We start from the raw sequence: 54,927 nt of genomic DNA, 5'->3' as shown, positions 1-54,927 counted from the left end.
CGGGCCCGGCTGCGCACCGCCCTGGTGCTGGCCCGCGGGCGGGGCGGCTTCAACGCGGCGGCCGTCGTACGGGCGGCCTGAGACCACGCCGGACCACGAACGACGACGGAGGACACGGACATGGGCGAGAGCGAACACCGGGCGCGGGGGCCGCTGGAACTGGCCGACCTGGCACGGCTGCTGAGCGAGTGCGCCGGCGACAGCGAGGGCATCGACATGACGGACCCGGCGGTCCTGGACCAGGACTGGGTGTACCTGAACTACGACTCCATCTCCCTGATCCAGACCACCAGCCGGATCGAACGCGACTACGACGTCCAGCTCGACGAGGAGGAACTCGGCGACGCGGACACCCCGCGGCGGTACCTGGAGATGATCAACGCCGCGCTGTCGGCGCGGGCGGGGGTCTGACGTGCCGGACGGCCCCGGCCCCGGCGCCGGCGACCGGCCTCGCACCCGCCCCGCCCTCGACGCGGACGTCTGCGTGGTGGGGGCCGGGCCCGGCGGGCTGGCCCTGACGCTGATGCTGCTGCGCTCCGGCCTGCGGGTGGTGCTGGCGGAGAAGTCGGTGAGCCTGCGCCGGGAGTTCCACGGGGAGATCCTGCAGCCCGGCGGGCAGCGGATCCTCGACGAGCTGGGCGTGCTCGTACCGGCCCGGGCACGCGGGGCGTGCGTGCTGGACCGCTTCCAGGTGCGCGAGCGCGACCGGACGCTGCTCGACATCGACTACCGGCGCCTGGGCGGCCCGTACGACCACCTGCTCGCGCTGCCGCAGCCGCACCTGCTGGCCGAGCTGCTCGGGGCCTGCCGGGCCCTGTCCGGGTTCACGTACCTGGAGGGGCACCGCGTCGTGGAGCTCACCGAACGGCGGCCGGGCGGCCCGTACGCCGGGGCGGTGCTGCGCGGCCCGGCCGGCGGGCGGGTGGCGGTGCGGGCGCCGGTGGTGGTCGGGGCGGACGGGCGGTTCTCCCGCACCCGGGCGCTGGCCGGGATCGGCGCCGGGCGGTCGGAGTCCTTCGCGCAGGACGTGGTCTGGTGCGCGCTGGACGCCCCGGGCCGGGCCACCGGCGCGGTACGGGTGCACCGGGCGGGCGGCAGCGCGGTGCTGGTGCACGACGCCTACCCCGACCGGCTGCGGATCGGCTGGACCCTGCCGCACGGCGGCTGGAGCCGGGCCGTCGCCCGGGGCATCGGCGCGATCCGCGACGAGCTGGCCGCCGTCCTGCCGGAGCTCGCCGACCTGGTGCGGGCCCAGCTGACGTCGCTGTCGCAGCTGACGCTGCTCGACGTGTTCGCGGCGCAGGCGACGCGGTGGTGGCGCGAGGGGGTGGTCCTGATCGGGGACGCGGCCCACACGCACGGGCCGATCGGGGCCCAGGGCATCAACCTGGCCCTCCAGGACGCGGCGGTGCTGCATCCGCTGCTGGTGCGGGGGCAGCCGCTGGAACGGTACGCCGCCGAGCGCGCGCCGGTCGCGGCGCGGATCCACCGGATGCAGGTGATGCAGGCGCGGGCGATGCTGGGGCCCTCGGCCGGGCCGGTCGCCTCGTACCTGCGGGCGGGGGCGGCCTCGCTGGTGACGCGGACCCCGATCGGGGCGAAGCTGACCCGCACGATCGCGCAGGGGCCGGTGGCGGTGCGGGTGCGGACGGAGCTGTTCGTGGCGGCGACCGCCGCGCGCTGATCCCCCGCGCGTGTCACGTCTGCCGCGGGGCCGCTGTCCCATGGACAGGACGGCGGACGGAGAATGTGACGTCATGAGCGAGGAACCGCAGAGCGACGCCCTCGAAGTCTTCACCGCGCACCGGCGGCTGCTGTTCGGCACCGCCTACCGGATGCTCGGCAGTGTCGCCGACGCCGAGGACGTGCTCCAGGACGCCTGGCTCAGCTGGGACAAGGCCGACCGGGCGGCGGTGGCCAACCCGCGCGCGTACCTGGTGCGGACGGTCACCAACCTGTCGCTGAACCGGCTGACCTCGGCCCGCGCCACCCGCGAGGCGTACGTCGGGCCGTGGCTGCCCGAGCCGCTGCTCACCGCGCCCGACGTCGCGGAGGGGGCGGAGGTGGCGGACAGCGTGTCGACCGCGCTGCTGGTGGTGCTGGAGACGCTGAGCCCGCTGGAGCGGGCGGTGTTCGTGCTGCGCGAGGTGTTCGGGTACGCGTACGCCGAGATCGCCGGGGTCCTCGACCGCGGGGAGGCGACCGTACGGCAGACCGCGCACCGGGCCCGTGCGCACGTGCAGGCCCGGCGGCCGCGGTTCGACACCGACGCCGGGCGGCGGCACGAGGTGACCGAGCGGTTCCTGGCGGCCTGCGCCGGCGGGGACCTGGCGGCCGTGATGGAGCTGCTGGCCCCCGACGTGATCGCCTGGTCCGACGGCGGTGGCAAGGTCAGGGCCGCCCGCCGGCCGCTGTACGGCACGGACCACGTGGCGCGCTGGCTGATGGGGGTGCTGGCCAAGCCGGAACTGCGGGGCGTGGCCATGGAACCGGCGCCGATCAACGGCGAGGAGGGCGTGCTGTTCAGTGTGGCCGGGGTGCCGGTGGGGGCGGTCACCTTCGACCTGACCGAGGACGGGCTGGTCCAGCACCTGCGCTTCCAGATCAACCCCGACAAGCTGTCGGGGCTGCACCCCGGACGCGGCCGCGCCGGCGCGGGCTAGGCCCTCGCGGGCCGGACGGGCGCGGGTCGGGGTGGGTTCGTCCTGCCGTGCGGGGCCGCTCCGCGGGGTCAGCCCCGCAGGGTGGCGACGGTCTTCTCGATGCGTCGGCGGCGCGTCTCGGGCTTCTTCGCGCTCTCCACGGCGCGCACGTGCTCGCGCTTGCGGCTGTACGCGAGGTCGTCGTAGGCGGCGCGGGCGACCGGGTCCGCGTCCAGGGCCTCGGCGAGGTCCGCGGGTTCGACGACGACGCGCGGCTCGGTGTCGAGCTCGACTGCGACCTCGACCTCGTCGCCGACCGCCACTCCCGCGGCCCGCCGGTGGGCATGGCTGAGGCCGAGCAGGTGGCGGCCGCGCAGGAGGGCGACCCGGCTCTTCCAGGAGTGCCCGTTGAGGGTGATCGTCACCGGCGGCCGCGGGCCCCCTCCGAGCGCCGCCACCACCTCGGGGGGAACTTCCAGGCCCCGCATGGGCTCGGGCGGCTCGACGTAGGACCGGAACTTCATGGTCTTCTCCTGGTCGGCGGTCAGCGGTCAGGACGGGAGGGGGGCGAGCGGCGCGGCGGGCTCCCAGGCGAAGCCGTCCGGGTCGGTGAAGGAGTCGGGGGCGCCGCCGAGGACGATGCGGTGCGAGCCCGAGCCGTCGGCGGGGACGCCGAGGTCCTTGGCCAGGGCACGCCGCTTGTACAGCGCCAGCTTGACGGGGCTGCCGGACCGGCCGGGGGCGAACTCGACGTACTTGCTGCCGAAGCTCTTGGCCACGGTCAGGCCCCGTTCGACGTAGAACTGCTTGGTGGCCTTCACGGCCTCGACGCCGAGCAGCAGGACGACCTCGTCGATCTCGCGGGTGTCGGGGCCGGTGTCCTTCTTCGCCGAGGTCGCGATCTTCCAGATCGTCCCGTCGGGCGCCTGGACGACGCCGCCGTAGCCCCACAGCGACTTCGCGGCGGGCTTGAGGACCGTGGCGCCGGCGGCCACGGCGGCCCCGAGGAAGCCGTCGACGGTGGCCGGCCCGGACACCGTGAGCCCCAGGGTGAAGCCCCGGAACCCGGTGGAACCCGCCTCGGACCGCCGCAGCCGGACGTACGGCTCCACGCCGAAGGCGCGGTAGAAGCGGCGGGCGGCTTCGGGGTCGGCCACCTCGAGGGTGACGGACGCGAGGGACGTGGTGGCTGCGGAGGAAGTGGTGGTTGCCATGCCCCTCACGCTAGGGGTCGGGCACCGGCCGGGGCTTCTCGATTCCTGACCGGTCTGGAGACCTGCTTCGCCACGCACGCCGGCATGCCCTCCCCGTGGATCGCCGGCCCCGCGTCGCCGTCCGGGCCCGCGGCATCGGCACGGTCGGCCGTCGCCTGCGCCGCCTGGCGCCGGAAGGCCCCGGGCGGCATGCCGACCAGCTCGGTGAAGCGGGTGGTGAACGTGCCGAGGGAGGCGCAGCCGACCGCGAAGCAGACCTCGGTGACGCTGAGGTCGCCCCGCCGCAGCAGCGCCGTCGCCCGTTCGATGCGGCGCGTCATCAGGTACGCGTACGGCGACTCGCCGTAGGCGGCCCGGAACTGCCGACTGAGGTGCCCGGCGGACATGTTGACGTCGCGGGCGAGCGCCTCCACGTTCAGCGGCTGCGCGTATTCCCGGTCGATCCGGTCGCGGACGCGGCGCAGCCGCGCGAGATCGGCGAGCCGCTGCGCCTGGACGCGGGCGCGCCGCCACTCGGGCTTGCACATGGGACCCTCCCCTTCCCCGCCCGCGCGGGTCAGCGCACTTCCTGGATGCGGACCAGGTTGCCCGCGGGGTCGCGGAAGGCGCAGTCGCGGACGCCGTACGGCTGCTCGGTCGGCTCCTGGACGACCTCGGTGTCACCGGCCTGCACCTTCTCGAACGTGGCGTCGAGGTCCGGGGTGGCCAGCAGGATCCAGCCGTAGGTGCCCTTGGCCATCATCTCGGTGATCGTGCGGCGCTCGTCCTCGGTGACGCCCGGATCGGTGGCGGGCGGCGCCAGGAGGATCGACGTGCCCGGCTGACCGGCCGGGCCGACCGTGATCCAGCGCATCCTGCCCTGCCCGACGTCGCTGCGGACCTCGAAGCCGAGGACGTCGCGGTAGAAGGCGAGGGACGCGTCCGGGTCGTCGTGCGGGAGGAACGTCGTGTGAATGGTGATGTCCATGGGGAGCAGGCTAGGGGCGGTTCCCGGCCCCGCGCTTCTCCGTTCCTGATCGATCCGGGCAGATGAGGACGTTCAGGAGACGCAGCGCAGTTCTGTGGCGCTGGTGGCCGCCGTGGTGGTGGCCGTGAAGACGGTCCGGTCGTTCTGGCGGGCCGTGACGTGGACCTGGAGGCGGTCGGAGGGGTCCCAGGCCCGCGGGGTCACGCTGGTCTCGATCCAGCAGGGCGCGTCGAGTTCGACGTAGCGGAGGAACTCGGCGTCCATGCCGAGGATCCGGGCCGTGGCGGGGTGCGCGGCGGCGTGCGTGGCCTGGCGGGCGGCCTCCAGCAGCAGCATGCCCGGCGCGTGGTCGACCGGGTGGTCGAACAGCGTGGGGTGCGAGAGGTCGGCGCGCAGCTGGAAGCGGTGGGGGCGGTCGCTCGCGGCGAGCACCACGTCGCGGGCGCGGTCCCGGCCCACCAGGTGCGCGACGACCGGCGGGGCCGGCGGCAGCACCGCCGTGTGCAGCTCGTCCAGGTCGGCGTAGCCGGGGCGCAGCCGCTCGTGGACGGCGGGCGACTGGTTGGTGAAGACCGCCTCGGCGCCGCCGAGCAGCCGGCCCTCGCGCACGAATCCGACGTTCATCGTCAGGCCCGCGAGGCGGTGCCCGCGACGGCTGACGTCCGTGCAGGAGATGTGCAGTTCGAGCTCCGTCGGGGCGTCGCCGACGGCCAGGACGGCCGGGTCCACGGCGTGGACGAAGCGGTCCCAGATCTGCCGGTGGCCGAAAGGCGCCCCGTACGCGGCGTGGCTGAGCAGCGGGATCGCCTGGCGGACGGTCTCGGCGAGGAGCAGCGGATCGTGCTGCCCGTCGACGGTCGCGTAGAAGGCGTGGTCGCGCGGCCATTGGGCGGTGACGACGAAGAGGTCCTGGCCGACGGCCCGCCAGCCGGTCAGGAGGACCTCGCTGTGGGCCGCCTTGTGGACGTACTCGCGGGCGACCGGGCGGGTCAGGACGGGGCGGGCGGGCGCCGGAGCGGTGGTGCCGACAGACGAGATCACGACTGGGTCCCCCCATGGACGTCGTTCGTGGGATTGGCCGAAGGGCGGTGCAACGGTGCGGCGGCCTCCGTAACATAGAGAATGTTCTTTTTTTTGTCGAGTACGGGTCGAGGCTCGGTCGAGTGTCTTGGGGGGCGCCATGATCGTGGTGAGCGGCGGGACCGGATTCGTCGGTTCGGCAGTGGTACGGCAGTTGCGCGAGCAAGGCGCGCAGGTGCGGCTGCTGTCGCGGGCGCAGGGGGTGGACCTGGGGGTGCCGCAGTCGTTGCGCGGTTCGTGCGAGGGGGCGAGGACGCTGCTGTCGCTGGCGTCGTACGTCGGCCCCGACGCGCAACAGTGTGCGGTCGTGAACGACCGCGGGACGAGAGCACTGATGTCGGAGGCGCGGCGGGCGGGTGTGCACCGGATCGTCCACCTGTCCACCTGCGCGGTGTACGGCCCCGGGCCCCATCGGGGTCCGGAGGTCGGGGAGGTCCGGCCGGCCCCGGTCTCCCCGGCGAGCCGCAGCCGGCTCGCCGGCGAGTCGCCGGTGCTGGCGGCCGGCGGGACCGTGCTGCGGGCCGGGCTGGTGACCGGGACGGGGGACCGCTGGGCGGTGCCGGCGCTGGTGGACGCCTTCCGGCGGCTGCCCGGGAGCTGGGCCGGCGGGCGCGGACTGGCCTCGTACATCGACGTGGACGACCTGGCCCGGGTGGTCGCGGCCCTGGCGACCGGGCCGCGGGTGCTGCCCGCCGGAGTGCTGCACGTCAGCCACCCGGAGCCGGTGCGCAACGGCGAGCTGATGACCGAACTGGCCCGGCACGGCATCCTGCCGCACGACCCCGCCGAGGGCGGGGACCTGAGCTGGCAGGAGTGCCTGACCGGGCTCGACGAGCGGCCGGGCTGGGTGAGCCCGCGTCAGTTCGCGCTGCTCGCCGGCGACATGTGGTACCGCAGCGACACCGTCTGGCGCCTGGCGGCGGTCCCCCCGGGGCCGGGGCCGCTGCCCCGGCTGGCCGGCGCGGCGCAGTGGTACCGCGTGCGCGGGGGGAGCCGGCCGGACGCCGAGCTGGTGGCTTAGGCGGGGCGGGGCGGGTCTCTGCGGGCCGGGGCGGGCCGGGCCGGGCGCTGTTCGCGCCGGGCCGGCCCGGGGACGTAGGGGGCCGGGGGCTCTGCCGGCCGGGTCCGTCAGGACGGAGTGACCGCTCCCAGGGCCACGTCCCACGGGAAGGACTCCGGTGCGTCGGGCCCGGCCGGGCCGGGGACGAAGCCCTGGTCGCCGTGGAGGACGGTGACCCCCGCCCCGCGCAGGACCGCGAGGCTCTGGTCGAACTGGGGATGGGCGGCCAGGGCCGCGTTGGTGCAGGGCATCGTGACCACCGGGGTGCCCTTGCCCAGGGCCTCGGCGACCACGCCGACGACGAAGCGGTCGGTCAGGCCCAGGGCCCAGGCGTTGACCGAGTTGAACGTCGCCGGTGCGAACAGGACGGCGTCCGCCGCGGGCCAGACGTCGGGCTCCCCGGGCATCTTGTACTGCCAGCGCACCGGATGCCCGGTCAGGGCCGCCAGTCCGTCCAGACTCCCGGCCACCCAGTGCGCCGCCGTCGGGGTCAGCCCCAGGCACACGTCCCAGCCGCGCGCCTGCGCCTCCTCGATCACGTGGGCCACGTCGAAGACCGGCGGGGCGGCGGAGCAGAGCAGGTAGAGAGTGCTTGTCATGACCACCATGTGATCACACTCCTTGACCTCGACATTACTTGAGGTCGCAGACTGGCTGCCATGACCACCGAGAACACGGCGCGCGCCGCCGACATCGCAGCCATCCACCGGGTCGTCGCCGAGGTCGAGGCCTCCCAACGGGCCAAGGACCCCGACGCGTTCCTCGCCCTCTTCCACCCCGAGGCCCTGTGGACCACCGCCCACGGCAAGGTCCTCGTCGGCTTCGACGCCGTCTCCGCGTTCACCCGGCAGGTGCTGCCGGGCGCCTCCTGGGCCGGCGAGGTCTTCTACGAGGCCACGCACGTGCAGTTCCTGCGGCCCGACGTGGCCGCCGTCAAGGTCCGCCAGCTCTACCGGGCGCCGGAGGGGGACTCCGAGGGCACTCCGCTGTACGTGATGACCAAGCAGGACGACGGCCGCTGGCTGCTGACGGTCGGCCAGAACACGGAGGTCCGGCAGGACGGCTGAGCCGGGCGGGGCGCGGGGCCGGGCCGTACGCGGGGCCGGGCGGGACGCCGCGTCGGGGCGGGGCGTCGTCCGGGGCGTCTCCGGCGGACGTCGAGCGGCTCTCCGGCGGGCTTCGAGCACCGGCGCGGACCGTGGGAACACCCGCGTCCCCAGGAGGGCAGAGACGTGCCGGTCTTCCCCTACCCCGAGCTGCCGCTCGACGGGCTGCTGCGGCGCGCCGCGCGCCGGGACCCGGACGGTGTGGCGATCCGCTCCGACGACGGGCGCCCGGCGGTCACCTTCGCCGAGCTCGACGCGCAGGCCGACCGGGTCGCCGGGCACCTGGAGCGGGCGGTCGGGCGGCGCGGGGCCCGGATCGGCGTCGCCAACGTCCTGGACGCCTCCTTCGCCGCCGCCTTCTACGGCACCGCCCGCAGCGGCAACACCGCCGTCCTGGTGAACCCGCTGCTCAAGGAGCCCGGGCTGGCGCACGTGTGCGCCGCGGCCGCCGTCGAACTGGCCTTCGTACCGGAGGCGACCGCGCGGCTGCTGGCCGGGCTCGCCGACCGACTTCCCGAGCTGCGGGCCGTGGTGACGCCCGCGGACGGGCCGGACGGGTGGTGGGCGCTGCCGGCCCCCGCGGCGGGGGAGCGGCAGGCGCCCGGGCCCGCCGGACCTCCCGGCACCTCCGCTTCCGCTCCCGCCTCCGCGCCCGTGCCGCCCCCCGACCTCGACGACGTGGTCTGCATCCAGTTCACGACCGGCACCACCGGCCGGCCGCGCGGGGTGCGCCTGACCCACCGCAACCTCGTCGCGAACGCGGCCCAGACCGCCGCCGTCCACGAGCTCGGACGTGAGTCGGTCACGCTCAACCACCTGCCGCTCCTCCACGTCATGCACCTGAACTCCGCGGTGTTCGCCGGGGCCTGCCAGGTGCTGTGCACCGATCCCGACCCCCTGGCCTCGCTGGCCGTCGCCGCCCGCGAGGGCGCCACCCACTACTACGGGCTGCCCGCCCGGCTGCACCGGCTGGCCGCCCAGTTGCACGACGCCGAGGAGGTCAGCATCGAGGGCGTGCCCGCCGGGCCGCGGCTGACCGCCGTCCTGTCCGGCGGCACCGCCCTCGACCCGGCCGCCGCCCGGACCCTGCGCCGCCGGCTCGGCGTCCCCGTCGTCCAGGGCTACGGGATGGCCGAGCTGTCCCCGCTCAGCCACTGCCGGCGCCCGGCCGCCGAGCCGCCGTACGACGAACGCGACGCCTACGACCGCCCGCGCAGCACCGCCGTCGGCCCGGCCGTGCCCGGTACCGAGTGCCGGATCGTCCACCTGGACACCCGCCGCCCGCTGGCCCCGTACGCCACCGGCGAGGTGCAGGTGCGCGGGCCGCAGCTGATGGCCGGGTACCTGGACTGCCTCGGCCCGGCCAAGGTCGGGTACGGCGGGTGGTTCTCCACGGGCGACGTCGGCTATCTCAACGCCGAGGGCGAGCTGTTCCTCGTGGACCGGCTCGGCGACGTGTTCAAGTACGACAACGAGCTGGTCTCGCCGACCGCCGTGGAGGCCGTCGTCGCCGCGGACGAGCGGGTCGCCGACTGCGTCGTCGTCGGCTGGCCCGACCCCGTGCACGGGGCGGTGGTGTGGACCGGCATCGTGCTGCGCGATCCCGCCCAGCCCGGGCTGCTCGACGTCCTGGACTCCATCGTGGAACGGGCCAACGAGCGGCTCGCGCCCTTCGAGCAGATCCGCCGCGTCGAGGTCCTGGACGCCGTGCCGCGCACGCCCGTGGGGAAGCCGGCGCGGCGGGGGCTGGCGATGAGCATCCGGACCCGGGCGGCCGTCGAGACCGGCCGGGGGGCGGGCCCGGCTTCCGGCTTCGGCCCTCCTTCCGGCCCTCCTTCCGTCCCTGTCCCTGCTGCCGTCCCTGTTCCCGCTGCTGTTCCCGCCCCTGCCGCTGTTCCCGTTCCCGTTCCCGTTCCTTCTACGTCAGGGAGTTCCCCGTGGTGACCTTCGTCAACAAGCTGACCGTGCACGGCGACATCGAGGAGTTCCTGGCCGCGAAGGAGAGGATCTCCGCCTTCATGAGCGCGCAGCCGGGCCACATCGCGCACCGGACGCTGAACTCCCTCGGCGAGCCGAACGTCTTCGTCGAGATCGCCGAGTGGGTGGACGCCGCCTCCCACCGGGCCGCGATGACCAGCGAGACCTTCCGTGAGCTGGTCGGCCCGCTCGCGGCGCTGGCCACGCCCGAGCCGGGGCTGTTCCGGACGGTCGAGGAGGGGCCGTGGCGGACGCCCGCGGCCGTCGTGCCGGAGCCGGCGCATGCGGCCTGAACCGGCCGGGAGCGGGGGTCACGCGGCCGAGGTGCTGGTCGTGGGGGCCGGGCCCGTCGGGCTCACCGCCGCCCATGAACTGGCGCGGCGGGGGCTGGCCGTCCGGCTCGTCGACGCCGCGTCCCGGCCGGCGGCGACCAGCCGGGCCGTGGCCGTGCACCCGCGCACCCTGGAGACGTTCGACCAGATGGGCGTGATCGACCCGGTCCTGCGGGCCGGGCGGCCCAACCGGGCCTTCACCATGTACGCGGGCGGGCGCCGACTGGTGCGGCTGGACGCCGACTACGCGACCATGCCGACCCGCTACCCGTACACGGTCGTCATCGAGCAGACCCGCACCGAGGAGCTGCTGCGCGAGGCCGTCGGCCGGCTCGGCGTGCGGGTCGAGTGGGGTGTGCGGCTCACCTCGTTCACGCAGGGCCCGGACGCGGTCCGGGTGCTGCTGGAGCACGCGGACGGGCGGAGGGAGAGCTTCGCCGTGCCGTGGCTGGTGGGCTGCGACGGCGGGCACAGCACGGTCCGCAAGGCACTCGGCCTGCCGCTGCTCGGGGAGTCCCGCGAGACGTGGGAACTGGCCGACGCACCCGTGGCCGTGGACCTGCCGCAGGACACCATCTACTGGGTCCACACCGGCGGCCAGGCCCTGATGATGGTGCCGTACCGCGAGGAGGGCCGCTGGCGGCTGCTGGACACCGCGCCGGCCGGGCCGGGGGCGGATCCCCGGCCCGTGGCCGAACGGTTCTCGGCCAAACTGTCGGCCGGGCTGGGGCGGGAGGTCCGGGTCGGGGAGCCGTCGTGGACCTCGGTGTTCACCTTCCAGCAGCGGATGGTGCCGCGGATGCACGAGGGCCGGGTGTTCGTCGCCGGTGACGCCGCGCACGTGCACAGCCCGGCCTCCGGGCAGGGCATGAACACCGGCGTGCAGGAGGCGTACAACCTGGCGTGGAAGCTCGCCATGGTCGGGCGGGGCCACGCCGGGCGTGCGCTGCTCGACACCTACGACGAGGAGCGGGTGCCGGTGGGGCGGGCGCTGCTGGGCTCGACCCGGCAGGCGACGTACCTGGTGCAGTTCAAGAACGCGCTGGCGGGGCTGGCGCTGCCGCTGGTGATGGGCGCCGTGCGCAACGCCGCGCCGCTGCGCCGGGCGGTGCAGCGCAAGGTGCTCGGCGGGATGTCGGGGCTGCGGCTCGGGTACGCGGACAGTTCGCTGACCACCGCGTCCGCGTCCGCGTCCGCGTCGGCGTCCGCGTCCGTGCCCGCCGCCGGTGGCGGCGGTGCGGGGCCGGTGCCCGGGTCGCGGGCGGCCGTCGCCGCCGCGCGGTTCCCCGGGGACCCGGGCATCGCCGCCTTCGCCGCGGAGCTGCGCGATGTGCGCTGGTCGCTGCTGTACGTGCCCGAAGGCACCGGGGAGGCGGCCGGGACCGCCGCGGCCGCGCACGCCCGTCACGGCGCGTGGCTGTCGGTGCGGACCGTCCTCGGTGGACGGCGGCCGGCGGGGCGGGCCGGTCGCGGGACGGCCGGCGGAGCCGGGCGTCCGGCCGGGCGCGGGACCGTGTCCGGCCCGGTGCCCGGGCCGTTGGTCGACGGGCGCGGCCGGTTGCGGCAGGCGCTCGGGCTGGCGGCGGGCGGCTGGATCCTGGTGCGGCCGGACGGGTACGTCGCCGCCGGCGGGCCGGAGCTGACGGAGGACGCCCTGGCCCGGGCACTGGCCCCGCTGCGGCTCCGGCCCCACCCGGCTTCCGGCGCGCCCCGAGTGGATCGCGCCATCGTCGAGACGTCGACGCGAGTGGCCGGGACGTCGACGCGAGCGAGGGAGGGGGCCCGATGACAGCAGGGACGGCGAGGACGACGGGCAGGGCACCGGAACGGCCGGTGGCCCTGGTCACCGGGGCGACCAGCGGCATCGGGCTGGCCGTCGCCCGGGACCTGGGGGCGCGCGGGCACCGGGTGTTCCTGTGCGCGCGGACCGGGCCGGCCGTCAAGCAGACCGTCGAGGACCTGCGCGCCGAGGGCCTCACCGTGGAGGGCACGGCCTGCGACGTACGGGACCGGGGCGCGGTGGCGGAGCTGGTCGCGGCGGCCGTGGAGACGTACGGCGGGACGGTGGACATCCTGGTCAACAATGCCGGGCGCAGCGGCGGCGGGGCCACGGCCGGTATCACCGACGAACTGTGGCACGAGGTCATCGACACGAACCTCAACAGCGTGTTCCTGCTGACCCGCGAGGTGCTGAACCACGGCGGGCTGAGCCGGGCGAGCTGGGGGCGGATCATCAACATCGCCTCCACCGCGGGCAAGCAGGGCGTGCTGCTGGGCGCGCCGTACTCGGCGTCCAAGCACGCCGTGGTCGGCTTCACCAAGGCGCTCGGCAAGGAGTTGGCGCCGACCGGGGTCACCGTGAACGCGGTCTGCCCGGGGTACGTCGAGACGCCGATGGCGGCGCGGGTGCGCAGCGGGTACGCCGCGGCGTGGGACACCACGGAGGAGTACGTCCAGGAGCAGTTCGAGGCGAAGATCCCGCTGGGGCGCTACTCGACGCCCGAGGAGGTCGCGGGGCTGGTCGGCTACTTGACCACCGACCTGGCGGCCTCGATCACGGCCCAGGCGCTCAACGTGTGCGGCGGGCTGGGGAACTTCTGACCCCGCTGGGTCTTTCCCGATCCCGCCGAATCGTTTCTGATCCCGCCGGAAGGGCCCCGGGAGACTCTGGTCTCCCGGGGCCCTTCCGGCGGTGGTCCGCCCCGTCAGACGCGGGTCGGGGGGCCCGTCAGGTCCCAGACCGTGGCCTGGGGGGCGATCGCGGCGGTGTGCCAGGCGGCCGGGCAGCTCGGCGGGACGGGCTCGCCCGCGAGGACCACGTGCCGCAGCGACGGGATCCGGGTGCCGGCCGCCGCCGTCGTCAGGCGGGCCAGGGCCGAGGGGAGTTGCGTCAGGACCGTCACCCCGTGCGCGGTCAGGGTGCGGGCGAACTCCCGCGCGTCGCAGGCGGTGTCCCGGTCCACGACGACGGCGCGTGCTCCCGACAGCAGGGGGCCCCACATCTCGCGCATGCCGAGGTCCAGGCTCATGGAGTGGTAGGACGTCCACACGTCGTCGGGGCCGGCCTCCAGCGTGGGCAGGGCCACGTCCACCCACGACAGCACGTCCAGGTGGGTGACCGGCTCCACGGACAGGGCGCGGCCCGGGTTGCCGCCCGCGGACGGCAGGGCCAGGAACGCCGTGCGCTCGGGCAGTTGCCGGCGTACGGCCTGCTCCGGGCGGACGGCGACCACGAACGGGCCGGCCTTGGCGACGGGGATCTCGTCGCGCAGCAGTCCGCTGTCGGACAGGACCATCTCGGCGCCGGAGTCCCGCATCAGGAACTCCTGCAGGCCCGGGTTGTGCCCGGGCTCCAGCGGCAGGACCGCCGCGCCCGAGCGCATCACGCCCACCACCGCCGCGGCCGCCGCGCACGTGCGCCGGGCGCGGACCGCGACGGCCTCGCCGGGACCCGCGCGGCCGCTGAGCCGGCGGGCGATGTCGTCGGCCAGCAGCTCCAGTTCCAGGTACGTCGCCGTGTCCTCGGCGTCCTGGGCGGCGATCCGGCCCGGATGGGCGGCGGCCACGGCCGCGAAACGGACGTCGATGCGATCGCGGCGCGCGGGGCGCTCGCCGGCCGGGTCGAGCCCGAGCCGTTCGAGCAGCCCGGCCAGCTCGGCGGACAGCTGTTCGAGCTCCGGTTGCTCCGGAGTGGGGTTCATCTGGCCTCCCGGACCTCGGGTCGGTACTGGCGAACACCGATGGTGTCGGGAACGCTTGGAGAAGCGCTGGAGTCTTGGCCGTACAGGGCCGGTCGGGAGCCGGTCAGGGGTCGCTCGGCGTGGGCTCGTGAGCCGCTCAAGACCCGCTCCAGGAGCCGTTGAGGACCACTCGGGATGCTGTGGCCCACCCCGTCCGGGCATGCCTACGATTCTCGGGCTCATGCCGCAGCCGCACTCTCCGCGGCGCATGCGAGTCGACGATCCTGACCAACTCGTAGACGCACGCGTATGGAACTGAGCTTTGTGGCTATGGCCCGTCTCGCGAGAGTGGACTTGACTGTACTCATGACTCAGAACACGCAGAACGCGCAGATCACCCTCGTCATCGGCGGTCACGGCAAGACCGGCCGTCGTGTCGCCGAACGTCTCACCGCCCAGGGCCGGGCCGTCCGCATCGGCTCCCGCAGCGGCGAGCCGCCGTTCGTCTGGGAGGACTCCAGCACCTGGGGGCCCGCCCTGGAGGGTGTGGACCGGGTCTACATCACCTACTACCCCGACCTCGCCTTCCCGGGCGCCGCCGAGCAGGTGGCGGAGTTCTCCAAGGCCGCCGTCGCGGCCGGCGCGCGCCGCCTGGTGCTGCTGTCCGGCCGTGGCGAGGAGGCCGCCGAGGTCAGCGAGAACCACGTGAAGGCCTCCGGCGCGGACTGGACCATCGTCCGCTCCAGCTGGTTCAACCAGAACTTCAGCGAGAGCTTCTTCCTGGAGCCCGTGCTGGCCGGCGAGATCGCCCTGCCGACCGGGGACGCGGTGGAGGCGTTCGTCGACGCCGACGACATCGCCGACGTGGTGGTGGCCGCGCTGACCGACGACAAGCACATCGGCAAGACCTACGAGCTGTCCGGCCCGCGCCTGCTCAGCTACAGCGACGTCGCCGCCGAGCTGTCCAAGGCGACCGGCCGCGACATCAAGTACATCTCCGTCACCAACGAGGAGTACCGCGCGGTGCTCCGCGAGAACGGTCTGCCGGAGGACTTCGCCGACCTGTTCACGATGATCCTGGACGGGCGCAACGCGCACCTGGTCCACGGTGTCGAGGAGGCCCTGGGCCGCAAGCCCAAGGACTTCTCCGACTTCGCCCGCGAGGCGGCGGCCACCGGCGTCTGGAACGTCTGACGCCTCACCGGTCCTCTCGACCACCCCGGTCCGGCCGGGCGGCGACTCTGGTACGGCCGCCGCCCGCCGGGCCCCGGGGACGGGTCACCCGGGACCGACCACGCACCGCAAGGAGGCCCCGATGCCCGAGCCGACCTTCTCCAGCGAACACGGACTGGCCGCACTGCCGGCCCACTTCCACGGCTTCGCCCTGATGCACATCGCGATGCGCCGCGACGCGGCCCGGCTGCGGGCGGCGGCAGCCTCCTGGAAGGGCGGCGGCGCCGAGTGGTGGCAGCGGCTGCGCGAGGTGATCGAATGGCACCACACCAGCGAGGACGACGTCCTGTGGCCCGGACTGCGGGCCCGTGACGCCGACTTCGACGCGCAGGCGCGGGAGCTGCACGAGGACCACGAGGAGCTGGACGCGGCCATGCGGGCGGTGTCCACCGCGGTCGCCCGCGGCGGGGACGGGCTGGTGCGCGCCGCCGCCGACTTCGAGACGGTCCTGCGCGACCACCTCGCCGCCGAGGAGCGGGTCGTCTTCCCCGTGTTCGACCGGCTCGGGGAGCGGGCGTACCTGGCGGAGGAGCGCAAGCTCATCGGGACCGCGCCGCGGCGCGTGATCACCTACCTCCAGCCGTGGATGTTCGACGGCGCGCCGCGCGCCTCGGTCGCGTACGTCTCGGCGACCATTCCGCCGCCGGTCCGGCTGGTCGGATCGACGCTGCTGCGCCGGCGCTACGAGCGCACGCTGAAGGGAATCCTGACGTGACCAGTACGACCACCCAGTCCGCGACCCTGGTGGCGGCGACCGTCGGCACCGGGCTGATGGCCGGGCTGTACTTCGCGTTCGACATCTCGGTGATGCCGGGGCTCGGCCGCGGGGACGACCACACGTACGTCACGGCCATGCGGAACATCAACGAGGCCATCGACAACGGGCTGTTCGGGCTGCTGTTCCTCGGGGCGTTCCTCGCCACCGGGGTGGCGGCCGCCCAGCAGCAGCGCGGTGGCCGGCCCGACGCGGCGCGCTGGGGCTGGCTGGCGTTCGCGCTGTACGGGCTGTCGCTGCTGGTGACCGCGATCGTCAACATCCCGCTGAACAACCAGCTGGCCCGGGCGGGAGCGGACCTGTCCGCGGCCCGGTCCCGCTTCGGCGGCCGCTGGACGACGTACAACGTGGTGCGCACGCTGGCCTGTACGGCGGCCCTGACGGCGCTCGGCCGCGCCCTGACCCTGCACGGGCGCGGTTCGGCCTGATCGGCCGCCGGGCCGCTGCCGTGCGGCACCCTGCTCGACCCCCGTGAACGGCGCCCGCTCTCTCTTCCGTCCCCCGCGGGAGAGCGGGCGCTCCACGTGTTTCCCCGTGTTTCCCCGTGCTCCTCGGGGAGGGAGGATGGACCGGTGGACACCTTGACCGGACTGCTCGAAGGGCCCAAGGCCCGCGGCGCGTTCCTGCTGAAGTCCGTCTTCAATCCGCCGTGGTCGCTGCGGGTCGAGGACCGGGCGCCGCTGTCGGTGGTGACGATGGTGCACGGCCAGGCGTGGCTGCTGCCCGACGAGGGCGCGCCGGTGCTCGTCCGGCCCGGGGACGTGGCGGTGGTCCGCGGCCCGGACGCGTACACGGTGGCGGACTCCCCCGGCACGCCCGTGCAGATCCGGGTCGGGCCCGAGCAGCGGTGCAGCACCGAGGACGGCGAGGACGTCACCGAGACCATGTCGCTGGGCGTGCGCACCTGGGGGGATCCGCTCCAGGACGCCGGTTCGGCGGTGATGCTCAGCGGCACCTACCAGGCGCCGAGCGAGATCGGCCGCCGGCTGCTGAGCGCCCTGCCCACCTTGCTGGTCCGCCCGGCGGAGGCGGCGGACCACACCCTGATCACCCTGCTGACGGCGGAGATCGGCAAGGACGAGCCGGGTCAGGAGATCGTCCTGGACCGGCTGCTGGACCTGCTGCTGATCGGGGTGCTGCGCGCCTGGCTGGCCGCCCCGGGCAGCGGCGCGCCCATGTGGTACCGCGCCCAGAGCGACCCCGTGGTCGGCCCGGCCCTGCGGCTGCTGCACGAGAACCCGGCCCACGGCTGGACGGTGGAGGAGCTCGCGCTCAAGGTCGGTGTCTCGCGCGCCTCCCTGGCCCGCCGCTTCACCGAGGTGGTGGGCGAGCCGCCCGTGGCGTACCTGACGGGCTGGCGGCTGACCCTGGCGGCCGACCTGCTGCGCGAGCCGGACGCCACGGTCGCCACGGTGGCCCGCCGCGTCGGCTACAGCTCGGCGTTCGCCCTGTCCACGGCGTTCAAACGGGTCCGCGGCGTCAGCCCCCAGGACTTCCGCAACGGCACCCCCCGCCCACCCGCTCCCGACCCGGCCACCCCGTCCCCCCGAACGGTGGTCCTGCCGGCGCCGTGAGGGACACCTTCGGGGCCGGGCGGCGGCGTGCGGGCCCGTCGGCCGGGACGTCGGGGCCTCGACCGGCCGGTCAGCGCGGGGTGAGGTCGCGGACGCCGACCGGTTCGTCGGTCACCATCTCGCCGGTGCGGGTGAAGCCCAGGGAGGCGTAGAAGGGTTCCGGGGTGTGGGGGCCCGTGTGCCAGGTGACGTAGGCCTTCGGGGTGCCGCGGCGGCGGAGTTCCGCGCAGACCGCTTCGACGGCGAAGGTGCCGTAGCCCTTGCCCTGGTGGGCCGCGTCGATGTTCAGGCGCCACAGGCCCGAGCGGACGTCGGACGGATCGTCGTTCCAGCGGTGGTCCAGGAACGCCATCACGAAGCCGACCACCTCCTCGCCGGCGACGATCGCGCGCGGCCAGGCCATGTCGGGGTGGACGTAGGCCTCGGCGAGCGACTTCACGACCGGGGAGACCAGGTGTGCCTGGTCGGGGCGGACGGAAACGGCTTGGACGGCCTCGAAGTTGGCGGCGGTGACCGGCTCCAGGCGCAGATGTGGCGTGCTCATGGCGGCACTCTAACCGCGGGCCACCGCCGTGATCACCAGGGTTTCCGTGGCCAGCCAGCGGCCCTCGTAGACCGGGTCGACCGGCGGCGACGGCAGGTGGAGGGTCGCGGTGAAGGTGCCGGCCGGGGAGAGGGCGAGGGTGGCGTCGCGAAAGCCCAGCCAGGTGCCCGTCGCCGGGTACCACGCCTTGTACACCGCTTCCTTGGCCGAGAAGAACACCCGCTCCCAGGGCGTGTCCGGGTCCGCCGACGCCAGGGCGCGCAGGTGCGCGCGTTCCGGCTCCGAGGTGATCAGCCCGAGGACGCCGGGCGGGAGCGGGCCCGCCGGTTCCGCGTCGATGCCCAGGGCCGCGACCGTGTCCGCCGGGGCGGCGACCGCCGCGCGGTAGCCGTCGCAGTGGGTGATGCTGCCGACCACGCCGGCCGGCCACTGCGGGGCGCCGCCCGGGCCGGGCAGCAGCGGTGCCGGCGCGCGGCCCAGGGCCGCCAGACAGCGCCGGGCGCAGGCGCGGGCCGTCGCGAACTGCCGTCGGCGGCGCGCCCGGCGGCCCTCCATCAAGGCGGCCTCGGCGGGGAACAGCGGGGCGGGCGCCGCGTCGTCGAAGGCTTCCGACGACGTGACGCCCGGCGGCAGGAGCCGTTCGATCATCGTCCGCGCGCGGTCAGCTCGGCCACGGCCGAGACCGCGAGCAGGGGGCGTTCCAGCGGCAGCATGTGACCGGTGTCCGGTACAACCTCGAAGCGGGCGGCGGGCAGCACGTCCGCCAGGGTCTCGGCCAGCGCGACGTCGATCACCTTGTCCTGGTCCCCGTGGAGCACGACCGCGGGCACCCGGACCGACGCCAGCGCCGCGCGGACGTCCCAGCCGCGGGTGCAGCGGAAGTAGTCCGCCCGGATCCGGGGCGGCGTGGCCGCGAAGAGCTGGCGGTTCAGCTCCCGGGCCCAGCGGTCGGCCCGCTTGCCCATGGTGTTGGCGGCCAGCAGCTTGCGGCCGAGGGCCGGGCGGGACAGCGCCCAGCTGAAGAAGCCGCTGCCCATCATCTTGACCTCGCTGTCCGGGGTGTCCTGGCCGTGCGCCGCCGTGCCGAGCAGGACCAGGCCGCGCAGCCGCGCGGCCTCGGGGTGCGCGGCCGCGTACGTCAGCGCGGTGAAGCCGCCGCCCGAGTGGCCGACGACGACCGCCTCGCGCGCCTGCGTCTCCCCGAGGACGGCCGCCAGGTCCGCGGCGAGCCGCTCCGGCGCGACCGGGGTGCGGCCGAGCGTGGAGGCGCCGTGACCGCGCAGGTCGTACAGGACGACCCGGTGCCCGGCCCGGATCAGGCGGTCGGCGACGGTGCCCCAGGCGCGGCGCGAGTGCGCCCAGCCGTGCACCAGGACCACGTCGGCCGCCGGGGCGGTCCCGGCGAGCGGGGCCAGGACGGTGACGGCGAGGTCGGCGCCGTCGTCCGTACGGACGGTCAGCTCCCGGGTGGTGCGGACCGGGTCCGCGGCCGTGGTCATGCCGCGACCCCCGCGAGGTGCCGGTTCAGCGACGCGAAGGCGGCCAGGGTGCCGCGCGAGTGCTCCGCGCCGAGGTCGGCCACCTTCGACAGCAGCTTCAGCCAGCCGTGCGGGCGGGCCGTGAAGTGCATGGCCAGCCGGGTGCGCCCGTCGGCCAGCGGCTCCAGCGTGAACGTGCTGGGCCCGCGGAAGACCCCGTCCACGTACGCGATGTCCAGCCGGCGGCCGGGCTGGACGGCCGTGGTGCGCGCGGTGAAGCGCAGCTTCAGGCCGCCGTTGTCGACGCCCTTGGTGTGCACCGTGACCGCGACCTCACCGCCGACCGCGTCGGGGGAGCCGGAGACGGTGGCGAAGGTGTTGTGCGGGACCCACCACTGCTTGGCACCGCGGAACTCGGTGATCAGCGCGTCCCAGACGGCGGCCGCCGGGGCGTCGATCACCGCCTCGTCGATCAGGTCGTACGGGGTCATGGGCGAAGCCTCCAGAGAAAAGAGGGCGGCGGGGGCGGGGTCCCTCGTCCCCGTCCCCGCCGCCGGGACTCACGCGTCCGGTCGGGGCTGTCAGGTGAAGATGCCCTGGCCGGGGGTGAAGATGTTGGTCGGGTCGTACTTCTTCTTGGCGTAGGCGAACGCCGCCCAGCGGTTGCCGTAGTGGGCCTTCCAGTCCGCCTGGGTCATGTTCGGGATGGAGCCCACCAGGTAGCGCTTGGCGCCCATGGACACCGCGATGTCGTACAGGCGGCGGTTCTGGTCGAGCATGGCCTGGACGCCGGTGTCGCCGGGGTTGGGGAAGCGGAGCAGGTCGAAGAGGTAACCGACCGACTCGGCCGGCTGCACTGCCAGCGGGCGCCTGATCTTCGAGGTGTAGTACGGGTAGAAGAGCAGGAAGCCCCCGCCGAGGGAGTCCGCGGTCAGCTCCCGCTCGACCAGCTGCATGAAGGTCTTCGTCTTCGACGCCGGCAGGAACATGCTCAGCCACGGCTTGGGTGTGTACCAGTGGCCCGAGGACTTCAGGTACGCCTCGTACGCGTCCAGCCGGAACATGTAGTCGCGGAACGTCACGTCCTCGATCACCGCGTCCGACCGTACGTCGCGCAGGCCGGCCAGCAGCCGGTCGCGGTCCGGCGCGGTGGTGTCGTAGGTGGCGCCGACCTCCATCTTGTAGCGCCAGCCCGAGCCGTCGGGCTTCTGCAGCATCTCGCCCGCGTGGACCTGGAAGCGGCCCTCCGCCATGACCTTCTCGGAGTCCGCGAGGTACGTCTCCAGGTCGGCGTAGAAGAGGCTGAAGACGACCGCCCGCTTGGGCGCCGGGACCAGCTTGACGTTGACCCGGACGATGATGCCGACCTGGCCGGCGCCCGCGAGGGCCGCGTTGAACAGGTCCGCCCGCAGCCACGGGGTGGCCGTGACGAGCTTGCCGTCGGCGGTGACGATGTCGATGGCCTGCACGGTGTCGACCATCAGGCCGTGCTTCTGCACGGTGCCGCCGATCCCGCCGACCGACAGGGTGCCGCCGATGGAGATGTACAGGTAGTCCGGCAGCGCCGGCGGCGTCTTGCCCAGCGCGAGGGTGGCGTCGGTCAGCTGGCCCCAGGTCACGCCGGCCTCGACCACCGCGTAGTCGTTGCCGATGGAGAGGATCTTGGAGATGCCCTTGGCGTCGATGGAGATGCCGCCGGGCACCCGGGCCTGCCCGTACACCGAGTGCGACTCGAGGTCGGTGCCGGTGCCGCCCTGGCCGTTGACCGCCACCTTGATCCCGTTGACCCGGGCGTAGTTGACGATCGTGACGATGTCCTGGACGCAGCCGGGCCGCAGGACCGCCCACGGCTTGGCGTTGTCGAAGAAGTGACCGAAGTCGTGGCTGAACGCGCTCACCGTGGCGTCGGACGTCTCCAGGGTGCCGACCAGGTTGGGCACCGGAACGACGTCCCGCTTGCCGGCCTCGGCGGCCGTGGCCCAGGTCTGGTCGACGGCGTTCCAGCCGACCACGGCGACGGCGGCGGCCGCCGCGCCGCGCAGCAGACCGCGTCGCGAGGGCTGCGTGGCGGTGTCACCGGCGGTGGTTCTCGGGGTAGAGCTCATCTGCGTGCGTCTCCCAATTCCCATGGCGTACGTCGTCCTACTGGTGAGCGGCCGGCTCGGCCGTGCGCACCCGCGAGGCGAGCTGGTACTCGCTCAGGTCGAAGCGCTTGGTGGCCCGGCGGAAGCGCCAGGTGTACGTCGGCCAGATCGACGGGTTGCGCCCGCTGGCGTCGAGGTACCAGCTGTTGCAGTTGCCGGCGTTCCACACCGTGCCGTCGAGCTTGGCGTCCAGGGCCTTGTTCCAGGCGTCCTGCGCCTCGCGGCGCACCTCCACGCTGGCCAGGCCCCGCTTGTCCATCTGCTTCAGCGCGTCCAGCACGTACTGGATCTGCGCCTCGATCATCACCACCTGCGAGGAGTGGCCCAAGGTGGTGTTCGGGCCGAGCAGCATGAACAGGTTCGGGAAGCCGGCGACGGTCGTGCCGCGGTGCGCGGCCATCCCGTTGCCGTCCTTCCAGGCCTCGCGCAGCGCGATCCCGTCCCGGCCCCAGATCCGGCGCGCGACGGGCCGGTCGGTGGCCTGGAAGCCGGTGCCGAGGATGATCGTGTCGACCTCCCGCTCGGTGCCGTCCTCCGTGACGATCGAGTGGGCCCGGACCTCGGCGATCCCGTCGGTGACGAGGTCCACGTTGGGCTGCTGGATCGCCGGGTACCAGGTGTTGGAGAACAGCAGCCGCTTGCAGGCCATCACGTAGTCGGGCGTGAGCCTGGCCCGCAGGGCCTCGTCCGGGACCGACTTCTTCAGGTGGTCCGAGGCCATCTTCTGCATCTTGCCGGCGACCTTCGGGCGGGCCATGACGAAGGCCAGGATCTCCCGGCCCCACATGTTGAAGTTCCGCCGGAAGTTCTGGTAGCCGGGCAGCGAGCGCAGCAGCTTCGCCTGCAGCGGGGTGGTCGGCTTGTCGTTCTTCGGGCCGATCCACGGGGGCGTGCGCTGGTACAGGTCCAGCCGGCCGACCTGCGGCTGGATCTGCGGGACGAACTGGATGGCGCTGGCGCCCGTACCGATGACGGCGACGTTGCGGCCGGTCAGGTCGTGGTCGTGGTCCCAGCGCGAGGAGTGGAAGACCTTGCCCTCGAAGGAGGTGATGCCCTTGATGTCGGGCACGGCCGGCTCGCTCAGGTAGCCGGTGCCCGTCACCAGGACCTGGGCGGTGTACTCGCCCTGCGAGGTCTCGATGCGCCAGTGGCGCTCGCCCTCGTCCCAGCGGGCGGCGAGGAGCTCGTGGCCGAAGCGGATGTGCGGGCGCACGCCGAAGCGGTCGGCCGTCTCGCGCAGGTAGGCGTAGAGCTCGTCGCGCTTGCCGAAGGTGGACTTCCAGTTCGGGTTCTGGGCGAACGAGAAGGAGTACAGGTGGGACATGACGTCGCACGCACACCCCGGATAGCTGTTGTCGCGCCAGGTGCCGCCGACCTCGTCGGCCCGTTCGAACACCAGGAAGTCCTCGATGCCCGACTGCAGCAGCCGGACGGCGGTGCCCAGGCCCGAGAAGCCGGTGCCGATGACCGCGACCCGCAGGTGGCGGGTCGGGCCGCGGCCGCCGGGGGCCGGCTCGGTGGCCGGACGCGCCCCGCCGTCCGTGGCCGGCTCGAGAATGCTCGTCACGTCGGCCTCCCTCAGCGGCGCGTGATGGTGACGCGGAAGTTGTTGAAGAACTTGTCCTCGAGCGTGTAGGCGAAGATGTCCAGGTAGCGCTCGAAGCGGGACACGACCTCCTCGCCCTCCATGGCGACGGCCTCGTCGCGGCGCTCGGCGAGCAGCACCAGCCAGGCACGGCAGGCCATGGCGAAGGACTCGCGCTCGTTGACGATCTCGTCGATCTCGAACAGGCCCTCGGCGGCGGCGCTCAGCTCGCTCAGGTGCGGGATGTGGCAGCCCTCGAACTCGGAGCGCTGCAGGAACTTCAGGTCGTCGAGCAGCGCGCGGTTCATCGGCAGCGCCTCGGCGGTCATGGTGTGCAGGACGAACTTGGCACCGGGGTTGAGGGCGTTCGCGACCTGCTGGAAGAAGAAGCGGTAGCGCTTGGTGCGCTCCTTCGGCGGCAGGTTGGAGGAGACGAAGTGCTCCAGGGCGTTGATGCAGAACGCGGCGTCGTACTTCTCCGACTCGTCGGCGACCTTGTAGTCCGCCCAGCTCTGCACCAGCGTGGTGATCCGCGGGTTGCCCAGGCCGTCGATGAAGGCCTCCTGGGTGCGGGACAGGGTCAGGCCCACCCCGGCCTCGGCGCCGTGGACGGTGGTGAGGCGGTTGAGCATGGTGCCCCAGCCGCAGCCGATGTCCAGCACGCGCTTGGCGCCGCCGGCCCGCACGTTCGCGAGCTCCGCGAACTTGTCCAGCTTGCGCTCCTGGGCCTCGTCGAGGGTGGCGACGAGGTCCTCGCCCTCCTCCCAGTAGCCGCCGGAGTACATCATCGTGGGGCCCAGCAGCAGCCGGTAGAAGTCGTTGCTGACCTCGTAGTGGTGCCTGATCGCGTCGACCTCGGGGTCCACCGACTTGGGGGCGACCGTTGTCATCCTGTGGTCCTCATTTCCTGTCCGGCTCGGGCAGTGCCGTGATGTGGCGGTTCGGGTGCCGTGGTGAATTCGCGTCCGAGGAAACCGGATGCCCCGCAAGGCAGGCGCAAGACGCGGGGAATTCCCCGCGGCGGCCCGGCGGGGGCCCGGCCGGGATCCGTCTTGCGCCTTCCTTGCGGGGGCGGGGATTTCATCGCTTCGGAAAACACGTCACGCACCGCCGAGTTGTACTGCCGAGAGAGGACCGACCCCATGTCGCTGCCCACCATCGAAGAACTGGCGAGCCAGCTTGAGGCCGTTTCGGGTGCCGCGGAGGTCAGCCCCGACGCCCCGCTCCAGCACATCGCGGACGTCGACTCGCTGGACCTGATGGAGTGGCTGTACGGCTTCCAGAACCAGTACCCGCACATTCCGGCCGACGAGTCCCTCTTCGCCGACCTCGACGACACGACCACGCTGCGCGACGTGTACGCGAAGATCGTCGAGCTCGTCCCGGCGCAGGCGTAAGGCGGGGCCAGCCACGTGACCGGCTTCGACATCACCGGGTGGGGCATGTCCGTACCCGAGCGCATCGTCACCAGTGCGGAACTCGCGGAGCGTTTCGGCGTGGACGAGCACTGGGTCGTCAGCCGCTGCGGCATCCGTGAGCGGCGAGCGGTGGACCCGGGGCAGACCACCGCCTCCCTGGCCGTCGAGGCCGGCCGGCGCGCGCTGGACAAGGCGGGCCTGACCGGCGCCGACATCGCCCACCTCATCGTCGCGACCGCCACGCCCGAGCAGCCGTCGCCGGCGACGTCCGCGTTCGTCCACCACGAGCTCGGCATCGCCGGCAGCGCGCACGACGTGAACTCCGAGTGCGCGGGCTTCGTCTACGGGCTCGTCTCGGCGATGGCGCTGATCGCCATCGACCCGCGGCCGATCCTGCTGATCGGCTCCGACACCCACACCCTGACGGCCAACCCGGCCGACCGGGACCTGTCCATCCTGGTCGGCGACGGCGCGGGCGCGGTCGTGCTCCAGCCGGGCGCCGAGAACCGGGTCAAGGCCTGGAACCTGGGCGCGGACGGCTCCTGCACCGGCTCCCTGAAGGTGCTGGCCGGCGGCAGCCGGATGCCGACCACCCAGGAGACCCTGGACGCCGGACTGCACTACGCGCAGATCAACGGCAACGAGATCTACCTCAACGCCGTCCGCTACACCGTCCGCACGGTGCGCGAGACGCTGGAGAACGCGAAGGTGGCGGCGGCCGAGGTCGACCACGTCGTCCCCCACCAGGCCAACATCCGCATCATCAACTCGATCGTGTCGCACACCGGGCTGCGGCCCGAGGCACTGATCACCAACCTCCAGAAGTACGGCAACACCGCCTCGGCGTCGATCCCGATCGCGCTGACCGAGGCCCTGGAGGAGGGCCGTATCAAGGCGGGCGACAAGGTCCTGCTGGCCGGCTTCGGCGCCGGCATGACATGGGGTTCGATCCTGATGGAGTGGGGCGGTGTCGCGGCATGAGCAAGAACGTTGCGGGTGAGCGCCCGCAGTCCCCGGTGGCGCTCGTCACGGGCGCCTCGGGGGGCCTGGGCCAGGCCCTCGCCCTGGAGCTGGACGCGCTCGGCTGCCGGGTCGCCGTCCACTACAACAGCTCGCGGGACGCGGCGCTGGCCGTCCAGGAGAAGCTGACGAACGACTCGGTGCTGGTCACCGGCGACGTCGGCTCCTGGGAGGCCACGCAGAAGCTGTACGAGGAGATCTCCACCGCGCTCGGCCCGGTGGACGTGCTGGTCAACAACGGGGCGATCCGCAAGGACAGCCTGATGGCCATGCAGAACCCCGCCGACTGGGCGCAGGTCGTCCAGACCAACCTGATCGGCTCCTTCCACACCGCCCGGGTGTCCGTGCCCGCGATGCTGCGCAAGCGGTGGGGCCGGGTGATCAACGTGGTGTCCCCGTCCGGGATCATCGCGACCGCGGGCCAGACGGCGTACTCCGCGTCCAAGGCCGGCCTGATCGGCTTCACCCGGACGCTGGCCGCCGAGTGCGGCCGGCGCGGGGTGACCGTGAACGCCCTCTCCCCGGGCTTCATGATCACCGGCATGACGCAGGACCTGCCGGACCGGGTCAAGGAGGGCATGGAGGACAAGGCCCCGATCCCGCGGTTCGTCACGGTCGAGGAGGTCGCGCGCAGCGTGGGGCTGTTCCTGGACCAGGACTGCATGACCGGCCAGGTCGTCAGCATCGACTCGGGCGTCTCCATCACCTGATCCCCACCGCCCGTGCCTCTCCCCCACCCGGCCCCGGCCGCCCCCTTCCCCCCGGGGCGGCCGGGGCCACGGGCGTGCCTGGGGGGCAAGGCGGGGGGGCGGGGCGGGGGTCGGGGGCGGGCCGGGGGTCCGGATGTTCACCCGTCCGAGTGATACGTACCCGTACCCGTACCCCCTAGGCTGGGTCACTGGGAAGGAGCACCGCCGTGCCTGACGCGAACATCCGGATCTCCGAAGAGGCCAGGGACCGGCTCGCCGCCGTAGCCGCTGCCGAGGGGATGTCGCTGCGGGCCTACCTGTCCCGGCTGGCGGAGTCGCTGCTCACGCCGGCCGAGCGGGCGGAGCGTGCCCAGCGGGCCCGGGAGCTCCTGAAGGCGTGGAACGGGTACGACCCGACGCCGAGCGAAGAGGAAGAGCTCGACCGCGAGCTGAACCGGCGGATCGCGAAGGCGATGGGCCGGTGACCGATCCACTGCACATCGTCCTCGACGAGACCGCCCTGGCCGCGGCGGGCACGGGAAACGCGAACGCCTCCCGGCTGATCCACCGGGCACACACCCAGCCCGGCTGGTTCCTCTACGCGCCGGCCTGCGCGCTCGTCGAGGCCGGCCGGGCCCGCCCGGGCACGGCGGAGCACCTGGCCGCGCTGCCCGGGCTGACCCTCCTCGACCTCGATCTGCCCGCCGTCCTGGCGGTGGCCCGGCAGGACTCGTGGGCCCTGGCCCACACGCTGCACGCGGCCCAGCCGAGCCCCGACCGTCCGGACGGCGCGTTCGTCGCCACGACGGAACCCAAGCGCTGGGCGGGCGAACCGGTCCGCGTCCTGGACCTGAACCCCTGACGGGAGCCGGGGCTTACGCCACCCGGCGGTGCGTGGTGCACCCGTGGTCCGACAAGGAGCACGGCTGCGGGGCCGCGGCGCGGTCGACCTCGAACATGCCCATCAGGACCGGGTCGACGTACGTGAACGGGCGCGGGCCCCGGTCGCGGCGGGGCTCCGGCGTGCGCAGCAGTTCCAGGTAGGCCGCCTCCGTCTCCGGGGCCGGGTCGATGCCCAGCTCCTCGGCCAGGACCTCCCGCAGCTGCTGGTAGCTGCGCAGGGCCTCCGCACGGTTGCCGGCCCGGGTGTGGGCCGCCATCCGGCAGCGGTAGGCGCTCTCCCTGAACGGCGCCCGGCGCACCGCCTCCTCCGCGTAGCGCAGCGCGTGGTGCTCGTCGCCCAGGGCGGAGGAGGACAGGCTCGCCGTCTCCAGGGCCTTCAGGCGCAGCTCCTCCAGCTGCTCGCGCATGGCCGTCACCCACTCGCCCTCGTGCGAGGGCAGGAACGAGCCGCGCAGGTTCGACACCGCCCCGGCGGCCAGCTGCTGCGCCACCGCGTACGCGCCCTCCGCGTACGCCTCCGACGCCTCCGCCACCGCCGTCTCGGCGCACTCCACGTCCACGGCCGCGTCCTGCGGCAGTCGCAGCACGTAGCGTCCGCCCTGTGCCACCAGCGGGGTGACCCCCGGCTGGTCCTGCGGGGTCGTCACGAACGTACGCACCCGGCTCACCACACTGCGCAGCGCCGAGGCCCAGGTGTCCGGCAGCCCCTCGGGCCACACGGTTTCGGCCAGCTGGTCGCGGTCCGTGCCCGTGGCCCGCTCGATGAGCAGACGGGCGAAGGCCACCTGTGCCTGGGCGCTGGAGAGGTGCTGCGGCGGAGCTCCGTCCGGCTCGATCGTGACAAGACCTACGAGTCTGATCAGCACTATGCACTCTCCGAAAACGGTCGGCTTCCGGCCGTGTCCCCCTAGTTCGTGCGGTTTCGAAGATACCGGCGCCGGTTCTTCACGTGTCAACGGCCGGCCGCCGCCGCGACCTCGTATTCGAGCCGGAATCCATCAACACACTTGCCCCGCACCGGACTTCCTCTTGCGCCGCTATTGCGCCCTCCGAGCCTTAATGGAATTCCGCTAGAGCCCGGCCGGAAGAACGGCGGGGCGCCGATGGAGTTCCGGGTCCGCCGGACGTCCGGTCGACGAGTCGATGGAGGAGAAGCTCGTGAACACATCCGCTGCCTGGGCCCGCCTGGAGCCGAAGCTCGCCTACTTCCGCAACCGGGTCGCCCAGCTGGAGTACGAGCCGGCCCGCAAGAACAGCTTCGTGGCGTACACCGCCGAACGCGACTCGGCCTACGCCGACCAGGACGGCCAGCGGCTGCTGATGATGTCCGGCTACAGCTACCTCGGCCTCGCCGGCGACGAGCGGGTCGTCTCCGCCGCCAAGGCCGCCGTCGACCGCTACGGCACCGGCAACCACGGCGTCCGGGCGCTGGCCGGCAGCACCCCGCTGCACGAGGAACTGGAGGCCGAGGTCGCCAAGTTCGCCGGCCGCGAGCAGGCCATCGTCTTCGGCTCCGGATACGCCGCCAACACCGGCGTCATCGGCGGTCTCGTCGGCCCCGGCGACACCGTCTTCATCGACAAGTACGACCACGCCAGCATCGTCGACGGCTGCAAGCTCTCCGGCGCGAGCGTCGTCCGCTTCCGCCACAACGACGTCGCCCACCTGGAGCGCCGCCTGGCCTCCACCCCCGACACCGGGGTACGGCTGGTCATCGTCGACTCCGTCTACTCCATGGACGGCGACATCGCCCCGCTGGTGGAGCTGCGCAAGGTCTGCGACGCGCACAACGCGCTGCTGATGGTCGACGAGGCCCACGCCCTCGGCGTCATCGGCGCGACCGGCCGCGGCATCGAGGAGCACTTCGACTACGAGGTGAAGGTCGACGTCAAGGTCGGCACCCTCTCCAAGGGCATCCCGTCCATGGGCGGCTGGGTCGCCGGCCCCGCCGAGCTCATCCACCACCTGAAGTACGCCTCCCGGCCCTTCCTCTTCTCCGCCGCCCTCGGCCCGGCCCAGGCCGCCGCCGCCCTGGAGTCCCTGCGGATCCTGCAGCGCGAGCCGTGGCGGGTGGAGTTCATCCAGCGCGAGTCCGAGCGCTTCCGCGGGCTGCTGCACGCCGCCGGGATCTCCACCGTCGACAGCGAGACCGCCGTCGTCCCGGTCATCGCCGGCTCCGACGACGCCGCGTACGACTTCGCCACCCTCTCCCGCAAGCACGGTGTGATCGGCCTGCCGGTGGTCACCCCGGCCGTGCCCAACGACCTGGCCCGGCTGCGGATCGCCATCACCGCCCGGCACACCGAGGCCGACATCGACTTCGCCGCCGACGCCTTCATCAAGGCCGCCCGCGAGACCGGGATCATCTGACCCCGCCGACGGACCGCTGGACCACCCGATCCACCACCCGAGGAGCAGACATGCCTGGAGCGTCCAGGGGCAGTTCGGCGCGGCCGCCCGTCGCCATCACCGGCATGGGCGTGGTCACCCCCGGCGGGTGCACCCCGGACGAGCTGTGGCGCACGCTGCACGCCGGCCGTTCCACCGCGGCCGAGCTCACCCACATCGACCTCAGCCGGCACCGCGTACGCATCGGCTGCCGGGTCAGGGGCCTGGAGGCCGTCGCCGGTCTCGTCCCGCCCAAGGAAGCCCGGCGGATGGACCCCTTCGCCCACTACGGCACCGCCGCCGCGCTCGCCGCCCACCGGGACGCCGGCTCCCCGGCGGCCGAGGCCGGGCGGACCGCGATCGTCGTCGGCAATGCCGTCGGCGGCCGGGCCACCAGCGACCTGGAGTCGGCGCACTTCACCACCGGCGGACCCGCCAAGGTCAACCCGCTGATGCCGCTGATGACCATGCCCAACGCGGCCGCCGCCCAGATCGCCATGCGGCTGGGCTGGACCGGACCCGCCCTGACCCTGGCCAACACCTGCGCCTCCGGCGCCGACGCCATCGGGCACGCCCTGCTGCTGCTCCAGACCGGCCGCGCCGACCTCGTCATCGCCGGCGGCTGCGAGCACACCCTCACCCCGGTCACCCTGGCCGGCTTCGGCAACCTCAGCGCCGTCAGCTTCCGCAACGACGACCCCGAGCACGCCTCGCGCCCCTTCGACGTGGACCGCGACGGGTTCGTGATGGGCGAGGGCGCCGGATTCGTCGTCCTGGAACGCCTCGACGACGCCCGGGCCCGTGGCGCCCGCCCCTACGGACTGGTCGCCGGGTACGCCGCCACCGCCGACGCCCACCACCTGGCGATGCCGCTGCCCGACGGCGCGGGCGCCGCCGCCGCCATGGCCGGCGCGATCGCCGACGCCGGCCTCGCCCCCGAGGACATCGTGCACGTCAACGCGCACGGCACCTCCACCCCCTACAACGACCGGTCCGAGGCCGCCGCCCTCACCAAGGTGTTCGGCAGCGCACAGCCGCCGGTCACCGCGCCGAAGTCCGTCATCGGCCACCTCATCGGTGCCGCCGGCGCCGTCGAACTCGTCGCCACCGTGCAGGCCATGCGGCACTGCGAGGTGCCGCCCACCGCCAACCACGAACAGCTGGAGCCAGGAATGGACATCGACGTCGTCCACGGCGCGCCGCGCGCCGTGCGATCGGGACCCGCCCTCACGAACTCCTTCGGGTTCGGCGGCCACAACGCCTCCGTGGTGGTGACGCCGGTATGACGCTGACGACGCTGCCCGCCCCGGTCCGCACGGTGACCGTGACCGAGCCCGAGATCACCGACTACCGGGGCGCCGCCCGCCGGGGCCTGCCCACCGCGCGGCCCGGCCAGGCCTCACCCGTCCACACCTTCGTCCTCGCGCACACCGTCGCCGAGCGGACCGTCGCCGAGCTGACCGCGGCCGAACCGGGCCCGGTGTCCGTGGTCCACCTCGGCCAGGACATCCGCACCCAGCGGCCGGTCCGCCCCGGCGAGGAGGTCACCGTACGGCTCGACGTCCTCGGCATCCGCAAGGAGCCGCGCGGCGCCCGGATCGCCCTGCGGGTCGGGCTGACCGGTGAGGACGGCCCGGAGCCGTTCGCCGAGCTGGTCATCTCCGCCCTGCTGGTCGGCGCCACGCGCCTGGAACCCTTCGGCGACATCGCCGGCGGCCCGGCCGCGCCCGCCCCGGTCGGTGCCGGCGCGCCGCAGACGGCCGTGCACCAGCTGACCACCGACTGGATCAGCACGTACGCCCACGCCTCCGGCGACCTCAACCCCATCCACCTGGACGCCGAGGCCGCCCGCGGGGCCGGCTTCGAGACGGTCATCGCGCACGGCATGAGCGTCGTCGCCCTCGCCGTCGAGGAGGCCGTGGACCGGTTCGCCGACGGCGACTCCGCCCGGGTCCGCGGGCTCGGCTGCCGGTTCTCCGCGCCCGTGCCGCCGGACGTCCCGCTGGAGATCGGCCTCCAGCCCGACGCCGACGCCCGCGTGGTCCGCTTCACCTGCAAGACGCCCCGGGGCGCCGCGGTGAAGTCCGGCTGGATCGAGCTCGCCGCCCCCGCCGGGGGTGCGTGATGACCTCCGGGACCGCGGGGACCGCGCCGACCTCGGGGACCGCCCTGCCGGGGGCCGGGCTCGGGCTGGTGGCCGGCTTCCTCACCCAGGTGCGTGACCGGCCGCACGCGGTGGCCCTGCTCTTCAACGGGGAGGAGACCACCTACCGGGAGCTGTACGAGCTGGCCGGCGAGGAACGCGACCGGCTGGCCCGGCTGGAGCTGGCGCCCGGGGAACCCGTGGGCGTCCTCGCCGACAAGTCGCCCGACGCGGTGGCGCTGGTCCTGGCCTGCCTGCTGGCCCGCAGGCCGGTGATGCTGCCCTCGCCGGCACTGGCCGACACCCTGCTCGCGGACCTCTTCGCACAGGCCGGATGCCGGTACGTGCTCGCCCCCGGCGGCGCGCCCGGCCGGGTCGGGCCCAATCCCGAGGTGGCGGCGCAGCCGCTGCCCGAGGACGAGGCCGCCGAGGTGGCGTTCCTGCTCACCACCTCCGGATCGACCAGCCTGCCGAAGATCGTCCCGCTCGGCCGGGACGCCGTGGACCGGTTCACCGAATGGGCCGGGCCGGCGTTCGAGATCGGACCGGACCGGACCGTCCTCAACTACGCGCCGCTCAACTTCGACCTCTGCCTGCTCGACGTGTGGACCACGCTGGCCCGCGGCGGCCGGGTCGTCCTGGTCGACCCGGCGCTGGCCGCCCACGGCCGGCACCTGGTGGACCTGGTCACCCGGCACGACGTCCACGTCGTCCAGGCCGTGCCCATGGCCTTCGGACTGCTCCAGGACGCCGCCACCAAGACCGGCGCCACCTTCCCCGGGGTCGAGCACGTGATGTTCACCGGGGACGCCGTCCCCGACCGTACGTTCGCCGTCCTGCCCACGCTCTTCCCCAAGGCCCGCATCCACAACATCTACGGCTGCACCGAGACCAACGACAGCTTCGTCCACGAGGTCGACACGTCCGCGACCAGCTTCCCGCCCGTGCCCATCGGGCGCCCGCTGCCCGGCGTCGAGGCCCTGCTGCTCGATCCCGACACGGGCACGCTCGTCGAGGGACCCGGCAGCGGCGAACTCTTCGTCTCCACCCCGTTCCAGAGCCGCGGCTACCTCGACCGCACCCGGCACGCCGAGAAGTTCACCGGGCACCCGCTCGGGCTGGACGACCGCCGCTGGTTCCGCACCGGCGACCTGGTCCGGCGCGACGGCGCCGGCACCCTGCACCTGACCGGTCGCACCGACTTCCAGGTCAAGGTGCGCGGGGTGGCGGTCAACACCGCCGAGATCGAACGGGTCCTGCAGGACCACCCCGACGTGCTGGAGGCCGGCGTCGCCGCCGTGCCCGACCCGATCGCCGGCAAGAAGCTCGTCGCCGGCGTCCGCCGGGTCCCCGGCTCGGACCTCACCGTCCTGGCCCTGCGCGGGCACTGCGCCCGCCACCTGCCCCGGGCCGCCGTGCCCACCCAGCTCACGCTCACCGAGGCGCCGCTGCCGAAGACGGCCACCGGAAAGGTCGACCGCAAGGCGCTCGACCGCCTCGAACCGCTCGCTCCCGCCCCTGCGCCCACGCCCGCGCCCGTCACCGAAGGAAGCCCGTCATGAGCCACGTCGACACCATCAAGACCTTCGTCATCGCCGAGTTCCTGCCCGGCACCGCGCCCGCCGAGCTCGCCGCCGACCACGACCTGCTCAACGACGGCGTCATCGACTCCCTCGGCGTGCTCAAGCTCATCGCCTGGGTCGAGGACCGCTTCGAGGTCGCCGTCGGCGACGCCGACCTCGACCCGAACAACTTCCGCAGCGTCGAGGCCATCGACGCCTTCATCGCCGGGGCGCGGCCGGCGGCGGCGTAACCGCCCGCCGCCGCACCGCCGCACCGGACCGCAACGAGGAAGAGACGGAGAACGACCGTGCATGACGCACTCACCGGTCTGCTCCAGCAGCAGGCCCCGGTCGGGCGCGGGACCTGGCGGTCCTGGTGGGACCAGCTCGGCGACAACCGGCTCGACAAGGCCGAGGTGCTCGCCCTGCTGGCCTCCCTGACCAGCCGGCTCCCCGACCACCACACCCTGCGCCACCTGCTGGACTCGCTCGCCGAGCGCCGTACGCCGCACCCGGCGGGCGCCGGCTGGCAGGGCACCGTGAACGTCGTCGGCACCGGCGGCGGACCCCGGACCTTCAACATCTCCACCGCCTCGGCGTTCGTCGCCGCGGCCACCGGGGTCAAGGTGGTCAAGACCGGCTCCCGCGCCTACACCAGCTCCCTGGGCTCGGTGGACCTGCTGGAGCGGCTCGGCGTCCGGCTCACCTCGTCCTACGCCCAGACCGAGGACACCCTCGACGCCCACGGGATCGCCTTCGCCGGGCCGTTCGTCTACCCGGTGCAGCTGACCCGGCTGGCGCGGACGGTGGCCCCGACCGGGCTCAAGCCCTTCGGCCGCTTCCTCAACGCCCTCGGGCCGTTCCTGGCCGACCTGCCGGTGACCGCGCAGGTCACCGGGGTGTCCGCGGCGGCGCCGCTGGAGACCCTGCGGGAGCTGGCCGGTTCCACCGAGGGGCGGCGGATCTGGCTCGTCTCCAACGACACCGGAGCGGACGAGCTGCTGCCGTTCGCCGTCAACACCGTCCACGGGGAGCGGGGCCTGACCCGGATCGTCCGGCCCGGGGAGCTGACCCCCGGCGACGGGTCCTTCGCGGACCTGCGGCCGGCCGCCGATCCGGGCGCGGCGGTGGACCAATTCCGCTCGGTGCTGGCCGGTGCGGCCGGCGCCGTGGCCACCCGCACGGTGTGCCTGGGCGCCGCCGCCCTGGCGGTGGCGGCCGGCACCCGCCGGGACTGGCTCTCGGCGGTCGCCGAGGCCGAGGAGGCCGTCCGCTCCGGCGCCGCCCTGGCCCTGGCGGACCGCCTGGCGGCCGCCACCAGGGCCGGGGACCGGGCCGGGGCCCGGGACCTGGAGGTGGCCCGTGTCTAGCCCGGTCGGGGCGGTGGCGCCCGCGCCCTTCTTCCCCGCCCGCCGCCCCGGCGGCGCCCCCGGGCTGGCCCTGTTCCTCAATGCCGGGGACCCGCCGCTGCCCGTGCTGCGGGAGCTGGTGGCGATGCTGGACGAGGAGGGCGTGGACTGCCTCGAACTGGCCGTCCCGTTCCCCGACTCCGTCACCGACGGCCCCACCGTACGGCGCTCCGCCCGCCGGGCCCTGGACCGGGGCGGGGTCGACCTGGACGACGTACTGGCCTTCCTGGCCGACGTACGGCCGCACCTCAAGCGCACCCGGATCGCCCTGCTCGCCGACTGGAGGTACTCCCTGGGGCACCGGGACCTGGCCGCCGCCACCCGCGACATCGCCGCGGCCGGGGCGGACGGACTCCTCGTCCACGCGCTGCCGCCGCGGCTGCGCGAGGAACACCTGGGATCGGCGGCGGAGGCCGGCCTTCCCGTGGTGACCACCTGCTACTCCGACAGCCCGCCCGCGACCCGGGCCGAGGCCGCCGCACGGGCCTCCGCCTACCTCTACCTCGTCGCCCACTACGGACGCAGCGGGACCGCCCCGGCCGCCGGCCATGCCGCGCTGGCACGGACGGTCACCGAGCTCCGGGCGCACACGACCGCCCCGATCGCCGTCGGCTTCGGGGTCAGCACACGGCAGCACGTGGAGGCCGTCGGCGCCAGCGGCGCCGACGCCGCGATCATCGGCTCCGCCGCCGTCGCCGCCGTCGAGGCGGCCCAGGAAGCGGGGCGCGACGTGACCGAGGCCTTCCGCGCGTTCGTCCGATCGGTACGTCCCGAACAGCCCTGACCCGGCCGGACCCGTCGACCGACCGGCCGGCCGGGAGAGCAAGCGCACCCACCCCTCATCACACCTCACACCGGGAGACCGCCATGATCGTTCGTGACATCGAGTCCGTGAAGACCGTCGAGTGGGGCAACGGCGTCAGCCGCCGCTTCCTGCTGGCCGAGGACGGCCTCGGCTACACCCTCACCGACACCATCGTCGCGGCCGGCACCAAGTCCCGGCTGGAGTACGTCAACCACCTCGAGGCCTGCTACTGCATCGCCGGCTCCGGCGAGGTCATCGAGCTCGACGGCACCTCGCACGAGATCGTCCCGGGCCGCCTGTACGCGCTCGACCAGCACGACGCCCACTTCCTCGTCGCCAGCCCGCACGAGGACCTCCGCCTGGTCTGCGTCTTCTCGCCGGCCCTGCGCGGGGACGAGGTCCACAACCTCGACGCCGCCCGCTCGTCGGCGTACTGACCGGCGTAGCGCGCACCCCGGCGCACCGGCCGTACGGCGAACGGCACCCACGCATTGATCCGATCACCGACTCAAAGGGGTCCACCGTGATCCGTTGGAACACCGACCAGGCAGAGCTGCGCGAGGGCCTGGAGCGGTGGGGAGACGCACTCAGCGCAGACCACCTCGAACTCGACGAGCGCTCCGCCTTCTCGGAGGACAAGTGGAGGCTCGTCCAGAAGACCGGAATCCTGGCACTGCCCTTCGACGAGGCGTACGGAGGACTCGGGCAGTCGCTGCTCACCACGATGTACGTGCTGGAAGGACTCGGCGAGTACAACCGGGACGCGGGACTGAGCTTCTCGATCACCACGTCCATGTGCTCGACCGGCATCCCGCTCCAGCAGTTCGGCACCGCGGAGCAGAAGGAGCGCTGGCTCCCGCTGATCTGCTCGGGCGAGGCGATCGGGGCGCACGCGATCACCGAGGCCGAGGGCGGTTCGGACGCGATGGCGATGGCGACCCGGGCGGTCCGGGACGGCGACGACTTCGTCATCAACGGCAGCAAGGTCTTCGTCAGCAACGGGCCGGTCGCGGACGTGATCGTCGTCTACGCCCGCACCCACCCGGACGGCGGACCGCTGGGGACGACGGCGTTCCTGGTGGACGGCACGACCCCGGGGCTGACCCGCGGCAAGCCCATCAAGAAGATGGGCCTGCGGACCTCGCCGCTGAGCGAGCTCTTCCTCGACGACGTACGGGTGCCGAAGTCTGCGGTGCTCGGGCGGGTCGGGGGCGGGTTCATGGTGCTGGACCACGTGATGAAGCGGGAGATCCTCTTCTCCTTCATCGTCAACGTGGGGGAGATGCAGCACCGGCTGGACCGTTGTGTCGACTACGCGAGGACCCGCAAGTCCTTCGGGAAGGCGATCGGTTCGTACCAGACGATCGCCAACAAGATCGTGGACACGAAGATCCAGCTGGAGACCTCCCGCAAGTGGCTCTACGACACGGGCGAGAAGCTGGAGGCCGGCGAGAACGTCACCGTCGACCTCGCCATCTCCAAGCTCGTCACGAGCGAGAGCAACCTGGCCACGAGCCTGACCGCCGTACAGATCTTCGGCGGGCACGGCTACATGGCCGAGTTCGGACTGGAGCAGGACGTGCGCAACGCCGTCGGCGGCACCATCTACTCCGGCACGAACGAGATCCAGTACAACCGCATCGCCTCGATGCTGGGGCTCGGCAAATGAGTTCCCGGCACCTGCTGAAGGTCTGCGGGGCCACCACCCCGCAGGACGTCGAGGCCGCGGCGGCCGCCGGGGCGGACTGCGTCGGGCTCTGGCACGGCGTACCCGGCGGCCCCCGCGAACTGGACCCGGACGGGCTCGCCGCCCTCGCGGCGGCGGCCCGTTCCACCGGACTCCTCCCGGTGTGGGTCACCTTCCTCGCCGACCCCGCCGCGCTCGTGGCGACCGCCCGGGCCGCCGGGGCCGGCTGGATCCAGCTCCACGCCTACCAACCGCCGGCGGTCGTACGGGCGCTGCGCGAGGCGCTGCCGGCGTCGGTGGGCCTGGTCAAGGTGCTGCACGTCGCGCCGGGTGGCGCCGGATGCGTCGAACGCCCCCTGATCGGGGCGTACGCCCGGGCCGGCACCGACCTGTTCCTGCTGGACACCGCCACCGAGGACGGCCGGATCGGCAGCACCGGCCGCACCCTGGACCAGGCCGACGTCACCGCCCTGCTGCCCCGGCTGCCCCGGCCGTTCCTGCTGGCCGGGGGCCTGACCCCGGCCAACCGGCCGGCGTACGAGGAGGTCGTGGCACACCCCGGCTTCCGCGGGGTCGACGTCGACACGGCGGCGCGGGACCGCGTCACCGGGGCCTTCGGCGTCCCGGAGATCGCCGCGCTGGCGCGCGCCTGGCGCCATGCCGGTCCTGCCGGTCGCGGCCTCGGCCTGGGCCCCGTCCCCGTCGCCGTCCCCGGTCCCGGCTCCCGTCCCGGTCCCCGCTCCGACACATCCCAGACCCGCCGCATCCGCGAGATGGAGCCGTCGTCATGACCACCCGTACGAAGGTCTCGTTCCTGGACGCCCTGCTGGCGTCGCCCACCCCGGTGGTGATGGAGGTGAAGCGGCGCGACTCCTACGGCTACGACCTGCTGGGCGGGCGGACCCCGGCCGCGATCGTGGCCGCGTACGAGACGGCGGGCGCGCCGTGCATCTCGGTGGTGACCGGCCGGTGGTTCGGCGGGTCGCCGGCGCTGCTGCGGGACGTCGCGGCGATGACGGACCTGCCGCTGCTGCAGAAGGACTTCATCACGCGGAAGGACCAGATCCGCACGGCGAAGGAGCTGGGCGCGTCGGCGGTGCTGCTGACGGCGGCGCTGCTGCCGGACACCAGCATGCGGACGCTGGTGACGGAATGCCTGCTGGCCGGGCTGACCCCGTTCGTGGAGGTGACCTCGGAGGCCGAGCTGGCGCTGGTGCCGCACGCCTCGCAGTGCGTGATCGCGGTCAACAACAAGGACATCAAGACGCGGGAGCGGGGCGCCGGCGACCTGGGCCGCAGCCTCGACCTGCTGCCGGCGGTCCGGGCGACGGGCACGCCCTGCCCGGTGAGCGCGAGCGGCATCGACGGCCCGGCGACGGCGGCGGACCTGCTGGACGCCGGCTTCGGCGGCCTGCTGGTGGGGACGTCGCTGCTGCGGACCGGCTCGCCGGTGGCGTGGGTGGACGCGGTGTCCGCAGCGCGGAAGGGGCTGGCGGTCCGATGAGCGTCACACTGCACGCGCGGGGTGCCGCCGAGCGGGCGCCCGGGGCTCCGGGCGCCGAGGTCCGTCCGTACGAGATCGACGCGGGCGGGGTCACGCTGTCCGGGCTGCTGGCCGAGCCGGCGGGGGGCCCGGCCCGCTGCACGATCCTGGCGGTGCACGGCCGCGGGATGCGGGCGGCGTACTGGAACGCGTTCGTCCCGCTCGCCACCGCCCTCGGCCACGCCGTGCTCGCCGTGGACCGCCCGGGCTACGGCGCCTCGGCCGAGGCACTGCCGCAGGGCCTGACCTTGTCCGAGCAGGCCGACACCTTGCACGCGGCCCTGAAGGAACACGCCCGGACGCACGACATCGGCGCGGGCGTGTTCCTCCTCGGCCACTCGGACGGCGGCAAGGTCGCCCTGCACACGGCGGCCGAGGACAGCGCGGTCCCGCTGCTGGGCCTGGACACCTCGGGCACCGGCTACCTCTACCACCCCGAGGCCCTGCACTTCCCCTCCACGTTGGGCGGCGGCGCCACCCGGCTCAACTGGGGCCCGCTGAACCTCTATCCGCGCGGCACCTTCCAGGCGAGCCGCGCCCTGCTGGCGCCGACCCCGCCGCGCGAAGCGGCGGAGACGATCCACTGGCCGACCCAGTTCGAGGCCCTGGCCCCGCACGTGCGCGTCCCCGTCCGGCTGACCTTCGCCGCACACGAACGGTGGTGGCGGCTGGACCCCGCCACCCTGCACGCGATGACCACCCGCCTGAGCGCGGCCCCGACCACGGCGGTCGCCCACCTCCCGGGAGCCGGCCACAACATCTCCCTGGGCCTGACCGCCGCGGCGTACCACCTGCGGGTCCTGACGTTCCTGGAGGAATGCCTGCTCACCGCCGAGGGCGGCCAGGGTCCGTCGCTCCGGTCGGCGTCGTGAGAGGTCGTGCCGGGTCCGCGACGCCGTCCAGGCCGTGGAGCGGGGTGCCGTGGCGCAGCACCCGGTCGTCGCCGGTCCGGACGGGGCGGCCGTGCGCACGTACCCCGGTGTCCGGGCGCGGGCGCCGGCGGGTGGGCGTGGCTCACCCGAACGGGAACAGCCGTCCGCCCCCCGCGACGGGCGTCGCAGGGGGCGGACGGTGGGGGCGGGGGCGGGGACGTCAGGCGACCACCCGGCTGACCAGTTGGTCGCGGATGCGGGTGGGGATCTCCGGGGCGAAGCGCTGGAGGTAGTGGTCCATGTGGGCGTCGTCGCCCACCAGGAACGGGAGGTCGAAGACCAGGAGTTTGCGGACCGCCAGCAGCGGGACCGGGGAGCGCAGGGGCCGGAAGGAGTCGTTGTACAGGCCCGGTTCCTCGCACAGCGGGTGGAACTGGCCGATCATCAGGCCCTCCGCGACGAACTCGTCCTTGGCCTTGCGCTGGAGCTCGTCCAGCTCCGTCGAGTCGGTCGGGTCGAAGCCCGGCAGGACCAGCAGGATCGTCAGCAGTTCGCGGTCCTCCGGCGACAGGGGGGCCGAGAGCTTGGCGTGGCGGGTGCGCAGCGAGTCCACGGCCGAGGACAGGTCCTCGCAGTCGGCCGACGGCAGGGCCAGGTGGAACAGGTCCTTGCGCAGCGAGGGCTGGGTGTACGGGCAGACCGGACCGGTGCGGCCCAGTTCCGGGTGGCTGGAGACCAGGAAGTCCTTGCTCCACAGCAGGACCGGCAGCAGCGGGCCCGCGTGCGGGGGCGGCACCTCGCCGCGGGCGACCTCGCTCGCGGTCCAGGACAGGATCAGGTCGTCGCCCCTCATCGGGGGTCCCTCCACATCGGTCGCAGGGTGGGCCCGCCCCCCGGCAGGACGATGTCGGCGCCGAGGCGGGTGAAACCGGCGCGCCGGGTGGTGGCCTCGCCGCCGGGCGAGCTGGCCTCGGCGTAGGTGCCGACCCCGTCGCGGTCGGCGACCGCGAGGACCTCACCGAGCAGGCCGGTCATCAGGCCGCCCTGCCGGCGGCCGGCGCGGACCCCGCCGAAGGAGACGGTGTAGTGCGGGGGACCGGCCGGGTGCCGCTCGGCCTGGAGCGCGCCGATGGTGCGCAGGGCCGGCGCGTACGGGCCGAGCGCCTCGGCGAACGCCGCGTCGAGCGCGGCCTCGTCGGGGCGGGCCTGCGGCGGCAGGTAGAGCAGGACCGCGTCGCCGTCCGGGCCGGCCAGGACGGCGTCGTAGGAGGCCGAGAGGTCGACGAACACCCGGAAGAAGCCGGGCAGCAGCTCGGCCCGTCTGCGGTCGTCGGGGATCATCCAGCGGGTCAAGGCGTCCTGGTGGAACGCCACCGCGAGGAGCTGCGCGAGGTGGGTCCGGGTCGCCCGCGACGGCGACACGCGTGAGGTGAGGGTGGGCGGCAACGGAGCCTCCGGTCCGGTCGGGTCCACGTGGGGGGCAGGGGTGGCGGGGCGGGGGCCGGGAGGGGGCCGGTGGAGGGCCGTCACGGTCACGCCGGGGTCTGCGCGGCGGTGCCCGGGGCGGGGTGGGGACCGGGCGCGGCCAGTTCCGTGATGCGGGAGTGCAGGGTGGGGACGTAGTGCTCCGACTCCGGCTTGATCAGGACGCTGCGCAGGACGCGGGCCGAGGCGGCGTCCGGGCGGACGTCGGGGTGGCGGGCCGCGAAGGCCCGCGCGTCCGCGCGCAGCACGCTCAGGAAGACCGGGTCCGCGGCCGCCGTCATGCCCGCGTGCAGCAGGTCCTGCGACGCGGCGTCGATGCCCGACAGGGCCAGGCCCTGCGCCGTCGGGAAGTACGTGACGATGTCCAGGTCCGGCGCCTGGTACAGGCGCAGGCCGGACGCCTCGCGCAGCAGGTCCGACCAGGCCAGGGCCGCGCGGCGGTTGGCCGACAGGATCCGGCCGAAGCCGTCGGGGGTGAGCGGCAGCAGCTGCAGGGTGAGCCACAGCGCGGCGGCCGCCGCGCCCGCGCGGGAGCACTCCAGGCTGATCTCGCCCAGGTGCAGGTCGGAGTCGGTGAAGTAGGTGTACGGCGAGTCGTGGGCGAAGTGCCGACCGGCCCGCGGGTCGGGGAAGAGCACGGCGCCGCACCCGTACGGCTGGAGCCCGTGCTTGTGCGGGTCGACGACCACCGAGTCGCACGCGGCGATCGCCCGCCACGGCTCGGGATCCAGCCCGCCGAGCCCGGCCCGGCCCAGGACCGCGTAGAAACCGCCGTACGCGGCGTCCACGTGCACCCGCGCCCCGTACCGGCGGGCCAGCGCCAGCACCTCGTGCACCGGGTCGACCGTCCCCAGGCCCGTCGTCCCGGTCGTGACGACGACCGTGCCGATCCGCCCGCCGCGCAACGCCTCCTCCAGCGCGCCGAGGTCGATGCGGCCGTGGCCGTCGGCCGGGATCCGGTGGCCCGCCACGCCCAGGACGTGGCACATCCGCTCGTGCGTGTAGTGGCACTCCGCGCTGTACGCGATCCCGCGGTCGGGATGCAGCTGACGGGCGACGTAGAGCGCCTCCAGGTTGGCCATCGTGCCGCTGGTGGTGAGGTGGCCGACGTGCGCGGGCAGGCCGAACATCGCCGCGAGGTCGGCGACCGCCTCCTTCTCCATCTCGGTGGTGGCCGGTCCGCCCTCGGCGGCGTGGTTGTTGGGGTTGAACAGCATCGCCGTGAGGTAGCCGACGACGGCCGCCGGGTGCGGCGGCTTGACCATCTGGCCGGCGTACCGCGGGTGGAAGAACGGGTAGTTGTCGTCCATCCGCTTGGCCAGCCGGTCGAAGGCCTCGGTGAACGCCTCGGAGCCCACCCGGTGCGCCGGGTGCGGGCGGTACGGGCCGAACTGCCCGCCCCACCGCTCGGCGACCTCGACCGCGCGCGGCAGCCAGTCGCGTAGGTCGTGCAGGTCACGCAGGTCCACGGTGGGCCTCCCCCTTCGTGCGGACGCCGGTGCGCGTCCGTCCTCCGCGCGCGGCGGTGTCCCGTCCCGTCCGCAGCCGCGCCACGAGGAGGGTCCCTGAGGCCCCGCAAGGCCCGCGCAACGGCCGGTGCGGGCCCCACGGCGGCGCGAGCACGGCGCGAGTCCGCTCTGGTGCACTCGCCGCGCGACCCGCGTGCCAGCACGCGCACCCACCCTTCCCAGGAGGACATCCCCATGGTCACCAGACGCAGCGTGCTCGGCGGCGCCCTCGCCGCGACCGGCGCGGGCCTGCTCACGGGCGGTGCGCTGATGCCGCTGCTCAGCGCCCGGACGGCCCAGGCGGCCGGGGCAGGGTCCGACGGGTCCGGGGGCGCCGCCGCCGTCGCCGTGCCCGCCCCGTTCACGGTGCGGATGCCGACGCTGCCCGTGCTGTCGCCGATATCCACCCTCGGCGGCCAGGACCTGTACTACGTCACGATCAAGGAGGTCGCCCGCGAGATCCTGCCGGGCGTCCAGACCAAGGTCCTGACGTACGACGGGCACTTCCCGGGCCCGGTGCTGCGCGCCCGCAGCGGCCGCAAGGTCGTCGTCCGCCACCGCAACACCCTCGGCATGCCGATCGCCGTCCACCTGCACGGCGGCAGCGTCTCGCCCGAGAACGACGGCAGCCCCATGGACACCGTCGCGCCCGGCACCTCGCGCACCTACACCTACCCCAACCAGCAGCCGCACGCCCCGCTGTGGTTCCACGACCACGCCCACCACATGGAGTCCGAGCACGTCTACCGGGGCCTGTCGGGCTCGTACCTGCTCACGGACGACGTCGAGAGCGCCCTGCCGCTGCCGTCCGGCCAGTACGAGGTGCCGATCGCGCTGCGCGACGCGCGCTTCGACGCGGCCGGCCAGCTCGTGTACGTGATGGACGACGTCTTCGGCCGCACCACGATCCTCGCCAACGGCCGGCCCACCCCGTACTTCCCGGTCGCCGCGCGCAAGTACCGCTTCCGGCTGCTGAACTCCTCCAACATGCGGTTCTTCCAGCTGCGCCTGTCCGACGGCGGCCCGCTGGTGCAGATCGGCACGGACGGCGGCCTGCTGGAGCGCCCCTTCACCACCGACACCGTCGGGCTGTCCCCGGCCGAGCGCGCCGACGTCGTGATCGACTTCTCCCGCTACCCGGTCGGTACGAAGATCGTCCTGGAGAACACCCTCGGCCCGGGCACGCCCGACCAGGTGGGCCAGGTCCTCCGGTTCGACGTCGTGCGCACGGCCGCCGACCCGAGCCGGGTGCCGGACGTGCTGCGCACGCTGCCGCCGCTGCCGGCCGCGACCGTCGAGCGGAACATCGTGCTCAGCATGGACGAGGACGGGCGCCAGGAGCCGCGCGGGCTGATGGACGGGCAGGTCTGGGACCCGGACCGGATCGACCAGACCGTCACGCACGGCACCTCGGAGATCTGGACGGTCACCAACGCCAACAAGATCGTTCCGCACAACTTCCACATGCACCTGGTGCAGTTCCGGGTGCTGGAGCGGGGCGGCGCCCCGGTGGGGCCCGCCGAGGCGGGGCTGAAGGACACCGTGCGGCTGTTCCCCGGCGAGACGGTCAAGCTGCACGCCACGTTCGCCTCGTACCGAGGGACGTACGTCTACCACTGCCATCTGCTGGACCACTCGGCGATGGGGATGATGGCGAACTTCCGGGTCCGCTGAGCCGCCGCGGGCTCGTCGCGCGGGGTCGCTCGACGCCCGCCCGCGCCGGGGCGCTCGGCAGACGCCCGGGCCGGGGCGCTCGACACGCGCTCAAGGACGGGACGAGGACGCGACGAGCGGCGTGGGAGAAGGTCGGGGCAACAGAACGAACCGTGTGCGGCCGGCCGTGTCCCCCACTCGTCGTGTCCCGTACGTACGTCTTCTGACACCGTGTGACGTCTCTGGAGGCAGGTCATGTCCGCCCCCGTCCTCGAACCCCGCGCGGCCCGTCCCGCCGCCGCGCCGCCGCCCCGCCCCGGGAGCGCCCGGCCCAGCCGGTCGGGCGCGGCGGGCGCCGTCGAGCCCGGCCGTCCGCGGCGCGGGCCGCGGCGCGCCCTCGCCCTCGCGGTGATCGCGTCCTGCAACGCCATGATCCAGCTCGACGACGCCGTCGTGAACATCGCGCTGCCCGGCATGCGGGCCGACCTGGGCCTGACGCCCGTCGGCTCCTCCTGGGTCCTCAACGCCTATCTGCTCGCCTTCGGCGGCCTGCTGCTCCTCGGCGGCCGCGCCGGCGACGTCCTCGGCCGCCGGAAGGTCTTCCTCACCGGGGTCGCCCTCTTCACCGCCGGTGCCGCGGCGCGGGCCGCGGCGCCCGGCGTGGAGGTGCTCACCGCCGTCCGGATCGTGCAGGGCGTGGGCGCGGCGCTGGCCGCGCCGAGCGGCCTGGCCCTGCTGCTGAGCACCTTCGAGGAGGGCGCGCCGCGCAAGCGCGCCATCGCCGTGTGCACCGCGGTCGGCGCCGTCTCCACCGCCGGCGGGCTGCTGCTCGCCGGCACGCTGTCGTCGCTGAGCGGGTGGCGCTGGGAACTGCTGCTCAACGTGCCGCTCGGCGTACTGGTCCTGGCCCTCGGCCCGTTCGTGATCGCCGAGACCCGGCGCAACCCGGGCCGGTTCGACCTCGCCGGCGCGCTGCTGTCGGCGCTGGGCGCGACCGCGCTGGTCCACGGGCTGGCGCGGGCGGCCGAGGAGGGCGCGGGCGACGCCCGGGCGCTGGGCTCCGTGGCGTGCGGCGTGCTGCTCCTGGCGCTGTTCGCCGGGGTCGAGCGGCGCGCGGCGCACCCCGTGGTCGCGCCCGTGCTGTTCCGCGACCGCGCGCGGGTGCTGTCGTACGCGGCGACGCTGGCGGTGCCGGGGTCGGTGATGGGCGCGTACTTCTTCCTCAACCAGTACTTCCAGCAGCAGGCGGGCTACGGCCCGCTGGGCGCGGCCCTCGCGCTGACCCCGCTGGCGGCCACGATGGCGCTGACGGCCGGGGCCGCCGTACGGCTCGAACGGCACCTGGGCCCGCGCCACCTCATGGCGACGGGCGCTGCCCTGCTGCTGACCGGCAACCTCTGGCTCTCCCGGCTGCCGGACGCGGCGCCGGCGGACGCGGCGTCCGCGGTGCCGTACTGGACGGGCGTGCTGCCCCCGCTGCTGCTGCTCGGGGCCGGGATGGCCTGCTGCGTGATCCCGCCGACCGTGCTGGCGACGTCGGGCCTGCGGGGCGGGGAGGCCGGGGCGGCGTCGAGCGTGCTGAACGCCGTCCAGACGCTGGGCGGTTCGCTGGGCCTGGCCGTGCTCGTCGCGGTCGCCTCCCGCGCCGGCATGACCGCCGGTTTCACGGCGGGGGCGGCGTGCGCGGGCGCGGCGCTGCTGGCGGCCCTGCTGATCGGCCGCAGACCGGGCCGGACGGGCGAGGGCGGGGCATGACCACTGGTTCGTCGAACGGGGGGTCGGGCACGGGGCGGGGCGGTCCGCCGGTGGGCGGGCGGGCCGCTGGGTCGGCCGGTGGGCCGGCGGGTGGGTCCGCGGGTGGGTCGGCCGGTGGGTCCGCGGGCGGGCCGGCCGATGAGGCGGCCGGTGGGCCGGCCGGTGGGGCGTCCGGTGGGGCGGGAGCCGTGCAGGACGAGGTCCGTGCGCTCTGGGCCGTCCTGCTCAAGGTGGCGCCGCCCCCGCCGCACGCCGGCTTCTTCGAGCTCGGCGGCAACGTCCTGGCGGCCCACCTCATGCTCCGCCGGCTCTCCCGCACGTACGGCATCGACCTGAGGCTCCGCCAGATCTACGAGACCCCGACGCTGGAGGCACTGGCGGGCGCGATCGCCCGACGGATCGCCTGATCCCCCCGGCCCGGTCCTGCCACCGGCCTGTTACCTTGGCGCGGTTTTCCGGTGTCGGACGTGCGGGACGGCGATCATGCGGTGGCGTAGTGGGGTGCGGGGGCTGGGAGTCGTGCTCGCGGTCGGAGTGCTCGGGACGGTCGGCAGCGGGTGCTCGGGCGCCAAGGGCGCGGACCCGGGCGCGTCCCAGGCCTCCTCCTCCACCGCCTCGGGCCCCGCCTCCGCCGGGCCGGGCGGCTCCGCCGCCCCTGACGGCTCCGCCGCGCCCGCCGGAGGGACGGTCGGGGCGCAGGGGAGCGCGTGTCCGCTGCCGGTCGGGTTCTCGGTGGCGCGGGGGTGGAAGGCCAAGGGGGTCGACGCGCGGTTCGAACAGGGCGGCCTCGTGCTCGGCTGCGAGGTGGACGCCAAGCCGGCCGGGCACGTGGGCTTCCTGCGGGTGTGGGTCGCCGACCGGGCGCCGGGCGACGCCCGGGTGGTCCTGCAGAACTTCCTCGCCACCGTCAAGGCCACCGGCACGCCGTCCGTCACCGACACCACCGCCGGTGCGCTGCCCGCCGTGGAGGCCCTCTACGAGGCCACCGGCGTGGACGGGCCCAAGCAGGAGCGGGCCCTCGCCGTGCTCACCCCGTCCGGTGCCGCCGTCGTGCTGCACCTCGGCGGGCTCGACACCGCCGAGCACCGCGCCATGCTCCCGGCGTACCAGCTGGCCCGGCAGTCGCTCACGGCGGCGCCCTAGGCAGCCCGGGCCGGTTCCCGGGCCGTTTCCCTGGCCGGTACCTGGCCGGTTCCCTGGCCGGTTCCCGGCCGGATCCCGGTCGCCTCTGGACCGGGCCTCGAGCGGCCTTCCGGCGACCCTCCGGCGGAGGGCGGGAAGGTCGGGGGCACAGGGTCAGGGAGGTTGAGCCGATGTCGGGTGAGCGAGTGCACCGCACGTCGTACGAGATCGACGTGGCAGCGCCGGCCGGAGTGGTCTACGGGCTGATCGCGGACACCACGCAGTGGCCGTTGTTCGTGCCGCCGAGCGTCCACGTCGAACGACTGGACTTCGACGGGGTCCTGGACCGGTTCCAGATGTGGGTGACCGCCAACGGGGCCGTGAAGTCCTGGCTGTCGCGCCGCACGCTGGACCCGGGCCGGATGCGGATCCAGTTCCTCCAGGAACTGCCCGCCGCGCCCGCGGTGTCCATGGGCGGCACCTGGATCGTGGAGGAGCGCGGCAGCGAGCGGTGCCGGCTGCGGCTGGAGCACGAGTTCACCGCCGCCGACGACCGTCCCGACGACGCCGCCTGGCTGCTGCTGGCCACCGACACCAACAGCCGGGCCGAACTCGCCCAGCTGAAGGAGACCGCCGAGCGGTGGCAGCGCCTGGACGGGCTGCTGCTGACCTTCGAGGACTCCGTCCGTACCCAGGGGCCCGCGGAACTGGTCTACGACTTCCTCTACGGGGTCGCCGACTGGCCGGAGCGGGTGCCGCACGTGGCTCGCGTCGACGTCGTCGAGGACCTGCCCGGCGTCCAGGTGATGAGCATGGACACGCGGATCGCCGACGGCTCCGTGCACACCACCGACTCGGTCCGCATCTGCTTCCCGCACGCCTGGCGCATCGTCTACAAGCAGACGAGGACGCCCCTGCTGATGGAGGCCCACACCGGTGAGTGGTCCGTGGTGGCCGACGGGACCGGCGTGACCGTGACCTCCCAGCACAGCGTGCTGCTGCGCGAGGAGGCCTTCGAGCGGGTGCTCGGCCCCGGCGCGGACGTCCACCAGGCGCGGGCGTTCGTCCGCGAGGCGCTGGGCCGCAACAGCACCGCCACGCTCGAACTGGCCAAGCGGCACGCGGAATCCGCCGTACGCATCCTCTGACCGCCCCGCCCCCTCTCACCGACCGGGAGACGAGTGATCGTGATGCGCTCCCTCGCCGCCGCGACCGCATCCGCGCAGGGCCGCGGGGCCGCGACCGCCGACGCCGGGGCCGCCCGCCCCGGGGCCGCCCACGCCGCGACCGCCCGCCCCGGGGCCGGGGCCGGGGCCTTCGGATCCGCTTCCTCGGATGCGGCGCGGGCGGATGCGGTCGCGCGGGCGGATGCGGTCGCGCGGGCGCGGCGGCTGGAGGAGCTGCTCGGGGATCCGTACGACCCGGGCAACCCGCACGGGCTCGCCGCCCTGCTCGACGCGGACCGGCGCGCCGTGCCGCCGTACGCCACGGAGGAACTGCTGGACGCGGCCGGGATCGGCGCCGAGTTCGTGCCCGCCGAATACGGCGGCCGGCTCACCCGCGCCGACCTGCTGGTCACCGCCCTGCGTCCGGTCTTCCGCCGGGACGCGGCCCTCGGCTTCGGGTACGGCATCACCTCGCTGTTCGCGACCGCCGCCGTCTGGGCGGCCGGCACCGCGCGCCAGCGCGCGGAGACGGCCGACCTGCTGCTCGGCGGCGGCCGGGCGGCGATCGTCCACCACGAACTCGCCCACGCCAACGGCATCCTGCGGGACGAGCTCACCGCCCGGCTCGGGGCGGGCGCCGGTTCCGGTGTCGGTGTCGGTGTCGGTTCCGGTGCCGGTGCAGGGGCCGGGGGCGGCCCTGGTCGGGGCTCGGGAGGCGGCTCGGGCGCGGGACACGTGCTCAGCGGGCGCAAGGACGTCATCATGAACGCGGCCCGGGCCGGCGTCCTGGTCGTGTACGCCCGGACCTCCGCCGAGCGCACCGCCCGCAGCCACTCGGTGCTCCTGGTCCGCCCCGACCAGGTCGCCGACGGCCTCGTGCACCTGCCGCGGGTCGCCACCGCCGGGATGCGCGGCGGGCTCTTCTCCGGCCTGCGCTTCGACGGCTGCGCGCTGCCCGCCGACGCCCTCGTCGGGCGCCCCGGCGAGGGCGTCGCGCTGGCCCTGCGCACCTTCCAGGTCAACCGCTGCGTCATCCCGGCGCTCGCCGTGGCCGCCGCCGACACCGTGCTGCACTCCGCCGTCCATGCGGTGACCACCGGCCGGAGCAAGCCGATGGCGCGCCGCTGGCGCGGCCCGCTCGCGGGCGTCTTCGCCGACCTGCTGGCCGCCGACGCCATGGCGCTGGTGGGTCTGCGCGCCCTGTCGCTGCTGCCGGAGCGGTCGCACGTGCTGGCCGCCGCGGTCAAGTACGTCGTACCGGACCTGCTGCGCGAGAACCTGGAGGAGCTGGCGTCCGTCCTGGGCGCGCACCGCTACGAGCAGGGCAGTTCCCGCTACGGCTCCCTGGCCAAGCTCGTGCGCGACCTGCCGGTCGCCGGGCTCGGGCACGCCGGGAACGCCGCCTGCCACGCGGTGATCGTCCCCCAGCTGCCGCTGCTCGCGCAGCGGTCGTGGCTGCGCGCGCAGGAGCCGCCGCCGAGCCTGTTCCGGCCGGAGGCGGAGCTTGCGCAGCTCGACTACCGGCTGCTCGGCGCGGCCGGCGGCCACGACTTCCTGAGCGCCACGCTGGTCGCCGCCGCCGGCCGGCTGTCGGGCGCCCGGAGCGCGGGCGGCCACCTCGCCGTGCTCGCCGAACTCGCGGAGGAGTTCGTGGGGGAGCTGCGGGCGCTGCGCGCCCAGGTCCTGGCCGGGCCGGAGCTCCCGGCCGCCGTGGTGCTCAGCGACCGGTACGCGCTGCTGCTGGCCGCCGCCGCCGTGTTCGGCGTGTGGGAGGCCCGGGCCGCCGCGGGCGAGGGCCCCGGCGGGGACCCGTTCCTCGCCGACCCCGCCTGGGCGGTCCTCGCCCTCACCCGCCTCGGCGGCCGCCTCGGCATCGCCGTACCGGAACTGCCCGAGGACTGCGTGCCGCGCGTCCTGGAGGAACTCGTCGACCGCTACCGCACCGGGCGCTCCTGCGACTTGGCGGGGACGGCGTACGGGGCCCGGGGGACGGAGGCGGCGGGATGAGCGGTGCCGAGGGTCCGGGCGGTACGGGTGGCACGGGCGGTACGGGTGGCTCGGGCGGCACGAGCGGTACGCGGAGCTCCAGGGACGGCGCGGGCGGGATCGCGCGGCCGGTCCACGTCACCGGGCCCGACGGCCCCTGGGACGAGGTCGCGGCCGGGGTCGCCGGGCACGGGCACGCCGTGGTGTACGCGACGTCGGGGGAGTGGCTGACCGCCGCGCTGTCCGACGCCGCGCTGTCCGGCGCCGGGTCGTCCGGCGCCGGGTCGTCCGAGGCCGGGTTGTCCGAGGCCGGGCTGCGGCCGCTGCTCGGCCGGGACTGGCAGCGCTACCGGCGTACCGCCGACACCACCGTCCGCCACCGCTTCGTCACCTCGCGGATGGTGGTCAAGTACACGGCCGCCGCGGCGTTGGGCACCGAGCCGACGGCGCTGGACCTGTCGTACCGGATCGGCGGGCGCCCGTACATCCGCGGGCTGGACCAGATCGACGTCTCCCTCAGCCACACCGAGGACCTGATCGCGGTCGGCGTCAGCCGCACCGGGCGGATCGGCGTGGACGCCGAACCCGCCGACCGGCGGATGTCGTTCGAGCTGCTGCACGACCGGGTGTGCACCCCCGCCGAGGCGGCCGAGCTCGCCCGGCTGCCGGCCGACCGGCGGGCGGCGGAGCTGCTCCGGCTGTGGACTCTCAAGGAGGCCTATACCAAGGCACTCGGGCAGGGCCTCAGGCTGGACTTCAACGAGTTCGGCTTCGCCCTGGACAGCGGGGAGCTGCTGGCCCCGGACGGCCGCCCGGCCGCCCGGGGGGAGTGGTCCTTCGGCACGCACCAGGTGCTCGGGCGCTACCTGCTGAGCGTGGCCTGCCACGACGCCGGGCTGGACCCGGCCGCCGACACGGCCGTCCACACGATGCTCGACGCGGGCTTCCTGAGCGTGGTCGAGGAGGTGCTGGCGGAGGGCTAGGGGGGTGGCGGGGCGCAGGGCCGGAGGGCCGGCGCCCCGGCGAAGGAAAGCGGACGTCACGAACGTGTCGGGGATTTGCGAGCGGCGCTCGCACACGGCCTCGACGTTGGAAAAGGATCAGTCGACGCGGCCTACGCGTCGACCCGTCGACCGTCGAGTCGGGAAGTGGAGGGGAAGCAGATGGCCGCCAGCGTGGCCGTGACCGTCATCGTCACACCCGGCCCCCCGCCCGAACTCACCCTCCACGGACCGCTGCCGGCCGGGGTCCCGGCCGCCGGGGGCGGTTGGCTGCCGCTGGCGTGGCGGTCGTCGCTGGTGTGGCGCCGCCACAGTCCTACGCACCACACCGTGGCCGTACCGCCCGGCTGGGCGGGGACCCTGTCGGACCTGCTGACCGCCGGGGAGCCGACGGGCTTCCGGGCGCCCGCGCCTGCGCCCGCACCCGCGCCCGCGCCTGCGCCCGGGCCGGAGGCGGAGGCGGGTGTGGCGGGTGTGGCGTCGCTGTCGGGGGGCGGTGGGTGGCTGCCTGCTACGCCCGTGCAGCGGGAGATCCTGCTCGACGCGCTCACGCACCCGGGGGCCGGGCTGCACGTGGAGCAGTTGCACTGGCGGTGGTACGGGACGTTCGACGCGCGGCGGTTCGTCGCGGCCTGGCAGAGGCTGTACGCCGTCGAGGCCGTGCTGCGCGCCTCGTTGGCCCGGGCGCCGGAGGCCGGGGCGGGCCCGTGGCTCGCCGTCCACCCGTACGCGGCGCCGCGCGTGGAACGGCACCCCCGGGGCAGCGCCGACTGGCACGCGCTCCTGCTCGCCGAGCGGCGGCGGGAGTTCGAGCTGCGGGAGCCCGGCGGGGCGCTGCGGATCGCGGTGCTGGAGGAACCGGACCGGGTGTTCCGGATCCTGTTGACCTACCACCAGGCGTTCCTCGACGGCTGGAGCGTGCGGCTGCTGCGCCGGGCCTTCCTCCGGGCGTACGCCGCCGACGGGCGGCCCCTCGGCGGCGAACGCCGCCCGGACCTGCGCGACCACGCCCGTTGGGTGGCTGCCCGACCACTCGGTCCGGCCCGGGCCTTCTGGACGGCCCGGTCCCTCCCGGCGGCCGGCGCCACCACCCTGCCGGGCCGTCCCCCCACCACAACGCCGGATCCGGCCCGTACCACCAGCACCCTCCGGGACACCCCGCGCACCGGTGCCCCGACCGACCTCGGCGCGACCGAGCTGGGCCCGACCGAGCTGGGCGCGCGGCACGGCGTCGGGGCCGGTGGCGGGGGTCGTGCCGTCGCCGGGTACGGCCGGGTGCGGCAGCGGCTGAGTCCGTACGAGGCGCACCGGTTGCGGGGGTGGGCCGCGCTGCGCGGGGCCACGGAGAGCACGGCCCTGCACCTGGCGTGGGCGCTGCAGTTGCACCGGGCCGCGGCCGGGGCGGGGGAGGGGCGCGCGACGCCCGTCTGTTTCGCCGCCGCCGTCTCCGGGCGGGGCATCGCCCTGGACGGGGTCGATCGGATGCCCGGCTCCCTGCGCAGCGCCGTGCCGGTGTACGCCACCGTGGACCCGGCGGCGCCGCTCGCGCACCTGCTGACCACGCTGGCCGGCCGCGCACTGGACGCGGCGGCGTACGAGTGGCTGGCCCCGGGGCAGTTCGCGGCCTGGGCCGGCGACGGCCCCGACCCGGAGCTGGACCCGCTGCTCCGCGCGGGGACCGGACCCGGTCCCGTACGGCCGCGGCCCGAGTCGCTGATCGCCTTCGAGGTCCAGGAGCCGGAGCGGCGCGAGCCGGGCGGGAGCGCCCCCCGTCTCCCCGCCGACCCCACCGCCGACCGCCTGCGTCGGACCCCCGACCGGCACTCCGCCGACGGACCGGCTGCCCGCCCCGAAGCCGCCCGTCCCGGCGGGCCGTCGTCCGGGGACGCCTCGGTGGTGTCGGACCGGGCCGGTCAGGTGGGGGCCGGGTGGGGGGCGGGCGAGGTCGTGGAGGGATGGGGGGCCGTGGCCTTCGGGGTGACCGCTCGGCACGACGCCGACGGCGGTCTCGTGCTCACCGCCGTGCACGACCGCGCGCGCGTCGCCGATCCCGACGCCGCCGAGATCCTCGCCCAGACCGCGCACCTGCTGCGCGAACTGCCCGACACCGGCCGGGGATCCCCCACCGTCGCCGATGCCCTGCGGGCCCTCGACGGGACCCCGCTGCCCCGCGCGGCTGCTCACCCGGTACCGCCGTCCCGGCAGGCCCTGCGCACCCTGCGCGCCTCGCTGCCCGGCTCCGGGGCCGGCACGATCTGCCTGATCCCGCCGCCCGGAGCGCGCCCCGACTGCTACGCACCCCTCGCCGCGGCCCACTGCGGTCCGCAGGCGCTGACCACCGTCCCGCCGCCCGCCGACGCCCGGGCCTGCCTGGCCGCGCTGCGGCCGGCGCTCGCCCGCGGCGAACCGCTGCTGCTAGGCGGTTTCTCCGGCGCCGGCGCCCTCGCCTGCGAGATCGCCGAGCGTATCGCCGCGTACGGCTGGCACCCGCCCCTCGTCGCCATCGGCGGCGCCGCCGACGGCGGCCCCGACGCGGTGCGGGCCCTGGCCCTGATCCTGCGGACCGCCACCGCCGAGGCCGGGGCAGATGCCCCCGCCACAGCGCCCGCCACCACCGCCACCGCTGCCGCAACGCGCCGCCACCGGCCCGCCGCGGCGCGCACGACCACCGATCCCTACGAACCCGACAGCCATCAGGAGTGACATGTCCCGCCGCCTGTTCACCTCGGAGTCCGTCACCGAGGGCCACCCCGACAAGATCGCCGACCAGATCAGCGACACCATCCTCGACGCCCTGCTCCGCGAGGACCCCACCTCCCGCGTGGCCGTCGAGACCCTCATCACCACCGGTCTCGTGCACATCGCCGGCGAGGTCACCACCCAGGCCTACGCCCCGATCGCGCAGCTCGTGCGCGAGAAGATCCTGGAGATCGGCTACGACTCCTCCGCCAAGGGTTTCGACGGGGCGAGCTGCGGCGTCTCGGTCTCGATCGGCGCGCAGTCGCCCGACATCGCCCAGGGTGTGGACACCGCCTACGAGTCCCGGGTCGAGGGCGACGAGGACGAGCTCGACCGCCAGGGTGCCGGCGACCAGGGCCTGATGTTCGGGTACGCCACCGACGAGACCCCCGAGCTGATGCCGCTGCCCATCCACCTGGCGCACCGGCTCTCGCGCCGGCTGACGGAGGTCCGCAAGGACGGCACCGTCCCGTACCTGCGTCCCGACGGCAAGACCCAGGTCACCATCGAGTACGACGGCGACAAGCCGGTCCGCCTCGACACGGTCGTGGTCTCCTCGCAGCACGCCTCCGACATCGACCTCGACGCCCTCCTTGCCCCCGACATCCGCGAGAACGTCGTCGAGTACGTGCTGGGGCAGCTCGCCGAGGACGGCATCAAGCTCGACACGGACGGCTACCGG

The 54,927-nt window shown here is 74.5% G+C and carries 58 protein-coding genes (1 of these 58 only partly in view); 40 read left to right on the top strand and 18 right to left on the bottom strand.

Annotation, left to right across the window (positions count from 1 at the left end; genetic code table 11):
• The 4 genes from LG632_RS04120 to LG632_RS04105 form a co-directional block, all read left to right on the top strand.
• Nucleotides 1–81, top strand: the final stretch of a protein-coding gene (locus LG632_RS04120; RefSeq protein ID WP_226725274.1) for a ketosynthase chain-length factor. It extends 1,125 nt beyond the left edge of the window; the window shows 81 of its 1,206 coding nt (coding positions 1,126–1,206); its start codon lies beyond the left edge, outside the window; it ends in the stop codon at nucleotides 79–81.
• Between the two features lie 39 nt (nucleotides 82–120).
• Entirely contained in the window at nucleotides 121–411 is a 291-nt protein-coding gene (locus LG632_RS04115; protein ID WP_226725273.1) for an acyl carrier protein, read from the top strand.
• Nucleotide 412: 1 nt separating this feature from the next.
• Entirely contained in the window at nucleotides 413–1,684 is a 1,272-nt protein-coding gene (locus LG632_RS04110) for an FAD-dependent monooxygenase (protein WP_226725270.1), read from the top strand.
• 73 nt (nucleotides 1,685–1,757) lie between these two features.
• Nucleotides 1,758–2,663, top strand: coding sequence for an RNA polymerase sigma-70 factor (locus LG632_RS04105; protein WP_226725268.1), 906 nt, complete (start codon nucleotides 1,758–1,760; stop codon nucleotides 2,661–2,663).
• Nucleotides 2,664–2,731: 68 nt separating this feature from the next.
• Here the strand turns inward: LG632_RS04105 and LG632_RS04100 are convergent, their stop codons facing one another.
• From LG632_RS04100 to LG632_RS04080, 5 genes are all read right to left on the bottom strand, one after another.
• A complete protein-coding gene (locus LG632_RS04100; protein WP_226725267.1) occupies nucleotides 2,732–3,166 on the bottom strand; it encodes a YdeI/OmpD-associated family protein in 435 nt (144 codons plus the stop codon).
• A gap of 27 nt (nucleotides 3,167–3,193) precedes the next feature.
• Nucleotides 3,194–3,856 (bottom strand): VOC family protein, encoded by a 663-nt coding sequence (locus tag LG632_RS04095; protein ID WP_226725265.1) that lies wholly within the window; start codon nucleotides 3,854–3,856, stop codon nucleotides 3,194–3,196.
• 5 nt (nucleotides 3,857–3,861) lie between these two features.
• The gene (locus tag LG632_RS04090) at nucleotides 3,862–4,383 is read right to left on the bottom strand and encodes a helix-turn-helix transcriptional regulator (RefSeq protein WP_226725264.1); all 522 of its coding nucleotides are present in this window, start codon (nucleotides 4,381–4,383) and stop codon (nucleotides 3,862–3,864) included.
• A gap of 29 nt (nucleotides 4,384–4,412) precedes the next feature.
• Entirely contained in the window at nucleotides 4,413–4,823 is a 411-nt protein-coding gene (locus LG632_RS04085) for a VOC family protein (protein ID WP_226725262.1), read from the bottom strand.
• A 72-nt stretch (nucleotides 4,824–4,895) separates the two neighbouring features.
• Nucleotides 4,896–5,864 carry a ScbA/BarX family gamma-butyrolactone biosynthesis protein gene (locus LG632_RS04080; protein ID WP_226725260.1) on the bottom strand — a complete coding sequence of 323 codons (969 nt, stop codon included), beginning with the start codon at nucleotides 5,862–5,864 and terminating at the stop codon, nucleotides 4,896–4,898.
• 139 nt (nucleotides 5,865–6,003) lie between these two features.
• On the opposite strand from LG632_RS04080, the gene LG632_RS04075 reads away from it, so the two are divergent.
• Nucleotides 6,004–6,924, top strand: a complete 921-nt coding sequence (locus LG632_RS04075) for an NAD-dependent epimerase/dehydratase family protein (protein WP_226725258.1) — start codon at nucleotides 6,004–6,006, stop codon at nucleotides 6,922–6,924.
• A gap of 107 nt (nucleotides 6,925–7,031) precedes the next feature.
• On the opposite strand, the gene LG632_RS04070 is transcribed toward LG632_RS04075, so the two are convergent.
• Nucleotides 7,032–7,562, bottom strand: coding sequence for a flavoprotein (locus LG632_RS04070; RefSeq protein WP_226725257.1), 531 nt, complete (start codon nucleotides 7,560–7,562; stop codon nucleotides 7,032–7,034).
• A 60-nt stretch (nucleotides 7,563–7,622) separates the two neighbouring features.
• Here LG632_RS04070 and LG632_RS04065 point away from each other — a divergent pair, with 60 nt between their 5' ends.
• The 5 genes from LG632_RS04065 to fabG all read left to right on the top strand — a co-directional run bounded on the left by LG632_RS04065 (nucleotide 7,623) and on the right by fabG (nucleotide 12,979).
• Nucleotides 7,623–8,030, top strand: a complete 408-nt coding sequence (locus LG632_RS04065; RefSeq protein WP_226725255.1) for an SgcJ/EcaC family oxidoreductase — start codon at nucleotides 7,623–7,625, stop codon at nucleotides 8,028–8,030.
• 165 nt (nucleotides 8,031–8,195) lie between these two features.
• On the top strand, nucleotides 8,196–10,013 hold the full coding sequence (locus LG632_RS04060) for a class I adenylate-forming enzyme family protein (protein WP_226725253.1): 1,818 nt from the start codon (nucleotides 8,196–8,198) through the stop codon (nucleotides 10,011–10,013).
• Nucleotides 10,007–10,339: an antibiotic biosynthesis monooxygenase family protein gene (locus LG632_RS04055; RefSeq protein WP_226725251.1), complete on the top strand. Its 333-nt coding sequence runs from the start codon at nucleotides 10,007–10,009 to the stop codon at nucleotides 10,337–10,339. The genes LG632_RS04060 and LG632_RS04055 overlap by 7 nt, the downstream gene beginning before the upstream one ends.
• Complete coding sequence (locus LG632_RS04050) at nucleotides 10,329–12,167, top strand: FAD-dependent oxidoreductase (RefSeq protein ID WP_226725249.1); 1,839 nt, start codon at nucleotides 10,329–10,331, stop codon at nucleotides 12,165–12,167. The genes LG632_RS04055 and LG632_RS04050 overlap by 11 nt, the downstream gene beginning before the upstream one ends.
• Complete coding sequence (fabG, locus tag LG632_RS04045; RefSeq protein WP_226725247.1) at nucleotides 12,164–12,979, top strand: 3-oxoacyl-ACP reductase FabG; 816 nt, start codon at nucleotides 12,164–12,166, stop codon at nucleotides 12,977–12,979. The genes LG632_RS04050 and fabG overlap by 4 nt, the downstream gene beginning before the upstream one ends.
• Nucleotides 12,980–13,083: 104 nt before the next feature.
• On the opposite strand, the gene LG632_RS04040 is transcribed toward fabG, so the two are convergent.
• The gene (locus LG632_RS04040; protein WP_226725245.1) at nucleotides 13,084–14,079 is read right to left on the bottom strand and encodes an AMP-binding protein; all 996 of its coding nucleotides are present in this window, start codon (nucleotides 14,077–14,079) and stop codon (nucleotides 13,084–13,086) included.
• Between the two features lie 345 nt (nucleotides 14,080–14,424).
• On the opposite strand from LG632_RS04040, the gene LG632_RS04035 reads away from it, so the two are divergent.
• The 4 genes from LG632_RS04035 to LG632_RS04020 all read left to right on the top strand — a co-directional run bounded on the left by LG632_RS04035 (nucleotide 14,425) and on the right by LG632_RS04020 (nucleotide 17,640).
• Nucleotides 14,425–15,252 (top strand): NmrA family NAD(P)-binding protein, encoded by an 828-nt coding sequence (locus LG632_RS04035; protein ID WP_226725243.1) that lies wholly within the window; start codon nucleotides 14,425–14,427, stop codon nucleotides 15,250–15,252.
• Between the two features lie 121 nt (nucleotides 15,253–15,373).
• Nucleotides 15,374–16,006, top strand: coding sequence for a hemerythrin domain-containing protein (locus LG632_RS04030; protein WP_226725241.1), 633 nt, complete (start codon nucleotides 15,374–15,376; stop codon nucleotides 16,004–16,006).
• A complete protein-coding gene (locus LG632_RS04025) occupies nucleotides 16,003–16,494 on the top strand; it encodes an anthrone oxygenase family protein (RefSeq protein ID WP_226725239.1) in 492 nt (163 codons plus the stop codon). The genes LG632_RS04030 and LG632_RS04025 overlap by 4 nt, the downstream gene beginning before the upstream one ends.
• Nucleotides 16,495–16,638: 144 nt before the next feature.
• The gene (locus LG632_RS04020; RefSeq protein ID WP_226725236.1) at nucleotides 16,639–17,640 is read left to right on the top strand and encodes an AraC family transcriptional regulator; all 1,002 of its coding nucleotides are present in this window, start codon (nucleotides 16,639–16,641) and stop codon (nucleotides 17,638–17,640) included.
• A 70-nt stretch (nucleotides 17,641–17,710) separates the two neighbouring features.
• Here the strand turns inward: LG632_RS04020 and LG632_RS04015 are convergent, their stop codons facing one another.
• The 7 genes from LG632_RS04015 to LG632_RS03985 all read right to left on the bottom strand — a co-directional run bounded on the left by LG632_RS04015 (nucleotide 17,711) and on the right by LG632_RS03985 (nucleotide 24,281).
• The gene (locus tag LG632_RS04015) at nucleotides 17,711–18,184 is read right to left on the bottom strand and encodes a GNAT family N-acetyltransferase (protein ID WP_226725234.1); all 474 of its coding nucleotides are present in this window, start codon (nucleotides 18,182–18,184) and stop codon (nucleotides 17,711–17,713) included.
• 9 nt (nucleotides 18,185–18,193) lie between these two features.
• On the bottom strand, nucleotides 18,194–18,832 hold the full coding sequence (locus tag LG632_RS04010) for a 4'-phosphopantetheinyl transferase family protein (protein ID WP_226725232.1): 639 nt from the start codon (nucleotides 18,830–18,832) through the stop codon (nucleotides 18,194–18,196).
• On the bottom strand, nucleotides 18,829–19,683 hold the full coding sequence (locus tag LG632_RS04005) for an alpha/beta fold hydrolase (protein WP_226725230.1): 855 nt from the start codon (nucleotides 19,681–19,683) through the stop codon (nucleotides 18,829–18,831). Before LG632_RS04005 ends, LG632_RS04010 begins: the two co-directional genes overlap by 4 nt.
• A complete protein-coding gene (locus tag LG632_RS04000) occupies nucleotides 19,680–20,153 on the bottom strand; it encodes an SRPBCC family protein (RefSeq protein WP_226725229.1) in 474 nt (157 codons plus the stop codon). The genes LG632_RS04005 and LG632_RS04000 overlap by 4 nt, the downstream gene beginning before the upstream one ends.
• Nucleotides 20,154–20,243: 90 nt before the next feature.
• On the bottom strand, nucleotides 20,244–21,767 hold the full coding sequence (locus tag LG632_RS03995) for an FAD-binding protein (protein WP_226725227.1): 1,524 nt from the start codon (nucleotides 21,765–21,767) through the stop codon (nucleotides 20,244–20,246).
• A gap of 37 nt (nucleotides 21,768–21,804) precedes the next feature.
• A complete protein-coding gene (locus LG632_RS03990; RefSeq protein WP_226725225.1) occupies nucleotides 21,805–23,373 on the bottom strand; it encodes a flavin-containing monooxygenase in 1,569 nt (522 codons plus the stop codon).
• An 11-nt stretch (nucleotides 23,374–23,384) separates the two neighbouring features.
• Entirely contained in the window at nucleotides 23,385–24,281 is an 897-nt protein-coding gene (locus LG632_RS03985) for a class I SAM-dependent methyltransferase (RefSeq protein ID WP_226725223.1), read from the bottom strand.
• Nucleotides 24,282–24,533: 252 nt separating this feature from the next.
• Between LG632_RS03985 and LG632_RS03980 the strand changes: the two genes are divergently transcribed.
• From LG632_RS03980 to LG632_RS03960, 5 genes are all read left to right on the top strand, one after another.
• Entirely contained in the window at nucleotides 24,534–24,788 is a 255-nt protein-coding gene (locus LG632_RS03980; protein ID WP_219665194.1) for a hypothetical protein, read from the top strand.
• A 15-nt stretch (nucleotides 24,789–24,803) separates the two neighbouring features.
• A complete protein-coding gene (locus LG632_RS03975; protein ID WP_226725221.1) occupies nucleotides 24,804–25,790 on the top strand; it encodes a 3-oxoacyl-ACP synthase III family protein in 987 nt (328 codons plus the stop codon).
• Nucleotides 25,787–26,539 (top strand): SDR family NAD(P)-dependent oxidoreductase, encoded by a 753-nt coding sequence (locus tag LG632_RS03970; RefSeq protein ID WP_226725220.1) that lies wholly within the window; start codon nucleotides 25,787–25,789, stop codon nucleotides 26,537–26,539. The genes LG632_RS03975 and LG632_RS03970 overlap by 4 nt, the downstream gene beginning before the upstream one ends.
• 206 nt (nucleotides 26,540–26,745) lie before the next feature.
• On the top strand, nucleotides 26,746–27,003 hold the full coding sequence (locus LG632_RS03965; protein ID WP_226725218.1) for a hypothetical protein: 258 nt from the start codon (nucleotides 26,746–26,748) through the stop codon (nucleotides 27,001–27,003).
• Nucleotides 27,000–27,380 (top strand): PIN domain-containing protein, encoded by a 381-nt coding sequence (locus tag LG632_RS03960; RefSeq protein ID WP_226725217.1) that lies wholly within the window; start codon nucleotides 27,000–27,002, stop codon nucleotides 27,378–27,380. The genes LG632_RS03965 and LG632_RS03960 overlap by 4 nt, the downstream gene beginning before the upstream one ends.
• 13 nt (nucleotides 27,381–27,393) lie before the next feature.
• Here LG632_RS03960 and LG632_RS03955 read toward each other — a convergent pair whose 3' ends face one another.
• A complete protein-coding gene (locus LG632_RS03955) occupies nucleotides 27,394–28,287 on the bottom strand; it encodes an AfsR/SARP family transcriptional regulator (RefSeq protein ID WP_226725215.1) in 894 nt (297 codons plus the stop codon).
• A 292-nt stretch (nucleotides 28,288–28,579) separates the two neighbouring features.
• Between LG632_RS03955 and LG632_RS03950 the strand changes: the two genes are divergently transcribed.
• From LG632_RS03950 to LG632_RS03895, 12 genes are all read left to right on the top strand, one after another.
• Nucleotides 28,580–29,791, top strand: coding sequence for an aminotransferase class I/II-fold pyridoxal phosphate-dependent enzyme (locus LG632_RS03950; protein WP_226725213.1), 1,212 nt, complete (start codon nucleotides 28,580–28,582; stop codon nucleotides 29,789–29,791).
• Nucleotides 29,792–29,841: 50 nt separating this feature from the next.
• Complete coding sequence (locus tag LG632_RS03945) at nucleotides 29,842–31,095, top strand: beta-ketoacyl-[acyl-carrier-protein] synthase family protein (protein ID WP_226725211.1); 1,254 nt, start codon at nucleotides 29,842–29,844, stop codon at nucleotides 31,093–31,095.
• Nucleotides 31,092–31,934 (top strand): MaoC family dehydratase, encoded by an 843-nt coding sequence (locus LG632_RS03940; RefSeq protein WP_226725209.1) that lies wholly within the window; start codon nucleotides 31,092–31,094, stop codon nucleotides 31,932–31,934. Before LG632_RS03945 ends, LG632_RS03940 begins: the two co-directional genes overlap by 4 nt.
• Complete coding sequence (locus LG632_RS03935) at nucleotides 31,934–33,514, top strand: AMP-binding protein (protein ID WP_226725207.1); 1,581 nt, start codon at nucleotides 31,934–31,936, stop codon at nucleotides 33,512–33,514. The genes LG632_RS03940 and LG632_RS03935 overlap by 1 nt, the downstream gene beginning before the upstream one ends.
• On the top strand, nucleotides 33,511–33,765 hold the full coding sequence (locus tag LG632_RS03930) for an acyl carrier protein (RefSeq protein WP_226725205.1): 255 nt from the start codon (nucleotides 33,511–33,513) through the stop codon (nucleotides 33,763–33,765). The genes LG632_RS03935 and LG632_RS03930 overlap by 4 nt, the downstream gene beginning before the upstream one ends.
• A 57-nt stretch (nucleotides 33,766–33,822) precedes the next feature.
• Entirely contained in the window at nucleotides 33,823–34,884 is a 1,062-nt protein-coding gene (locus tag LG632_RS03925; protein WP_226725203.1) for a hypothetical protein, read from the top strand.
• Nucleotides 34,877–35,707 (top strand): tryptophan synthase subunit alpha, encoded by an 831-nt coding sequence (gene trpA / locus LG632_RS03920; RefSeq protein WP_226725201.1) that lies wholly within the window; start codon nucleotides 34,877–34,879, stop codon nucleotides 35,705–35,707. Before LG632_RS03925 ends, trpA begins: the two co-directional genes overlap by 8 nt.
• An 83-nt stretch (nucleotides 35,708–35,790) precedes the next feature.
• Nucleotides 35,791–36,165 (top strand): ectoine synthase, encoded by a 375-nt coding sequence (locus tag LG632_RS03915; RefSeq protein WP_226725198.1) that lies wholly within the window; start codon nucleotides 35,791–35,793, stop codon nucleotides 36,163–36,165.
• Nucleotides 36,166–36,251: 86 nt separating this feature from the next.
• Nucleotides 36,252–37,397 (top strand): acyl-CoA dehydrogenase family protein, encoded by a 1,146-nt coding sequence (locus LG632_RS03910; protein WP_226725196.1) that lies wholly within the window; start codon nucleotides 36,252–36,254, stop codon nucleotides 37,395–37,397.
• A complete protein-coding gene (gene trpF, locus LG632_RS03905; protein WP_226725195.1) occupies nucleotides 37,394–38,206 on the top strand; it encodes a phosphoribosylanthranilate isomerase in 813 nt (270 codons plus the stop codon). The genes LG632_RS03910 and trpF overlap by 4 nt, the downstream gene beginning before the upstream one ends.
• Nucleotides 38,203–38,919, top strand: coding sequence for an indole-3-glycerol-phosphate synthase (locus tag LG632_RS03900; RefSeq protein ID WP_226725194.1), 717 nt, complete (start codon nucleotides 38,203–38,205; stop codon nucleotides 38,917–38,919). The genes trpF and LG632_RS03900 overlap by 4 nt, the downstream gene beginning before the upstream one ends.
• On the top strand, nucleotides 38,916–39,830 hold the full coding sequence (locus LG632_RS03895; protein ID WP_226725192.1) for an alpha/beta hydrolase: 915 nt from the start codon (nucleotides 38,916–38,918) through the stop codon (nucleotides 39,828–39,830). The genes LG632_RS03900 and LG632_RS03895 overlap by 4 nt, the downstream gene beginning before the upstream one ends.
• Before the next feature lie 220 nt (nucleotides 39,831–40,050).
• On the opposite strand, the gene LG632_RS03890 is transcribed toward LG632_RS03895, so the two are convergent.
• From LG632_RS03890 to LG632_RS03880, 3 genes are all read right to left on the bottom strand, one after another.
• Complete coding sequence (locus tag LG632_RS03890) at nucleotides 40,051–40,683, bottom strand: DUF6875 domain-containing protein (protein ID WP_226725190.1); 633 nt, start codon at nucleotides 40,681–40,683, stop codon at nucleotides 40,051–40,053.
• Nucleotides 40,680–41,252: a hypothetical protein gene (locus LG632_RS03885; RefSeq protein ID WP_226725188.1), complete on the bottom strand. Its 573-nt coding sequence runs from the start codon at nucleotides 41,250–41,252 to the stop codon at nucleotides 40,680–40,682. Before LG632_RS03885 ends, LG632_RS03890 begins: the two co-directional genes overlap by 4 nt.
• A gap of 110 nt (nucleotides 41,253–41,362) precedes the next feature.
• On the bottom strand, nucleotides 41,363–42,784 hold the full coding sequence (locus LG632_RS03880; RefSeq protein ID WP_374203394.1) for a pyridoxal phosphate-dependent decarboxylase family protein: 1,422 nt from the start codon (nucleotides 42,782–42,784) through the stop codon (nucleotides 41,363–41,365).
• A gap of 234 nt (nucleotides 42,785–43,018) precedes the next feature.
• On the opposite strand from LG632_RS03880, the gene LG632_RS03875 reads away from it, so the two are divergent.
• The 9 genes from LG632_RS03875 to LG632_RS03835 form a co-directional block, all read left to right on the top strand.
• Nucleotides 43,019–44,497, top strand: coding sequence for a multicopper oxidase family protein (locus LG632_RS03875; protein WP_226725186.1), 1,479 nt, complete (start codon nucleotides 43,019–43,021; stop codon nucleotides 44,495–44,497).
• 234 nt (nucleotides 44,498–44,731) lie between these two features.
• Nucleotides 44,732–46,231 carry an MFS transporter gene (locus tag LG632_RS03870; RefSeq protein ID WP_226725183.1) on the top strand — a complete coding sequence of 500 codons (1,500 nt, stop codon included), beginning with the start codon at nucleotides 44,732–44,734 and terminating at the stop codon, nucleotides 46,229–46,231.
• Between the two features lie 188 nt (nucleotides 46,232–46,419).
• Entirely contained in the window at nucleotides 46,420–46,638 is a 219-nt protein-coding gene (locus tag LG632_RS30465) for a phosphopantetheine-binding protein (RefSeq protein WP_226725181.1), read from the top strand.
• A 76-nt stretch (nucleotides 46,639–46,714) separates the two neighbouring features.
• On the top strand, nucleotides 46,715–47,374 hold the full coding sequence (locus LG632_RS03860; RefSeq protein WP_226725179.1) for a lipoprotein: 660 nt from the start codon (nucleotides 46,715–46,717) through the stop codon (nucleotides 47,372–47,374).
• Between the two features lie 170 nt (nucleotides 47,375–47,544).
• The gene (locus LG632_RS03855) at nucleotides 47,545–48,501 is read left to right on the top strand and encodes an aromatase/cyclase (RefSeq protein WP_226725177.1); all 957 of its coding nucleotides are present in this window, start codon (nucleotides 47,545–47,547) and stop codon (nucleotides 48,499–48,501) included.
• 42 nt (nucleotides 48,502–48,543) lie between these two features.
• On the top strand, nucleotides 48,544–50,526 hold the full coding sequence (locus tag LG632_RS03850; RefSeq protein WP_226725313.1) for an acyl-CoA dehydrogenase family protein: 1,983 nt from the start codon (nucleotides 48,544–48,546) through the stop codon (nucleotides 50,524–50,526).
• The gene (locus LG632_RS03845; RefSeq protein ID WP_226725175.1) at nucleotides 50,523–51,488 is read left to right on the top strand and encodes a 4'-phosphopantetheinyl transferase family protein; all 966 of its coding nucleotides are present in this window, start codon (nucleotides 50,523–50,525) and stop codon (nucleotides 51,486–51,488) included. The genes LG632_RS03850 and LG632_RS03845 overlap by 4 nt, the downstream gene beginning before the upstream one ends.
• A 180-nt stretch (nucleotides 51,489–51,668) precedes the next feature.
• A complete protein-coding gene (locus tag LG632_RS03840; protein WP_226725174.1) occupies nucleotides 51,669–54,209 on the top strand; it encodes a condensation domain-containing protein in 2,541 nt (846 codons plus the stop codon).
• A 1-nt stretch (nucleotide 54,210) separates the two neighbouring features.
• Nucleotides 54,211–54,927: S-adenosylmethionine synthetase N-terminal domain-containing protein (locus LG632_RS03835; RefSeq protein WP_308107891.1), on the top strand; the 717-nt coding region annotated here is incomplete at its 3' end.

The organism is Streptomyces antimicrobicus, from assembly GCF_020532625.1.
Taxonomy (GTDB): domain Bacteria; phylum Actinomycetota; class Actinomycetes; order Streptomycetales; family Streptomycetaceae; genus Streptomyces; species Streptomyces antimicrobicus.
The sequence above is the reverse complement of the archived record's forward strand: the minus strand, read 5'-3'. Positions and strand labels throughout refer to the sequence as shown.

What these genes read in the sequence shown, in the direction of transcription:
- LG632_RS04015 (WP_226725234.1), bottom strand. Translation starts at nt 18,184, where the DNA reads ATGAGCACGCCACATCTGCGCCTGGAGCCGGTCACCGCCGCCAACTTC.
- LG632_RS04105 (WP_226725268.1), top strand. Translation starts at nt 1,758, where the DNA reads ATGAGCGAGGAACCGCAGAGCGACGCCCTCGAAGTCTTCACCGCGCAC.
- fabG (WP_226725247.1), top strand. Translation starts at nt 12,164, where the DNA reads ATGACAGCAGGGACGGCGAGGACGACGGGCAGGGCACCGGAACGGCCG.
- LG632_RS04115 (WP_226725273.1), top strand. Translation starts at nt 121, where the DNA reads ATGGGCGAGAGCGAACACCGGGCGCGGGGGCCGCTGGAACTGGCCGAC.
- LG632_RS04075 (WP_226725258.1), top strand. Translation starts at nt 6,004, where the DNA reads ATGATCGTGGTGAGCGGCGGGACCGGATTCGTCGGTTCGGCAGTGGTA.
- LG632_RS04070 (WP_226725257.1), bottom strand. Translation starts at nt 7,562, where the DNA reads ATGACAAGCACTCTCTACCTGCTCTGCTCCGCCGCCCCGCCGGTCTTC.
- LG632_RS03980 (WP_219665194.1), top strand. Translation starts at nt 24,534, where the DNA reads ATGTCGCTGCCCACCATCGAAGAACTGGCGAGCCAGCTTGAGGCCGTT.
- LG632_RS04005 (WP_226725230.1), bottom strand. Translation starts at nt 19,683, where the DNA reads ATGACCACGGCCGCGGACCCGGTCCGCACCACCCGGGAGCTGACCGTC.
- LG632_RS04030 (WP_226725241.1), top strand. Translation starts at nt 15,374, where the DNA reads ATGCCCGAGCCGACCTTCTCCAGCGAACACGGACTGGCCGCACTGCCG.
- LG632_RS03985 (WP_226725223.1), bottom strand. Translation starts at nt 24,281, where the DNA reads ATGACAACGGTCGCCCCCAAGTCGGTGGACCCCGAGGTCGACGCGATC.
- LG632_RS03870 (WP_226725183.1), top strand. Translation starts at nt 44,732, where the DNA reads ATGTCCGCCCCCGTCCTCGAACCCCGCGCGGCCCGTCCCGCCGCCGCG.
- LG632_RS04100 (WP_226725267.1), bottom strand. Translation starts at nt 3,166, where the DNA reads ATGAAGTTCCGGTCCTACGTCGAGCCGCCCGAGCCCATGCGGGGCCTG.
- LG632_RS03855 (WP_226725177.1), top strand. Translation starts at nt 47,545, where the DNA reads ATGTCGGGTGAGCGAGTGCACCGCACGTCGTACGAGATCGACGTGGCA.
- LG632_RS04040 (WP_226725245.1), bottom strand. Translation starts at nt 14,079, where the DNA reads ATGAACCCCACTCCGGAGCAACCGGAGCTCGAACAGCTGTCCGCCGAG.
- LG632_RS03915 (WP_226725198.1), top strand. Translation starts at nt 35,791, where the DNA reads ATGATCGTTCGTGACATCGAGTCCGTGAAGACCGTCGAGTGGGGCAAC.
- LG632_RS04095 (WP_226725265.1), bottom strand. Translation starts at nt 3,856, where the DNA reads ATGGCAACCACCACTTCCTCCGCAGCCACCACGTCCCTCGCGTCCGTC.
- LG632_RS03890 (WP_226725190.1), bottom strand. Translation starts at nt 40,683, where the DNA reads ATGAGGGGCGACGACCTGATCCTGTCCTGGACCGCGAGCGAGGTCGCC.
- LG632_RS03935 (WP_226725207.1), top strand. Translation starts at nt 31,934, where the DNA reads ATGACCTCCGGGACCGCGGGGACCGCGCCGACCTCGGGGACCGCCCTG.
- LG632_RS04010 (WP_226725232.1), bottom strand. Translation starts at nt 18,832, where the DNA reads ATGATCGAACGGCTCCTGCCGCCGGGCGTCACGTCGTCGGAAGCCTTC.
- LG632_RS03930 (WP_226725205.1), top strand. Translation starts at nt 33,511, where the DNA reads ATGAGCCACGTCGACACCATCAAGACCTTCGTCATCGCCGAGTTCCTG.
- LG632_RS03850 (WP_226725313.1), top strand. Translation starts at nt 48,544, where the DNA reads ATGCGCTCCCTCGCCGCCGCGACCGCATCCGCGCAGGGCCGCGGGGCC.
- LG632_RS03970 (WP_226725220.1), top strand. Translation starts at nt 25,787, where the DNA reads ATGAGCAAGAACGTTGCGGGTGAGCGCCCGCAGTCCCCGGTGGCGCTC.
- LG632_RS03995 (WP_226725227.1), bottom strand. Translation starts at nt 21,767, where the DNA reads ATGAGCTCTACCCCGAGAACCACCGCCGGTGACACCGCCACGCAGCCC.
- LG632_RS03840 (WP_226725174.1), top strand. Translation starts at nt 51,669, where the DNA reads ATGGCCGCCAGCGTGGCCGTGACCGTCATCGTCACACCCGGCCCCCCG.
- LG632_RS04050 (WP_226725249.1), top strand. Translation starts at nt 10,329, where the DNA reads ATGCGGCCTGAACCGGCCGGGAGCGGGGGTCACGCGGCCGAGGTGCTG.
- LG632_RS04085 (WP_226725262.1), bottom strand. Translation starts at nt 4,823, where the DNA reads ATGGACATCACCATTCACACGACGTTCCTCCCGCACGACGACCCGGAC.
- trpF (WP_226725195.1), top strand. Translation starts at nt 37,394, where the DNA reads ATGAGTTCCCGGCACCTGCTGAAGGTCTGCGGGGCCACCACCCCGCAG.
- LG632_RS04090 (WP_226725264.1), bottom strand. Translation starts at nt 4,383, where the DNA reads ATGTGCAAGCCCGAGTGGCGGCGCGCCCGCGTCCAGGCGCAGCGGCTC.
- LG632_RS04035 (WP_226725243.1), top strand. Translation starts at nt 14,425, where the DNA reads ATGACTCAGAACACGCAGAACGCGCAGATCACCCTCGTCATCGGCGGT.
- LG632_RS03875 (WP_226725186.1), top strand. Translation starts at nt 43,019, where the DNA reads ATGGTCACCAGACGCAGCGTGCTCGGCGGCGCCCTCGCCGCGACCGGC.
- LG632_RS04065 (WP_226725255.1), top strand. Translation starts at nt 7,623, where the DNA reads ATGACCACCGAGAACACGGCGCGCGCCGCCGACATCGCAGCCATCCAC.
- LG632_RS04000 (WP_226725229.1), bottom strand. Translation starts at nt 20,153, where the DNA reads ATGACCCCGTACGACCTGATCGACGAGGCGGTGATCGACGCCCCGGCG.
- LG632_RS03895 (WP_226725192.1), top strand. Translation starts at nt 38,916, where the DNA reads ATGAGCGTCACACTGCACGCGCGGGGTGCCGCCGAGCGGGCGCCCGGG.
- LG632_RS03845 (WP_226725175.1), top strand. Translation starts at nt 50,523, where the DNA reads ATGAGCGGTGCCGAGGGTCCGGGCGGTACGGGTGGCACGGGCGGTACG.
- LG632_RS03900 (WP_226725194.1), top strand. Translation starts at nt 38,203, where the DNA reads ATGACCACCCGTACGAAGGTCTCGTTCCTGGACGCCCTGCTGGCGTCG.
- LG632_RS03940 (WP_226725209.1), top strand. Translation starts at nt 31,092, where the DNA reads ATGACGCTGACGACGCTGCCCGCCCCGGTCCGCACGGTGACCGTGACC.
- LG632_RS03945 (WP_226725211.1), top strand. Translation starts at nt 29,842, where the DNA reads ATGCCTGGAGCGTCCAGGGGCAGTTCGGCGCGGCCGCCCGTCGCCATC.
- LG632_RS03860 (WP_226725179.1), top strand. Translation starts at nt 46,715, where the DNA reads ATGCGGTGGCGTAGTGGGGTGCGGGGGCTGGGAGTCGTGCTCGCGGTC.